The sequence below is a fragment of the Chromobacterium sp. Ag138 genome, assembly GCF_055181315.1.
This window is the reverse complement of the sequence record NZ_JBUPWA010000001.1, coordinates 1,396,486-1,440,308: the sequence shown is the minus strand read 5'-3', so window position 1 is coordinate 1,440,308 and position 43,823 is coordinate 1,396,486. Positions and strand designations below refer to the sequence as shown.

The 43,823-nt window shown below is 66.8% G+C and carries 45 protein-coding genes, 1 pseudogene and 1 riboswitch; of the genes and pseudogenes, 24 read left to right on the top strand and 22 right to left on the bottom strand.

Annotated features, from left to right (window positions below; all coding sequences use genetic code 11):
- The coding region (locus tag ACY3GB_RS06385) for a peptidylprolyl isomerase (RefSeq protein WP_463088015.1) at positions 1–224 on the bottom strand (224 nt) is incomplete at its 3' end.
- A gap of 246 nt (positions 225–470) precedes the next feature.
- Between ACY3GB_RS06385 and ACY3GB_RS06380 the strand changes: the two genes are divergently transcribed.
- The gene (locus ACY3GB_RS06380) at positions 471–1,790 is read left to right on the top strand and encodes an OmpP1/FadL family transporter (protein WP_463088014.1); all 1,320 of its coding nucleotides are present in this window, start codon (positions 471–473) and stop codon (positions 1,788–1,790) included.
- A gap of 57 nt (positions 1,791–1,847) precedes the next feature.
- Here ACY3GB_RS06380 and ACY3GB_RS06375 read toward each other — a convergent pair whose 3' ends face one another.
- Together ACY3GB_RS06375 and ACY3GB_RS06370 are read right to left on the bottom strand one after the other, a co-directional pair.
- Positions 1,848–2,396, bottom strand: a complete 549-nt coding sequence (locus ACY3GB_RS06375) for a cysteine dioxygenase (RefSeq protein WP_463088013.1) — start codon at positions 2,394–2,396, stop codon at positions 1,848–1,850.
- 196 nt (positions 2,397–2,592) lie between these two features.
- The gene (locus tag ACY3GB_RS06370; RefSeq protein ID WP_043596483.1) at positions 2,593–3,072 is read right to left on the bottom strand and encodes an Lrp/AsnC family transcriptional regulator; all 480 of its coding nucleotides are present in this window, start codon (positions 3,070–3,072) and stop codon (positions 2,593–2,595) included.
- A gap of 129 nt (positions 3,073–3,201) precedes the next feature.
- On the opposite strand from ACY3GB_RS06370, the gene phhA reads away from it, so the two are divergent.
- Positions 3,202–4,095, top strand: coding sequence for a phenylalanine 4-monooxygenase (gene phhA, locus ACY3GB_RS06365; RefSeq protein WP_463088012.1), 894 nt, complete (start codon positions 3,202–3,204; stop codon positions 4,093–4,095).
- A gap of 52 nt (positions 4,096–4,147) precedes the next feature.
- On the opposite strand, the gene pcp is transcribed toward phhA, so the two are convergent.
- The 6 genes from pcp to pxpB are packed head-to-tail and all read right to left on the bottom strand — an operon-like array spanning position 4,148 to position 8,794.
- Complete coding sequence (pcp, locus tag ACY3GB_RS06360; RefSeq protein ID WP_463088011.1) at positions 4,148–4,780, bottom strand: pyroglutamyl-peptidase I; 633 nt, start codon at positions 4,778–4,780, stop codon at positions 4,148–4,150.
- Positions 4,781–4,792: 12 nt separating this feature from the next.
- On the bottom strand, positions 4,793–5,746 hold the full coding sequence (locus ACY3GB_RS06355) for a DUF979 domain-containing protein (RefSeq protein WP_463088010.1): 954 nt from the start codon (positions 5,744–5,746) through the stop codon (positions 4,793–4,795).
- Positions 5,746–6,447, bottom strand: a complete 702-nt coding sequence (locus ACY3GB_RS06350) for a DUF969 domain-containing protein (RefSeq protein WP_463088009.1) — start codon at positions 6,445–6,447, stop codon at positions 5,746–5,748. Before ACY3GB_RS06350 ends, ACY3GB_RS06355 begins: the two co-directional genes overlap by 1 nt.
- A gap of 31 nt (positions 6,448–6,478) precedes the next feature.
- Positions 6,479–7,216 (bottom strand): 5-oxoprolinase subunit PxpA, encoded by a 738-nt coding sequence (gene pxpA / locus ACY3GB_RS06345; RefSeq protein ID WP_463088008.1) that lies wholly within the window; start codon positions 7,214–7,216, stop codon positions 6,479–6,481.
- Positions 7,206–8,132, bottom strand: coding sequence for a 5-oxoprolinase subunit C family protein (locus ACY3GB_RS06340; protein ID WP_463088007.1), 927 nt, complete (start codon positions 8,130–8,132; stop codon positions 7,206–7,208). The genes pxpA and ACY3GB_RS06340 overlap by 11 nt, the downstream gene beginning before the upstream one ends.
- Complete coding sequence (pxpB, locus tag ACY3GB_RS06335; RefSeq protein WP_463088006.1) at positions 8,132–8,794, bottom strand: 5-oxoprolinase subunit PxpB; 663 nt, start codon at positions 8,792–8,794, stop codon at positions 8,132–8,134. Before pxpB ends, ACY3GB_RS06340 begins: the two co-directional genes overlap by 1 nt.
- Before the next feature lie 141 nt (positions 8,795–8,935).
- Between pxpB and ACY3GB_RS06330 the strand changes: the two genes are divergently transcribed.
- Positions 8,936–9,454 carry a winged helix DNA-binding protein gene (locus ACY3GB_RS06330; RefSeq protein WP_463088005.1) on the top strand — a complete coding sequence of 173 codons (519 nt, stop codon included), beginning with the start codon at positions 8,936–8,938 and terminating at the stop codon, positions 9,452–9,454.
- Between the two features lie 22 nt (positions 9,455–9,476).
- Here the strand turns inward: ACY3GB_RS06330 and ACY3GB_RS06325 are convergent, their stop codons facing one another.
- Positions 9,477–10,304 carry a hypothetical protein gene (locus tag ACY3GB_RS06325; protein ID WP_463088004.1) on the bottom strand — a complete coding sequence of 276 codons (828 nt, stop codon included), beginning with the start codon at positions 10,302–10,304 and terminating at the stop codon, positions 9,477–9,479.
- Positions 10,305–10,487: 183 nt separating this feature from the next.
- On the opposite strand from ACY3GB_RS06325, the gene ACY3GB_RS06320 reads away from it, so the two are divergent.
- Positions 10,488–11,213: a substrate-binding periplasmic protein gene (locus ACY3GB_RS06320; protein WP_463088003.1), complete on the top strand. Its 726-nt coding sequence runs from the start codon at positions 10,488–10,490 to the stop codon at positions 11,211–11,213.
- Here the strand turns inward: ACY3GB_RS06320 and ACY3GB_RS06315 are convergent.
- Both ACY3GB_RS06315 and ACY3GB_RS06310 read right to left on the bottom strand, forming a co-directional pair.
- Entirely contained in the window at positions 11,210–12,388 is a 1,179-nt protein-coding gene (locus ACY3GB_RS06315) for a DUF1501 domain-containing protein (protein WP_463088002.1), read from the bottom strand. The genes ACY3GB_RS06320 and ACY3GB_RS06315 overlap by 4 nt on opposite strands.
- Before the next feature lie 10 nt (positions 12,389–12,398).
- Positions 12,399–13,844 carry a DUF1800 domain-containing protein gene (locus ACY3GB_RS06310; protein ID WP_463088001.1) on the bottom strand — a complete coding sequence of 482 codons (1,446 nt, stop codon included), beginning with the start codon at positions 13,842–13,844 and terminating at the stop codon, positions 12,399–12,401.
- 124 nt (positions 13,845–13,968) lie between these two features.
- A riboswitch (TPP riboswitch) is annotated at positions 13,969–14,063 on the top strand.
- Between the two features lie 50 nt (positions 14,064–14,113).
- On the opposite strand from ACY3GB_RS06310, the gene ACY3GB_RS06305 reads away from it, so the two are divergent.
- From ACY3GB_RS06305 to ACY3GB_RS06290, 4 genes are all read left to right on the top strand, one after another.
- Entirely contained in the window at positions 14,114–15,130 is a 1,017-nt protein-coding gene (locus ACY3GB_RS06305) for a thiamine ABC transporter substrate-binding protein (protein WP_463088000.1), read from the top strand.
- Positions 15,131–15,196: 66 nt separating this feature from the next.
- Positions 15,197–15,748 (top strand): GNAT family N-acetyltransferase, encoded by a 552-nt coding sequence (locus ACY3GB_RS06300; protein ID WP_463087999.1) that lies wholly within the window; start codon positions 15,197–15,199, stop codon positions 15,746–15,748.
- The gene (locus ACY3GB_RS06295; protein WP_463087998.1) at positions 15,745–17,310 is read left to right on the top strand and encodes an ABC transporter permease; all 1,566 of its coding nucleotides are present in this window, start codon (positions 15,745–15,747) and stop codon (positions 17,308–17,310) included. The genes ACY3GB_RS06300 and ACY3GB_RS06295 overlap by 4 nt, the downstream gene beginning before the upstream one ends.
- On the top strand, positions 17,285–18,244 hold the full coding sequence (locus tag ACY3GB_RS06290; protein WP_463087997.1) for an ABC transporter ATP-binding protein: 960 nt from the start codon (positions 17,285–17,287) through the stop codon (positions 18,242–18,244). Before ACY3GB_RS06295 ends, ACY3GB_RS06290 begins: the two co-directional genes overlap by 26 nt.
- On the opposite strand, the gene ACY3GB_RS06285 is transcribed toward ACY3GB_RS06290, so the two are convergent.
- The 3 genes from ACY3GB_RS06285 to ACY3GB_RS06275 all read right to left on the bottom strand — a co-directional run bounded on the left by ACY3GB_RS06285 (position 18,234) and on the right by ACY3GB_RS06275 (position 20,554).
- Positions 18,234–18,761, bottom strand: a complete 528-nt coding sequence (locus ACY3GB_RS06285; RefSeq protein WP_463087996.1) for a MarR family winged helix-turn-helix transcriptional regulator — start codon at positions 18,759–18,761, stop codon at positions 18,234–18,236. The two genes, ACY3GB_RS06290 and ACY3GB_RS06285, sit on opposite strands and share 11 nt — an antisense overlap.
- Before the next feature lie 441 nt (positions 18,762–19,202).
- Complete coding sequence (locus tag ACY3GB_RS06280; RefSeq protein ID WP_463087995.1) at positions 19,203–20,003, bottom strand: helix-turn-helix transcriptional regulator; 801 nt, start codon at positions 20,001–20,003, stop codon at positions 19,203–19,205.
- A 5-nt stretch (positions 20,004–20,008) separates the two neighbouring features.
- Complete coding sequence (locus tag ACY3GB_RS06275; protein WP_463087994.1) at positions 20,009–20,554, bottom strand: kinase inhibitor; 546 nt, start codon at positions 20,552–20,554, stop codon at positions 20,009–20,011.
- 158 nt (positions 20,555–20,712) lie between these two features.
- Between ACY3GB_RS06275 and yidD the strand changes: the two genes are divergently transcribed.
- Positions 20,713–21,096 (top strand): membrane protein insertion efficiency factor YidD, encoded by a 384-nt coding sequence (gene yidD, locus ACY3GB_RS06270; protein WP_463087993.1) that lies wholly within the window; start codon positions 20,713–20,715, stop codon positions 21,094–21,096.
- Here yidD and ACY3GB_RS06265 read toward each other — a convergent pair whose 3' ends face one another.
- Positions 21,097–21,594, bottom strand: a complete 498-nt coding sequence (locus ACY3GB_RS06265; RefSeq protein ID WP_463087992.1) for an N-acetyltransferase family protein — start codon at positions 21,592–21,594, stop codon at positions 21,097–21,099.
- Between the two features lie 87 nt (positions 21,595–21,681).
- On the opposite strand from ACY3GB_RS06265, the gene ACY3GB_RS06260 reads away from it, so the two are divergent.
- Positions 21,682–22,620 (top strand): LysR substrate-binding domain-containing protein, encoded by a 939-nt coding sequence (locus tag ACY3GB_RS06260; protein ID WP_463087991.1) that lies wholly within the window; start codon positions 21,682–21,684, stop codon positions 22,618–22,620.
- A gap of 43 nt (positions 22,621–22,663) precedes the next feature.
- Here ACY3GB_RS06260 and ACY3GB_RS06255 read toward each other — a convergent pair whose 3' ends face one another.
- On the bottom strand, positions 22,664–23,533 hold the full coding sequence (locus ACY3GB_RS06255) for a serine hydrolase (protein ID WP_463087990.1): 870 nt from the start codon (positions 23,531–23,533) through the stop codon (positions 22,664–22,666).
- A 293-nt stretch (positions 23,534–23,826) separates the two neighbouring features.
- Between ACY3GB_RS06255 and uvrB the strand changes: the two genes are divergently transcribed.
- On the top strand, positions 23,827–25,839 hold the full coding sequence (gene uvrB / locus ACY3GB_RS06250; protein WP_463087989.1) for an excinuclease ABC subunit UvrB: 2,013 nt from the start codon (positions 23,827–23,829) through the stop codon (positions 25,837–25,839).
- 71 nt (positions 25,840–25,910) lie between these two features.
- Here the strand turns inward: uvrB and ACY3GB_RS06245 are convergent, their stop codons facing one another.
- Positions 25,911–27,473: a hypothetical protein gene (locus ACY3GB_RS06245; protein ID WP_463087988.1), complete on the bottom strand. Its 1,563-nt coding sequence runs from the start codon at positions 27,471–27,473 to the stop codon at positions 25,911–25,913.
- A 185-nt stretch (positions 27,474–27,658) separates the two neighbouring features.
- Between ACY3GB_RS06245 and bla the strand changes: the two genes are divergently transcribed.
- On the top strand, positions 27,659–28,432 hold the full coding sequence (gene bla, locus ACY3GB_RS06240) for a subclass B2 metallo-beta-lactamase (protein ID WP_463087987.1): 774 nt from the start codon (positions 27,659–27,661) through the stop codon (positions 28,430–28,432).
- A 2-nt stretch (positions 28,433–28,434) separates the two neighbouring features.
- Here the strand turns inward: bla and ACY3GB_RS06235 are convergent, their stop codons facing one another.
- Complete coding sequence (locus tag ACY3GB_RS06235) at positions 28,435–29,136, bottom strand: hypothetical protein (protein ID WP_463087986.1); 702 nt, start codon at positions 29,134–29,136, stop codon at positions 28,435–28,437.
- A gap of 286 nt (positions 29,137–29,422) precedes the next feature.
- On the opposite strand from ACY3GB_RS06235, the gene ACY3GB_RS06230 reads away from it, so the two are divergent.
- Genes ACY3GB_RS06230 through ACY3GB_RS06220 form a run of 3 tightly spaced genes read left to right on the top strand, consistent with a single transcriptional unit; the run spans position 29,423 to position 33,673 of the window.
- Positions 29,423–31,750: a sigma 54-interacting transcriptional regulator gene (locus ACY3GB_RS06230; protein ID WP_463087985.1), complete on the top strand. Its 2,328-nt coding sequence runs from the start codon at positions 29,423–29,425 to the stop codon at positions 31,748–31,750.
- Positions 31,740–32,933, top strand: a complete 1,194-nt coding sequence (locus ACY3GB_RS06225; protein ID WP_463087984.1) for a DUF917 domain-containing protein — start codon at positions 31,740–31,742, stop codon at positions 32,931–32,933. The genes ACY3GB_RS06230 and ACY3GB_RS06225 overlap by 11 nt, the downstream gene beginning before the upstream one ends.
- On the top strand, positions 32,930–33,673 hold the full coding sequence (locus ACY3GB_RS06220; RefSeq protein WP_463087983.1) for an aspartate/glutamate racemase family protein: 744 nt from the start codon (positions 32,930–32,932) through the stop codon (positions 33,671–33,673). The genes ACY3GB_RS06225 and ACY3GB_RS06220 overlap by 4 nt, the downstream gene beginning before the upstream one ends.
- 45 nt (positions 33,674–33,718) lie before the next feature.
- On the opposite strand, the gene ACY3GB_RS06215 is transcribed toward ACY3GB_RS06220, so the two are convergent.
- Positions 33,719–34,690, bottom strand: coding sequence for a bile acid:sodium symporter family protein (locus ACY3GB_RS06215; RefSeq protein ID WP_463087982.1), 972 nt, complete (start codon positions 34,688–34,690; stop codon positions 33,719–33,721).
- Positions 34,691–34,783: 93 nt separating this feature from the next.
- Between ACY3GB_RS06215 and ACY3GB_RS06210 the strand changes: the two genes are divergently transcribed.
- Positions 34,784–35,713, top strand: a complete 930-nt coding sequence (locus ACY3GB_RS06210; protein ID WP_463087981.1) for a LysR family transcriptional regulator — start codon at positions 34,784–34,786, stop codon at positions 35,711–35,713.
- Between the two features lie 57 nt (positions 35,714–35,770).
- Here the strand turns inward: ACY3GB_RS06210 and ACY3GB_RS06205 are convergent, their stop codons facing one another.
- The gene (locus tag ACY3GB_RS06205) at positions 35,771–36,112 is read right to left on the bottom strand and encodes a hypothetical protein (protein ID WP_463087980.1); all 342 of its coding nucleotides are present in this window, start codon (positions 36,110–36,112) and stop codon (positions 35,771–35,773) included.
- 203 nt (positions 36,113–36,315) lie between these two features.
- Complete coding sequence (locus ACY3GB_RS06200; RefSeq protein ID WP_463087979.1) at positions 36,316–36,696, bottom strand: hypothetical protein; 381 nt, start codon at positions 36,694–36,696, stop codon at positions 36,316–36,318.
- Positions 36,697–36,748: 52 nt separating this feature from the next.
- On the opposite strand from ACY3GB_RS06200, the gene ACY3GB_RS06195 reads away from it, so the two are divergent.
- The 8 genes and pseudogenes from ACY3GB_RS06195 to ACY3GB_RS06160 all read left to right on the top strand — a co-directional run.
- On the top strand, positions 36,749–37,153 hold the full coding sequence (locus ACY3GB_RS06195) for a low molecular weight protein-tyrosine-phosphatase (protein ID WP_463087978.1): 405 nt from the start codon (positions 36,749–36,751) through the stop codon (positions 37,151–37,153).
- A 150-nt stretch (positions 37,154–37,303) separates the two neighbouring features.
- Positions 37,304–37,960, top strand: a complete 657-nt coding sequence (locus tag ACY3GB_RS06190; RefSeq protein ID WP_463087977.1) for a chemotaxis protein CheB — start codon at positions 37,304–37,306, stop codon at positions 37,958–37,960.
- A gap of 24 nt (positions 37,961–37,984) precedes the next feature.
- The gene (locus tag ACY3GB_RS06185; RefSeq protein ID WP_463087976.1) at positions 37,985–39,361 is read left to right on the top strand and encodes a sigma-54-dependent transcriptional regulator; all 1,377 of its coding nucleotides are present in this window, start codon (positions 37,985–37,987) and stop codon (positions 39,359–39,361) included.
- A gap of 2 nt (positions 39,362–39,363) precedes the next feature.
- Positions 39,364–39,687 carry a flagellar hook-basal body complex protein FliE gene (gene fliE / locus ACY3GB_RS06180; protein WP_463087974.1) on the top strand — a complete coding sequence of 108 codons (324 nt, stop codon included), beginning with the start codon at positions 39,364–39,366 and terminating at the stop codon, positions 39,685–39,687.
- A 51-nt stretch (positions 39,688–39,738) separates the two neighbouring features.
- Positions 39,739–41,478 carry a flagellar basal-body MS-ring/collar protein FliF gene (gene fliF, locus ACY3GB_RS06175; protein ID WP_463087973.1) on the top strand — a complete coding sequence of 580 codons (1,740 nt, stop codon included), beginning with the start codon at positions 39,739–39,741 and terminating at the stop codon, positions 41,476–41,478.
- Entirely contained in the window at positions 41,471–42,469 is a 999-nt protein-coding gene (gene fliG, locus ACY3GB_RS06170) for a flagellar motor switch protein FliG (protein WP_021477483.1), read from the top strand. The genes fliF and fliG overlap by 8 nt, the downstream gene beginning before the upstream one ends.
- A complete protein-coding gene (locus ACY3GB_RS06165) occupies positions 42,450–43,319 on the top strand; it encodes a FliH/SctL family protein (protein ID WP_463087972.1) in 870 nt (289 codons plus the stop codon). The genes fliG and ACY3GB_RS06165 overlap by 20 nt, the downstream gene beginning before the upstream one ends.
- A pseudogene (locus ACY3GB_RS06160) lies at positions 43,300–43,823 on the top strand (flagellum-specific ATP synthase FliI); the annotation flags it as partial. The gene ACY3GB_RS06165 and the pseudogene ACY3GB_RS06160, both read left to right, overlap by 20 nt.

Sequence of the window (43,823 nt, the reverse complement as noted above, 5' to 3'; positions counted from 1 at the left end):
CCGCCGCCCTGGATCATGAAGCCGTCAATCACGCGGTGGAACACGGTGCCGTTGTAGTGGCCGGCCTTGGCGTAGGCGACGAAATTGGCGACGGACTTGGGGGCCTTGGCCGAATCCAGCGCGATTTCGATATTGCCCTTGTTGGTGACCATCTCCGCCACCGGGGCGGCGAAGGCGAGTGCGGGCAGGGCGGCGAGGGCCAGGCTGCTGATCAGTTTCTTCATCGTTGAATGGCTTTGCGGGCTTGTGGAACAGGGCGCTGATTCTAGCATAGCCGCCCGCGGCGGAGGCAGGCGCCGTTGCGGGGCGGCGGGTTCGCAATGCTTAACAAAGATATGTTTTTCTCTTGCGGCGGGTGGATTTCGAGCTTAGACTCCACCCCCTAAAAGATGCAAGCACTATCTTTTTATTCTGTCTGCATGATGCGCCGGCGCCGTCCGGCGCGTTTCATTTCAGGAATTCAAAATACAATGCAAGCCGCACCCCGCTCCCTGAGTTTATTGTCCGTTTCCATCGCCGCCCTGTTCGCCGCCGCGCCCGCCGCGCAGGCAGCCGGTTTCCAGTTGACCGAGCAAAGCGCGCTCGGCATGGGCCGCGCCTACGCCGGCGCCGGTCTGGCCGGCGACGACTTGTCCGCCGTGTTCTACAACCCGGCCGGCATGACCCTGCTGTCCGGCACCCGCGTGCAGGGCGGTTTCACCTACGCGGAGATCGACGCGCCGTTCAATGGCAGCAATACGGTCACCGGTTCGCCGGATCCGCGTTTGAACGGCTCTCGCTCTGCCAACGACAACGGCCGCGCGCCGGGCGAGCTGATCCCCAACGCCTACCTGACCCATCAGATCAGCGACCAGCTGTACGCCGGCATCGGCATCACCACGCCGTTCGGCCTGGGGGCGCGCTACAGCGACAACTGGGGCGGCCGCGACAACGGCATCTCCAGCTCCATCAAGACCGTGGACATCAACCCGTCGCTGGCCTACAAGCTGGACGATCGCTGGAGCTTCGGCGCCGGCGTGTCGGCGCAGTACGCGCAAGCCGATCTGAAGAAGGGCGCCTACCTGCCCGGCGCCACCGGCGAATTGAAGGCCGACAGCTGGGGCTTCGGCTACAACCTGGGCGTGATGTACTCGTTCAACCAGGATAGCCGCGTCGGCCTGTCCTACCGCTCCAAGGTCCATCACAAGGCGGAAGGCGATTACACCAACTCCGGTTTCGTGGATCTGGCGCCTAGCATGCCCTTGTCGCGCTTAAACGGCACGTATGCCGGCTCCGCCGAGGTTACCGCTCCCGAATCGCTGCTGCTGAGCGGCTACAGCAAGCTGAACGACAAGTTCGCCATCGGCGCCACCGCGCGCTGGACCCGCTGGAGCCGATTCGACCAGTTGGTGGTCAAGGGCAGCCCGCAATTCGGCCCGATCGACACCACCACCCGCATTCCTAACAACTGGAAGAACAGCTGGATGTTCTCGATCGGCGGCGATTACTTCTACAGCGACGCGCTGACATTGCGCAGCGGCCTGGGCTATGAAACCACCCCGGTGCCGAGCGCGCAGGACCGCAACGCGCTGATTCCGGACGCCAACCGCCTGTGGCTGAGCCTGGGCGCCAGCTACAAGATCAGCAAGCAGGCCAGCGTCGACGTCGGTTACGCCTATCTGCGCGCGCTGGGCGACAAGAAGATCGATAACAAGGTGGATAGCCCCTTCAAGACCCAGAGCCATCTGCAGGGCGAGTACTCGTCCATCACCGGCCATCTGTTGGGCGTGCAGATGCAGTACCGCTTCTGATATCCGTCTGATTATGAAAAAGGCGCGGCTTAGGCCGCGCCTTTTTGTTTGGCCGGATCAGATCTGATATTCCAGACAGTCGTCCAGCAGCTGCACCCGCCGCTGTTGCGGCTCCATGCCGAACAGCTCCATTCCGGACAGCGGCGGCGAATATAGATGCAAGGTGACCAGATCCCCGCCGTCGGCTTGCAGATTGGCCACCTGATGGATGTCCAGATGGCCGTTGATCACCAGGCTGCCGGCGGCCAGCTCCCGGGTTTCGCGCGCGGCCAGCTGGCCGGAGAGCGTGGTTTCGAACACGGTTTCGGTGGCGACGCCTTCTATCACCCGCACCCCGCACAGGCTGCCCTTGTGGTTGTGGATCTGGCTGCGTTGGCCGTGGCGCCAGCACAGCAGCAGCAGCTCGCAATATTCGTCTCGATAGATGCGGTTGCGACAATAGCGCGCCTCATCAAAGCGGCGGAAGGGTTCGAGATCTTGGGCGGACGGGCGCAGCGCGCGGTGGAATTGGCGAATCTGTTCCAGATTCAGGCAGCCCGCATGAAATGAGAGGCGTTGCAGAAGCGTTTCGAATGTCGAGCAGGGGAGGGTGGAAGGGGCTTCCATCGGCTTCTCCTTGGTGTCTGAGCGCGGCGAGGTCGCTGCCATGCCTTGTTATCGACCATTGTCGGTAATAATGAATGCATCCTTTATATTGGTTTTGGTATAAGTCATGCCGGAAATCGAATTGCCGCCATGAACCGGTATAGCCGCGATGGCATGGGGAGGAGACGGGCAAAAGTGTCAGAGCGTTTCGCGAGATTCAGGGAAGCGAGGACAGCGGCAGCTTCATGGTTTGCTTGATCGCGTTGAGCACGATGGTGGATTTCACGCTGCGGACCAGCGACAGCTGCATCAGCTTGTTCATCACGAAGGACGACAGCGACGGCAGGTCCGGCACCACGATGCGCAGCAGGTAGTCGGCCTCGCCGGCCGCCGCGTAGCATTCCAGCACTTCGGGCAGATTGTCGATGGACTGGGCGAAGTCCTGCAGCGCGGCCTCGTTGTGCCGCTCCAGGCTGACGTTGGCGAAGGCCATCACCGACAGGCCGACATGCTCGGGGTTGAGCGCCACCTGATAACCCTGGATGACCCCGTTCTGTTCCATGCGCTGGATGCGGCGGCCGATCTGGGAGGCGGACAGCGGAATGTCCTGTGCCAGCTTCTGATGGGTGGCGCGGGCGTCCTGCTGCAACAGGTGCAGGATCTGCAGGTCGAAGCGGTCTAATTCAATTTTGCGCATATCAAGCAATTTATGACGTTTAATGCGGTAAGTATGCAAAATTTACGGCGAAACGGCAAATGATGCGGTCTTTCCGCATGGCTGTCGGGCTAAACTAGAGTAAATCGCCAAATTCTACGGAGCCCAGCAATGAACGACCGCGCCGACTTTGTGGTGCCCGACATCACCACCCGCAAAAATGTCGGATTGAGCCACGACGCCAACGACTTCACCCTGCCGCAGCCGCTGGATCGCTATGGCGCGGAAGATCACGCCACCTGGGCCACGCTGTACCAACGCCAATGCAAGCTGCTGCCCGGCCGCGCTTGCGACGAGTTCCTGGAAGGCCTGGAGCGCCTGGAAGTGGACGCCGATCGGGTGCCTGACTTCAATAAGCTCAACGAGAAGCTGATGGCCGCCACCGGCTGGAGGATCGTCGCGGTGCCGGGCCTGATCCCGGACGACGTGTTCTTCGAGCATCTGGCCAACCGCCGCTTCCCGGTCACCTGGTGGCTGCGCGAGCCGCACCAGCTCGACTACCTGCAGGAGCCGGACGTGTTCCACGATCTGTTCGGCCACGTGCCCTTGCTGATCAACCCGGTGTTCGCCGACTACCTGGAGGCTTACGGCAAGGGCGGGGTCAAGGCCAAGGCGCTGGGCGCGCTGCCGATGCTGGCGCGGCTGTACTGGTACACGGTGGAGTTCGGCCTGATCCAGACCCCGGCCGGCATGCGCATCTACGGCGCGGGCATCCTGTCCAGCAAGTCGGAATCGATCTACTGCCTGGAGAGCGCCAGCCCCAACCGCGTCGGCTTCGACCTGATGCGCATCATGAACACGCGCTACCGGATCGACACCTTCCAGAAAACCTACTTCGTCATCGACAGCTTCAAGCAGCTGTTCGACGCCACCGCGCCGGATTTCACCCCGCTGTACCGGCAGCTGGCCGACGCGCAGCCATGGGGCGCCGGCGACATCGCGCCGGATGACGCGGTGATCACCCGCGGCGACCGCCAGGGCTGGGCGGAGACCGACGACGTCTGAAGTATGGGCAGGCGAATACTGGTAGACCCGGCGATGCCGGGTCTTTTCACATCTAGTGGAGGCTGCCGCCACTGAGCGCGAGGTCTTGCTCGCGCGTCACGGACAGCTCCACCGCCAGCCGCAACGCCGCCACGCAGTCGTCCAGCGTGAGACTGAACGCGCCGGGATGCCGGGCAGCCTGTTCCGGCAGGAAGGGCAGATGGATGAAGCCGCCGCGCGGGCCGCCGCGGTGCAGCAGGCCGTACATCACGTGGTTGCAGACGAAGGTGCCCGCGCTTTGCGACACGGTGGCGGGCAGGCCGCGCTTCCGCAGGCCGGCGACGATGGCCTTGATCGGCAGTGTGGAAAAGTAGGCGGCGGGCCCGTCCGCGACCACCGGCTGGTCTATCGGCTGCCGGCCGGCGTTGTCGGGAAAACGGGCGTCGTCGATATTGATCGCCACGCGCTCCACCGCGATGTCGGGCCGCCCGCCGGCCTGGCCCACGGCGATGGCGATGTCGGGCCGCAGCGCGTCCAGCTCGCGGTAGAGCGTGTCCAGCGCCGAACCGAAGGCGCAGGGCAGCAGCCGCGCGTGCACGCGCGCGCCGGCGATGGTTTCGCCATCCAGGCGGCGCGCCGCCTCCCAGGACGGATTGATGGTTTCGCCGCCGAAAGGCTCGAAGCCGGTCAGCAAGACGGTTTTCATGCGGTCATTTCCTCAGCGGAACATCAGCCAGTCCAACAATACGGCATTCACCGCCAGCAAGGCCAGCGCGGTGGGAAATTGGGCCTTGATCACCGCGTTGCGGTCGGGCAACTCCAGCAATGCCGCCGGCACGATGTTGAAATTGGCCGCCATCGGCGTCATCAGCGTGCCGCAATAGCCGGAGAACATGCCGATGGCCGCCATCACCGCCGGATCGCCGTGATGGGCGCCCACCAGGAAGGGCAGGCCGATGCCGGCGGTCATCACCGGGAAGGCGGCGAAGGCGTTGCCCATGATCACCGTGAACAAGGCCATTCCCAATACATAGGTCAGCACCGCCAGCCCGCGGATGTCCAGCGGCAGGTAATGCGCCGAGAGATGGGCGATGGCCTTGCCGACGCCGGCGTCGGCGAACAGCAGGCCCAGCAAGGCCAGCACCTGGGGCAGCAGGAAGGCCCAGCCCACGTTGTCCAGCAGGCGGCGGGTTTCCCGCACCGCCTGCAGCGGCGTTTCCCGGGTGAGCCGGCAGGCCAGGGCGGTGGAAGCCAGGCAGGCGATGCCCAGCGCCATGACGGTGACGTTCTTGGGGTCCAGCAGCGGGGCGCCGGTGGAGGGAAGGCAGCGGGCGAGCAGGCTCAACGCGATGGTCAGCAGCGGCAGCAACAGCGACGGCAGGAAGATGCGGTTGCCCAGCCGCCGCAAGCTGTCTTGCAGGCGCTCGGGCGGCAACGCGGCATGCCGGCCCGGCGCCAGCCGTCCCAGCCCGGCCAGCAGCACCATGGCCAGCACCATGGCGCCGGCCAGCTCCGCGGGCAGCCAGTCGCCGGCGATGAACAGCAGGCCGAACAAACCCCAGAAGGCCGCGCTGCCCAGCCGGCGCGGGTGATGCTGGTCCCGCAGCGTCATGCCGGCGGCCAGCAGCAGGATGCCGCCCACCAGCCAGTACAGGTATTGCGCCTGAAGCATTATTCCTTCTCCTCGGTTTTGAGGGCGCGGCTGAGCCTGTATTCATGCCAGGCGAGCCGGCCGGCGTGGATCAGAAAGGCGAACATGGCGGTGGGAATGCCCCACAGGGCCAGGTAGAGCGGGTCCAGCGCGTGGCCGTTCTCCCGCATGAAGGCGTGCATCAGGATCACGGCGCTGAAGGCGACGAACAGATTCTCGCCGAAAAACAGGCCGATGTTGTCGGTGGCCGCGCACATCGCGCGCAGGCGGGCGCGCTGCGCGGCGCTCAGCTTGCCGTGCAGTTTTTCCCAGGCGCCTTCCGCCATCGGCACCAGGATGGGCCGCACCACCTGGGGATGCCCGCCCTGGGCGGACAGGCCCAGCGCGGCCGACAGCTGGCGCGCCAGCAGGTAGACGATCAGCAGGCCGCCGGCGGTGGCGTCGCCGATGCCCTGTATCCAGCGGTAGGCGCGTTCGCGCAAGCCGTGGCGCTCCGCCAGGCCGACCGCCAGCAGGGCCAGCAGCAGGGCGGCCGACAGGCTGCGGGTCTTCATGAAGCCGTCGCCCACCTTGGCCAGGATGGCCAGGGGTGCCAGGCCGGCGGCCGCGCCGGTGACGATGCCGGCGCAACAGACCACCAGCAACGGATTGCCGCGCAGCAGGAAACCCAGAATGACGGCGGCGATGCCGAGCAGCGGCCAAAGATTGACGGTCTGGTCCATGTTTTGTCCTTATCGCCTGGATAATGCCGGCTCAGCCGGCCCGCACGTCCACGCCCAGCGCCTCCAGCCGCCGGCGCAGCAGGCGGGCGAAGCGCAGCGCGTGGGCGCCGTCGCCGTGCAGGCACAGGGTGTCGGCGCGAACGGAAACGCGCTGCCCACCCGCCGCGGCGACGGTTTGCCGCAATACCATGTCTTCCGCCTGGGCCAGCATGGCGGCGTCGTCCGCCAGCAGATCGCCGGGCGAGCCGCGCGGCACCAGGCTGCCGTCGGCGCGGTAGCCGCGGTCGGCGAAGGCTTCCTGCCATACTTCCAGCCCTTCGGCGCGGCAGGCGTCGATGAAGCAGCCGCCGGCCAGGCCGACGGCCCGCAGCGCAGGGTTGTAGTCGCGGATCGCGCGGGCCAGCGCCTCGGCCAGCTCGGGGTCGCGCGCGGCCTGGTTGTACAGCGCGCCGTGCGGCTTGACGTGCCGCAGCGCGCCGCCTTCGGCGCGGACGATGGCGTCCAGCGCGCCCAGTTGATACAGCAGGCCGGCCCGCGCCGTTTCCAGCGGCAGCCGCATTTCGCGGCGGCCGAAGTGCTCCCGGTCGGGAAAGCTGGGATGGGCGCCGATGGCTACCCCCTTTTCCAGGGCGAGCAGGACGGTCTTGCGCATGGTGTCGGCGTCGCCGGCGTGCCAGCCGCAGGCGATGTTGGCGGAGCTGACCAGCTCCAGCAGCTCGGCGTCGCCGCCGCAGCCTTCGCCGACATCGGCGTTGAGGTCAATGTTCATCGCACACCCTTTCGATTCTCCGCAGATAGCGCTGCAATTCCTGGTCGGCCTGTTCGGCGTCATCGCGTCCGGCTTCGATGAAGTGCAGCTGGCTGCCCAGCCGCGCCTGGCCGAGCTGCCACAGGTCGGCGGCCGCCACCATGCCCAGCCGGGGATAGCCGCCGGTGGCCTGGGCGTCGGCCATCAGCACGATGGGCTGGCCGTCCGGCGGCAACTGGATCAGGCCCGGCAGCGCGCCGTGGGACAACATCTCCACCGCCTCGCTCAAGCGCAGCGCCGGCCCGGCCAGCCGGTAGCCCATGCGGTTGCTGCGCGGCGTCAGCTGCCAGGGGTGGCTCCACAGCCGCTGGCGGGCGGATTTGGGCAACAAGGCGTATTCCGGCCCCGGACAGACGCGGATGCGGTTGCCCGGCCTCGGCAGCCAGACGCCAAGCTTGCCGCGCGGCGACAGCGGCCTGCCCAGCGGCAGCCGGTCGCCGTCGCGCAGCGCGCGGCCGTCGAGTCCGCCGAAGCCGGCCATCAGGTCGGTGCTGGCCGACTCCATCAGCAGGGGCGCATTCACGCCGCCGTCGATCGCCAAGTAGGCGCGCATGCCGCTGCTTGGCGCCTCCAGCCTCAGCGTCTGGCCGGCGCGGCAGGGGGTGCGCCAGCCCGGCCATACCGGCTCGCCGTCCAGCGTGGCCCGGCAGTCTGCGCCGGTCAGCGCCAGCATGCCGCCGCGCAGCAGCCGGAAGCTTGCCGGGGGCAGCGTGACTTCCAGCGCGGCCGCGCCGGCGGGGTTGCCCACCAGGCGATTGGCGACGGTCAGCGCCAGCGCGTCCATCGCGCCGGCGCGGCACACGCCCAGATGGCGCGCCCCGAAGCGGCCCAGATCCTGCACCGTGGTTTGCGGCCCGGCCTTGATCACTTCCAGCATCAGGCGTCCTCCTGCGGGATGAAACACACCGTATCGCCCGGCCGCAGCGGACAGGGCGGCTGGCGCGCGGGGTCGAACAGCACGGCGTCGCTGCGCCCTATGATTTGCCAGCCGCCGGGCGAGGCGGTGGGGTAGATGCCGGTCTGGCTGCCGCCTATGGCCACCGAACCGGCCGGCACGGTTTGCCTGGGCGTGGCGCGGCGCGGCGCGGCCAGCGCGGGGTCCAGGCCGCCCAGGTAGGCGAAGCCGGGCTGAAAGCCCAGGAAGAACACCGTATAGCGGGCGGCGGAGTGGCGGGCGACGACCTCGTCCGGCGCCAGGCCGCAGTGGCGCGCCACTCTTTCGAGATCCGGACCGTGGCGGCCGCCGTAGCGCACCGGAATTTCCACCACCCGGGCGGCGTGCTCCGCGCCGTCCGCGCGTTGCCACAGCCGTCGCAGCCGGGCCGGCAGCGCGGAGGCGTTCGCGCCGGGGCGCAGCTCCAGCGTCAGGTTGTTCATGCCGGGGATGACTTCGCGGAAGTCGGCGTCGGCTCGCAGCTGCTCGGCCAGCCGCCAGATTCGGCGCTGGCAGTCCAGCGTGGCCGGCGGCGGCAGTTCCAGCACCAGCGCCTGGGCGCCCAGCCAATGAATGGCCGGCGCGGAAGAGGAATCAGATTGCATCGCGTGCGGGATGGCGTGAATCGGGAATATGGATATGATAATGGCTTGACTGGGTGCGATGATGCTATGTCGAGAATTTCTCGTCAATTTATCGCTGCCTCGCGGCCTGCCACCTCCCGTGGCGCAATATGGAGAGAATGGGTGTCAACGACGCAAGATTTGCCTAAGATCGTGTCCTCGCAGCATCTGGTTTCCGAGCGCAGCCCGGAGCTGTCCGAGTTCGAGTTCAGCCTGACCGTGGTCAACAACGCCTTCCACCGCTGGATGGTGCGCTGCATGGCGGCGGCGGGCGAGAAGGACATGACGCCGACCGAGGTGCTGCTGGTCCATCACGTCAACCATCGCGGGCGGCAGAAAAAGCTGGCCGACATCTGTTTCGTGCTGAACATGGAGGATACCCACGTGGTGTCCTACGCGCTGAAGAAGCTGGTCAAAATGGGGTATGTGGAGAGCGAGAAAAGCGGCAAGGAAGTGCTGTTTTCCACGACGGACAGCGGCCGCGCGCTGTGCGAGCGCTATCGCCAGGTGCGCGAGCAGTGCCTGATGGCGACGCTGGGCGACGGCGGCATCGCCAATCCGCTGATCGGCGACATCGCCCAGTTGATGCGCACCCTGGCCGGCATTTACGACCAGGCGGCCAGGGCCGGCGCGTCGTTCTGACCGTTGCGCGTCGCTTGCGAGTCTAGATGACGGCCCAGATCGCGAAGATGGCGGCCAGTATCAGCACCCCGGTCAGGATCTGCGAGGTGCTTTTTTCCTTCTGCAGCGCGCGCTTCATGCTGTCGTTCGCGCTTTCCAGCTTCTCCAGCTGCTGCTGCAGCTCGGCGCGCGCCTCGTCCTGGCCGGCCAGCGTTTTCAGCATCTCCTCGCCGCCGAACTCCTTGACCGCTTCCTTGTTCCATACGCCCAAGAGCTTGCTCACCTTGTCCTTGAAGTACAGCGCGGTGCGCTGGGCCGGGTCCTGCCATTCGAACTGGAAGCCCTGGCCGGCGTAGAAGGCGTGGCAGTGCAGCCGCTCTTCCTCGGAATGGGTCTGGCCCATGGTGATCATGCCGGGACTGATGGCGAATTCGGGGCAGACGCCTTTGGCCCAGGCGATGACGCTGGCGAACAAATAGGTGTCCAGCCCGCTGCCGGCGAGGCCGGGGCTGGCCTGCACGCCGCTCTTGGGACCGAAGGTCACGCTCTTGCTGGGGCGGTCCACCCTGATCCAGGCCAGGTTGTAGACGGCGTGGAAGCGGCTGTCGTCGCCTTCCAGCGGCTGCCAGTGCGCGCCGTCGGAGCGGGCGTAGCCGCGGAACTGCAGGCGGAAGTAGTCGGACTGGGCCGTCATCGCCCGGCTGCGCTGCAGGATGCCGTAGATGGGACGGCCGTCGGCGCTGAGCGTCAGTATGGTCTCGCCCAGCGGGATGGCCAGGTTGGCCAGCGTGACTTCGCTTTCCGGCGGAGGCAGCGGAATCTCTTCCGTTGTCTGGTGAGGATCATTGTTCTGGGTGTTGTTCGAAGTCATGTGGCAGTGGTTCTGTCGCTGGGTGATGGTGGCTAGTGTCCGCCGGACGCCATCGGCATGGGGATTCTATCCTACATTGTAGGGGAGCGCGCTCGCGCTTGCCGAAGGCGGGAGGTGGCGGTGAGGTTCGTTGGGAATTTCGTTTTCCTGGCATGTTCGGCTTTGCCGGCGATGGCGGGCGGGATGTGCGGCAAGCCGATCCAGGTGGGGTGGGAGGAGAGGCCGCCGTATCATTACCAGGGGCGGGATGGGCGGCCCGCAGGCTATTCGGTGGAGCTGCTGAACCAGGCGGCTGCGCGCATAGGCTGCCGCCTGGCGTATCGCCAGATTCCCTGGTCGCGCACCTTGCAGGAGCTGCGGCTGGGCACGGTGGATGTCGCGATGCAGGCGCTGAAAACGCCGGAGCGGGAGGCGTACGCCTGTTTTGTGCCGGGCTACAGCTCCTCGCTGGTGCGGTTGTGGGCGCGTAGCGATCGCGCCGCGAATTGGCCGGTCTCGCAGCCGCAGGACCTGGGCAAGCTGGGCATGGTCAGGCTGGGCGTGACGCATGGCGACAGTTACGGCGAAGTTTGGGACCGTTGGCTGAAAGCGCCTCCCGGCATGGTGAAGATAGACGCCGGGGAAACGCTGGCCGGCAGTTTGCGCAAGCTGCAGCTGGGTCGGATCGACCTGCTGCTGGCGACCATGGACACGGCGCCGAATGAGCTGGCCCGCTTACCGCAGCAGCCGGGAATCGTGGCCCTGCCGCCGATATGGCCGATAGGGGGCGCTTTTTATGTCTTCAGCAAGCGCAGCGTGTCCCCCGAGCTGTGCCGGGCTTTCGCCGGCGCGCTCAGCGACATGAAGCGCGACGGGGTGGTGGACCGGCTCTACCGCGGCCGCTTCAACATCGCCTATCCCGACCCCTAGCCACGCAGCAAGGGCAGCGGCGCGAACCGCCCGCCCAGCACGTTATGGCTGTCCTTGCCCCACCAGCCGTCTATCGCCGTGGCGTAAACCTGGCGGAAATCTATCGCGTGCGGCAGATTGCCCTCGCTGACGCCGGCCAACTGCGGCGTCTGGCCATACAGGCCGCCGTTGACGCGGCCCCCCAGCGCGAAATGGACGTTGGCGGTGCCATGGTCGGTGCCGCGGTTGCCGTTTTCGCGCGGGCGGCGGCCGAATTCGGCGTAAGTCAGCGCCAGCGTGTCGTCCCAGCGGCCCAGCCGCGTCATTTCGCTTTTCAGCTGCGCCAGCCCGTCGGCCAGTTCGGCCAGCAGCCGGGCCTGCGCCGGCTGCTGGTTGCCGTGGGTGTCGAAGCCGGTCAGCGTGATGCGGGCGACGGCGATGTCCACGCCGCGGGCAAGGGTGTCGGTGAGCGTGCGCACCGCCACGCCGAAGCCGCCGTTGGGTTTGGGGCCGGCGGTGGGCGCTTCGCTCGGCGCGGTGCGCGGCAGCGGGGCCAGGCTGGCGGCGGCCTGGCGGATGTCGCCTTCCACTTTCAAAATATGCTCCAGCGCCGCGCCGGCGCGGCCGGGCTGCTGGTCGGCCACCAGCTTGGCCTGGCGGGCGAAGTCTTGCGGATTGGACAGCACCACCGCGCGCGCGCCGCCGTCCAGCGGCCCCAGCGTCTGGCTGGACAGCACCACGCCGTCGGCGGCGAAGCTCTTCGGCGTCGGCTGCTCATGGAACAGCCGGGTCAGCCAGCCCTCGCTCAGGTATTGCTGGCTGGCCGACGCCGTATCCCAGATCTCGATCGAGCGGAAGTGGGACAAGTTGGGATCGGGGTAGCCGACGCCCTGCAGCAGCGCCAGCTGCTTGTCCTGCCACAACGGCATCAGCGGCGCCAGCGACGGATGCAGGCCGATGTCGCCGTTGATTTGCAGCACCTGCTCGCGGGCGATGGCGATGCCGGGGCGCAGCCGGTAGTAGTCGGCGCTGCAGTAAGGAACCACGGTGTTGAGGCCGTCGTTGCCGCCCTTCAACTCCACCAGCACCAGTAGCCGCTTGTAGCCGGCGGGCGCCAGCGCCCAGGACAGATTGGGCAGCACGGTCAGCATCAGGCCGGCGCCGGCCGCTTTCAGGAATTCGCGTCGTTTGAACATGGCGGGCTCCTCATTCCACCTGGTAGGCCGGGTCAAGCAGCAGTTGGGCGATGGCCTTGGCGCCGCTGGCGTTCGGCGGCAAGGGATTGGCCGGCGGCACGGCCAGCAGCAGCCGCGCGGCGTCGGCGGCGGTGCGCGCGCCGTAGACGGCGGCCCATTCATCGGGTTGCAGCTTCATCGAGTTCAGTCCATTGCTGGCGAAGCGGCGGATGCGCGCCTCGCGGCCGGCCATCTCGTTCAGGCCGCCATCGGCCTGGGCGTAGGCGTCGCGCGCCGGCGCGGCGTCGCGGGCGATGCGGTCCAGGAACTGCTTGCGGGTGAGCAGGGTGGCGCTGTTGATCCAGGCTTCGCCGCCGGGCCAGCCCTTGACATTGGGCGGCGCGAACACGTCCTGGCCCAGTTGGTGGTTCAGTCCGGCGATCACGCGCCAGTCCGGCGGATTCAGGTCGAAAGTCACCAGCGTGCCCACGGTCAGCTCCAGCGGCGATTTCACCAGCTGGCCCTGGCTGCGCCAGAACTGCGGCGTCAGCAGCAGCGCGCGCATCAAGGGCTTCAGCTGGTAATGGCCGCGGCGGAAGTCGGCGGCCAGCTTGTTGACGGTGGCGACGTCGGGCGTGGGCGATACGAAGCTGCGCCACAGTTTGTTGGCGATGAACACCGCGGTGTTGGGCTGTTGCAGCAACAGCTCGATCACGTCGTCGCCGTCGAAATTGCCGCGCTGGCCGAAGATGACTTTCTCGCCGGTGTCGCGCAGCCGCGGACGGACGATGAACTGGTCGTCGCGGTCCAGGCCCCAGCCGGTGAAAGCGCGCGCCGCCTCGCGGATGTCCTGCTCGCTGTAGTGGCCCTCGCCCAGCGTGAACAGCTCCATCACCTCGCGGGCGAAGTTCTCGTTGGGCTGGTCCTTGCGGTTATTGGCGGTATCCAGATAGCGCATCATCGCCGGATCGCGCGCCACCGCGTGCAAGAGCTGGCCGAAATCGCCCAGCGCGTAGTGGCGCAGCAGCAGGTTTTGCTGGTACATCATCTGCGGCGAACGCACCTTGTCCAGCGCCGACACGAAATGGTTGTGCCAGAACAAAGTCATCTTCTCGGTCAGCGGCGATGGCGTGTTGCGCATCTCGGCCAGCCACCAGTTGCGCAGCTCCGCCGAGTGCTGGTTGCGCTCCTGCTGCAGCGCCTTCTTCTGCTCCTCGGTCAGCCCCGGCTGGCCGGGGCGTTCGAACGGCTCGTTGGCCCAGCCCGGCGGCGGCGTAGCCGCCTGGGTACGGACGCCGGCCAGTATCTTGTCCACCGCCGCTTCGCGGCTCAGCGGCGCGAACGCCTCGATCTGCGCCGGGTTGGCGCCGAAGCCGGTGCGCGCCAGCAGGTGGCGGGCGCCGTCCGCGCCGATGCCGGCCAGCGCGCATAGCGGCAGGCCGAGCAGGGCGGAAGCGAGCAGTATTCTTTTGATCATGGGTTCACCGCGGCAAGCCGTTTGCATAAGCGATTGACTGTGAGCATAGTTGCCACTTTTCGCTCCGGTATTAAGCGGACCGGCCAGAGTGTTAAGTTGTTTGCGCATCTGGGCTATACTGTCGCCCTGTCACCGGGGGTGCCCTGCAAACGGGCTGAGAGACACCCTGAGAACCTGATCTGGATCATGCCAGCGGAGGGAGCGTGATAAAGCGGAACCTCGTCTGCCTTGCCTGCTTGCTCCGTGGCCGCACCGCACGGAGATTGTCCATGAAGCTGTTCCCCAAACTCGTCGTCGTCGCCCTGAGCCTGGCTGGCCTGTCGGCCCAGGCGGCCGAACTGCGCGTGCTCGCGCACAGCTCGTTCAGCGTCGACAAGCCGCTGCTCGCCGCGTTCGAGAAGCAGACCGGCGCCAAGGTGTCCATCATCAAGGCCGGCGACGCCGGCGAGATGGTCAACAAGCTGATCCTGACCAAGGGCAGCCCGATCGCCGACGTGGTGTTCGGCATCGACAACAGCCTGATCGGCAAGGCCGAGCAGGCCGGCGCGCTCGCGCCGCTGCCGGCGGAGCTGGCCCGCGGCGGCAAGGTGAGCCTGCCGGGCGCCGCCGCCGTCGACTATGGCTATGTGACGCTGAACTACGACAAGGCCTGGTTCGCCAAGAACAAGCTGCCGCTGCCCAAGACCCTGAACGACCTGGCGTTGCCGGCTTACAAGAACCTGCTGGTGGTGGAAAACCCCGCCACCTCTAGCCCGGGCCTGGCTTTCCTGTCGGCCACCATCCATGCCTTGGGCGAGGACAAGGCCTTCGCGCTGTGGGGCAAGCTGCGCGACAACGGCCTGAAGGTGAGCAAGGGCTGGACCGAGGCCTACTACACCGATTTTTCCAAGAACGGCGGCAGCCGTCCCATCGTGGTCAGCTACGCTACCAGCCCGGCGGCCGAGGTGTTCTACAGCAAGGACAAGTCGGCCGACGCGCCGACCGCCAATCTGCTGCTGCCGGGCTCGGTGTTCCGCCAGGTGGAGGGCGCGGCGCTGGTCAAGGGCGGCAAGGAGCCCAAGCTCGCCCAGCAATTCATCGCCTTCCTGCGCTCGGACGCGGTGCAGAAGGATATCCCGACGCGGATGTGGATGTACCCGGCGATGGACAACATCCCGCTGGACCCGGTCTACAAGCACGCCGAGCAGCCGGCCGCGCACGACACGCCCGACAGCGCGACGCTGGCCGCCAAGCAGCGCGCCTGGGTCGGCCGCTGGATGCGGGTGGTGCTGAAGTCCGGGCAGTGATCCGGCGATGACTTGCCCGGTTTCGCCTCTGTTATGATCCGGGCAAGTTCACTTGGAAACTCACTCATGATCGATGACATCGCCAGCCCCCGCCTGATCCTGCGCCATCTGGACGCGGATTTTCTCCAGTCCTGCCTGCGCGGCGACATCGACGCCGCCGCCGGGCGGCTGGGCAGCCGCCCGGCCGACGGCTGGATGGAGGAGAAGGCGCTGATGGAGATGCGGCTGGCCGACATGGCGGCGGAGCCCGCCTACGCGCCGTGGTCGGTGCGGGCGCTGCTGCGCCGCGACGATCTGGCCATGGTCGGCCACATCAATTTCCATACCCGGCCCGGCCATCCCTACTTGAACGGCTACGGCGACGTCGAGCTCGGCTACGCGGTCTATCCCGCATTCCGCCGCCAGGGCTACGCCCGCGAGGCCTTGCTGGCGATGTCCGGCTGGGCGGCGCAAAGCGGCGGCGTGGCGAAGCTGGTGTTGTCGATCGAACCCGGCAATCTGCCGTCGCAGGCGCTGGCCGCCCAGCTTGGCTTCGCCAAGGTGGGCCAGGTGCGCGATGACGACGGTTGCGAAGATGTGCTGACGGCTGATTGGCCGTTGTCTGGAGCTTTTGTTTGAAGCAGTCCGCCGTGCCCCGGCTGATCCTGGCCGGACTCCCGCTGTCCTTTCTCTTTCTGCTGGCCGTCGCGCCGCTTACCCGGCTGCTGGCCGAAGGCGGCCTGCAGTTCAATCCCGCCTTGCTGGCCGATGATTACCTGCGTTGGCGGCTGTTGTGGTCGCTGATCCAGGCATCGGCCAGCTGCCTGTTGTGCCTGGCCTTGGGCGTGCCGCTGGCCTGGATGCTGGCCCGCTACCGCTTTGCCGGGCGGGCGCTGCTGCTGCGGTTGTTGATGCTGCCCTTCGTGATGCCGACGCTGGTGGCGGCGATGGGCGTGCTGGCGCTGTTCGGGCCGCGCGGCGTGTTCGGCGTCAATCTGCAGGACACGCCGTGGCTGCTGCTGTACGGCAATCTGTTCTTCAATCTGCCGCTGGTGGTGCGCGCCGGCTGCGACGGCTTTTCCCAGGTGCCGGCCAGCCGGTTGGCCGCCGCGCGCACGCTGGGGGCTACCCGCTGGCGGGCGTTCTGGCGCGTGGAGTGGCCGGCGGCGCTGCCGTGGCTGCTGTCCAGCCTATGCCTGGTGTTCCTGTACTGCTTCTCCGGCCTGGGCCTGGCGCTGGTGCTGGGCGGCCAGCGCTACGCGACGCTGGAGGTGGAGATCTACACTCTGGTCGCTTACGAGCTGAACCTGGCCGACGCCGGCGCGCTGGCCTTGCTGGTGCTGCTGGTGTGCGGCGGCATCGCCGCCGTCTACGCCGCCTTGGCGCGCCGGCTGGCCATGGCGGCCAAGGTGGAGCCCTTGCCGCTGCGGCGGGTGGAGCGTCCGGCTGAGCGATTGGCGCTGGCCGCCGCATTGTCGGCGCTGCTGTTGTGCACCGGTTTGCCGCTGCTGGCTGTGCTGTGGCGCGGCCTTTCCGCCGGCGCCGAGTGGGCGGCGTTGTGGGACGAGGATACGCGTTTGGCCTTGTGGAACAGCGCCCGCTTCACCGGCATGACGGTGCTGGCCGCTGGCGCGCTGGGACTGGCGCATGCGCTGGCCTGCGGCCGCAGCCTGGCGCTGCGCGCCTCCATCTTCCTGCCTTTCGTCGCCTCGCCGGTGTGCGTGGCCTTCGGCCTGCTGCTGCTGTATCCGCAATGGAGCGGGGCGCTGGGCCTGCTGATGGCCGCCTACGCGCTGCTGGCCTATCCGCTGGTGGCCAAGGCGGCGCTGGCGGCGCTGGACGGCCAGCCGCCGCATTGGCTGGCCGCCGCCCGCGGCCTGGGCGCCGGCCCGTGGCGGGCTTTCCGCCGCGTCACCTGGCCGCTGTTGCAGCCGGCTATGCGGCGCGGGCTGGCCTTCGCCGCCGCCACCGCGGTCGGCGAGTTCGCCGTCACGCTGTTCCTGTCGCGGCCGGAGTGGCTGACGCTGACCACGCTGATCTACCAGCGGCTGGGCCGCCCCGGCGACGCCAACGCCGATGCGGCGATGCAGCTCTCCTGCGTGCTGATGCTGCTGGCGCTCATCGTTTTCTGGATCATCGAAACCGCCGGCGGCGCCGGCCCGATGGAGGACAGCCGTGCTGACGCTGCGAAACCTGAATAAGCGCTTCGGCGCGCGCGTGGTGGCCGACGACGTGTCGCTGGATCTGTCCGCCGGCGAGACGCTTGCCCTGCTGGGGCCGTCCGGCTGCGGCAAGAGCACGCTGCTGAAAATGATCGCCGGCCTGGAGCGACCGGACGGCGGCGCGCTGGCCTTCGACGGCGAGGACCTGGCCCGGCTGCCGCCGGAGCGGCGCGGTTTCGCGCTGATGTTCCAGGACTTCGCGCTGTTCCCGCATCTGGACGCGCTGGGCAATGTGATGTTCGGCTTGCTCGAGCAGGGCGTGTCCAAGCGCGACGCGGCTAAACGTGCGCAGGCGATGCTGGCCCGCGTGGGCCTGGCCGAGCACGGCGCGCGCAAGGTGTGGACGCTGTCCGGCGGCGAGCAGCAGCGGGTGGCGCTGGCGCGGGCGCTGGTCACCCGTCCCAGGCTGCTGCTGCTGGACGAGCCGTTCTCCAGCCTGGACGCCGATTTGCGCCGCCTGCTGCAGCGCGAGTTCCGCGAGCTGCTGCGCGAGGCCGGCATCCCGGCCATCATCGTCACCCACGACCGCGACGAGGCGTTCGCGCTGGCGGACCGGGTAGCGGTGTTCAAGGACGGCAGGCTGCTGCAATGCGCCGCGCCGCGGCAATTGCTGGCGGCGCCGGCCAATGCCTGGCTGGCGCGCTTCATCGGTTTCGACAACGTGCTGGAGCATGCGGCGGTGCCGCCGCGCGCGCTGCTGCTGGGCGACGATCAGCCGCCGGCGCGCATTGTCGAGCTGACACCGCTGGCGGACGGCCTGCGGCTGAGGGTGGACGCCCAGGCCGGGCCGCTGGCGCTGATGCTGTCGGCGCGGGAGGCGGAGTGGCTGGGGGACGCGCTGTTCGTCGGCGGCACGCTGGGCGTCGGCGTCGACGAAGCGCGCCTGCTGCGCTTCCCCGCGCTCAGTTCTTGACCTGTCCCCAGACCTTGGCCAGCAGGCGCAGCAGTTGCTGGCGCTCCTGCGCGTCCAGGTGCGAGGTCAGGCCGGCGCAGGCGCGCCAGAAGTCGGGCAGCGCCTGCTCCAGCAGCGCGCGGGCTTCCTGGGTCAGGCTCAGCTGCAGGCTGCGGCGGTCAGCGGGGTGGGGGTGGCGGGCGATCAGCCGGCGCTTCTCCAGCCAGTCCAGCAAACCGGTGGCCGAGGCGCGGGTGATGCCGAAGTAGTCGGCGATGCTGGACGGCGTCGGCGGCTCCGCGCCCAATCGGCCGTCTTCAAACAGGCGGAACAGCAGCAATACGTGCAGCTTGTTTTCCGAAATGCCCAGCGGCGACAGGCGCCGGTTCAGGCGCAGCAGCACGTCGTCGCCCAGCCACAGCAGCAACAGGCCGGCGGCGGCGGCGTCCTGCGGCGTGTCGGCGTCGGCGGTGTCCGCCATCAGTTGCAGATGGGGCGCCATGGCGGCGCTGGCGTCTTGCGGGTGTCGTGCGTCCATGAGGATTCGCCTGGCTGGGTTGTGGCTAGGTGATGGGCCGCGATGATGCTAGCTGAAAAGGCGCGGCGCGTCGAACTCCGTTCTCGCATATTTTATTAGTTTAGCTAATTATATGCTTGGCTTGCCATGAGGCCGGCATGAGCCGGCCTCGCATGGAGAAGGAACGAAGATGGCTATCGAAGCGCGGGCTCTGCATCATGTCGGCTTCAGCGCGCCCAAGCATCAGGCGGCGGCGCTGCAGGCTTTCTATGGCTAGTTGTTCGGCCTGTAGGCGGACCCGCCGCGCTGACGGTGGCCAGCCTGGAACGGGCCGCGACGTAACTGAGAGAGAAGGGCATCACCTACTTCAGCCAGCGCAACGTGGCGGCGGGCAAGCTGGAGCAGCTGTTTGTCCGGCTGCTGGAGTTGAGATCGGGAGCGGCCTGAGCGGCGACTGCGTGCTCAAAGCGTCCGGCGCAGCGCGCTGGGCGTGAGTCCGTAACGCTGGCGGAAGCGAGCCGCGAAGCGGGAGGCCGACGCGTAGCCGCTGGCCTCGGCGATCTGGGCGATGGGCCGCTGGCCGCCTTGCACCTGTTGCAGGGCCAGGCCCATCCGCACCTCTTCCAGGATCGCCTGGAATCCGGCGCCTTCTTCCGCCAGCCGGCGGCGCAGCGTGGACGCGCCCAGATTGAGCCGGCGCGCCGCCGCGTCCACGGTCCACGGCGCGGCCGGGTCCAGCATCAGCAGCTGTTTCAGCGTCTGCGCCAAATTGCCGGATTGCTCTCGCAGCAATGGCCCTGCCTGGCCGGCCAGCGCCAGGGCCAGCAGCACGCCCTCGGCATGATGCTGGCGGATTTCCGGCGCCGCGCCGCCATGCAGGCTATCGATCAGCAGGCTCCACGCCGACTGCAGCGCGCCGTCCATCGTCGGGCAAAGCTCGAGGCCCGGCCGCTGCCGCAGCAGCAGCGGGCCGTGGCGGTCGCGGAAACGGTCCAGCAGACCGGGCGGCAGATTGACCACGTCGGCCAGGTAGCCGTCGGGCCCCGGCAGGTTGGCGATGTCCAGCTCGCAGCCGGCGGGCATCAGCACCAGTTGGGCCGGTCCGGCCGACATCTCCCGTTCGCCCAGCCGGATGCGTTTGCCGCCGAGGCGGACGCGGCACAGCATCGGCGCGAACACCGGCACCCGCCGCATATGCTGCGGCAGGCGGGCGCGTATCTCGCCTGCTTCTATCCGGCTCAGGCGGTGGGCGATGTCGTGCATCGGGCTCAGCGGCCGTAGGTGGCGGTGATCTGCGCCTTGCCCAACGCGTTGGCGTTGAGCATGAAACCCACCAGCGCGCCGCTGGCGTTGGCGTCGATCGGCAGCTTGTCGGTCTTCAGCGCCCAGACGGTGAACTGGTAGCGGTGGGGCTTGTCGCCTTCGGGCGGGCAGGCGCCGCCGAAGCGGGCTTCGCCGTAGTCGGTGCGGCCCTGGACTGCGCCTGGCGGCAGCTTGCCGCCCTCGCTGCCGGCGCCTTCTGCCAGCGAATGCACATTGGCCGGCAGGTTCGCCACGGTCCAGTGCCACCAGCCGCTGCCGGTGGGCGCGTCCGGGTCGTAGGCGGTGACCGCGAAGCTCTTGGTGCCGTCCGGCGCGCCGCTCCACGACAGTTGCGGCGAGATGTTGCCGCCTTCGCAGCCGAAGCCGCGGTAGACCTGTTTCAGGCTCAGCGGCATGCCGTCGGCGATGCTGTCGCTGGACAGCTTGAAGGCGTCGGCATGGGCGGCCAGCGGCAGGGCGAGCAGGCTGGCGATCAGCAGGGTGGTGCGCATATCGGTTCTCCTGTGGCTAGATGGTGGGAGCATGTTAAGCGTCGGCGCGCGGCGCGGCTGCGCCGAAACGCTCGCCTGCGGCGCGGGCGTGCTCGCGACGACTTTAGCAGCGCGGGCGGGGAATGGGTATGATGCGCGGCGCGAGGAAGGAGGGAAACATGTCGAAACGATTGGCGCTGTGGCTGATCCGGATGTACCAGCGGCAATTGTCGCCGCGCAAGGGATACGGCTGCGCCTACCGAGGCGTGACCGGCCGGAGCGGCTGTTCCGGCCTGGCCTATCGGGCGATCCGCCGCCACGGTTTGCGGCGCGGCGGCTGGATCGCGCGCGAGCGCCTGCTGCGCTGTTCGGCTGCGGCCAGAACGCCGGCGGCGCGGCGGCGGCAGGCCGGTTATTGCGAGTCGCCGTGCGGGCCGGAGTGCCTGAGCCTGGACAGCTGCGACGGCTGCCTGGGCGACGCCGCGTGCCGGTCCGGCGAATGCCTGACGCATTCCTGGCTGGATTGGCGGCGTAGCCGCCGGGAGACGAGCGGGGCGCGCTGATCAGGCCGCGACCGCGTCCTCGCCGTAGGCGAAGCGGCGCAGTCCTTCCCCCGCCAGCCGATAGCGTATCCACTCGGCCTGCGGCGCGGCGCCGATCGACTCATAGAAATCTATCGCCGGCTGGTTCCAGTCCAGCACGCTCCACTCGAAACGCCCGCAATCGTTGTCGCAGGCCAGCCTGGCCAGATGCCGCAGCAGCGCCTTGCCGGCGCCGGCGCCGCGCAGTTCCGGCGTCACGTACAGATCTTCCAGATACAGTCCGTTCTTGCCCAGCCAGGTGGAGTAGCTGAAGAAATACACGGCGAAGCCGGCCAGCTTGCCATCCACGCGGCACATCAGCGCCTGGGCCTTGGCTTGGGGGCCGAACAGTGTGGCTTCGATGTCGGCGACGCCGGCCTTGACTTCGTGTTCGGCGCGCTCGTAGACCGCGAGTTCGGTGATGAAGCGGTGAATCTCGGCCGCGTCCTGCGGTTTGGCCGGGGTGATGGAAATCTGCATGCGTCGCTCCGCTGAGATGGGAATGTCGGTTTCGAACATCTTAGAGCAAGCGTTAGAATGAAAACAGTGCATTGTTTTCAGGTGAAAATGAATAATATTCATCCCGGTCTGCGCGGGCTGGACCTCAATCTGCTGTTGCTGCTGGATGCCTTGTTCCGCGCCGGATCGGTGCAGGCCGCGGCGGACAGCCTGGCGATCAGCGCCTCCGCCTGCAGCCACGCTTTGTCGCGCCTGCGCCTTGCCCTGGACGACCAGCTGTTCGTGCGGGTGGGCGGCGGAATGCGGCCCACGCCCAGGGCGGAGCAGCTGGCGCCGGTGGTGGAGGCGGCATTGGCATTGCTGTCCGACGGTTTGAGCCGGGGCGCGGATTTCGACCCGGCCCGCAGCGAGCGCCGCTTCGTGCTGGCCGCCACCGATTACACCGCCTTCGCGGTGCTGCCCGGTTTTCTGAACCGGATGCAGTCGCTGGCGCCGCGCTTGAGCTTTCGCGTGGTCCAGGCGGAGCGCAAGGTGCCGCTGGACGCGCTGCTGGCCGGCAGCATCGATTTCGCGCTCGGCTATTCGGAAGAGGGCGGGCCCGCGGCGGCGGACATCGAAGAATTCGATTGGCCGGAGGATGAGTACGTGGCCATCGCCAGCCGCGATTATCCGCGCATTGGTAATGATCTGAGCCTGCAGGCTTATCTGGCGGAACGGCATGCGGTGGTGACGCCGTGGCACGAGCCGCGCGGGGTGGTGGACCTGGTGCTGGAGAAGATGGGGCTGGCGCGCGAGGTGGCGCTGCAGCTGCCGTCGGTGCTGGCGGCGCCGTTCATCATCGGCGGCGGCGAACTGATTATGACGCTGCCCAGGCGCGCGGCGCTGCGCTTGGCCGAAGCGGCCGGCGTGAGGCTGCATCCCGCGCCATTCGCCATACCGCCGTACCGCTTGAAGCTGTACCGCCATCGCCGGCACGCGGACTCGGCCGCGCACGACTGGGTGTGGCGGCAACTGGCGGCATGCGGGCCGGACGCGCGGCGGCCATGAAAAAGGGCCGGCATGGCCGGCCCGGTCGGGAATCGCTTGCGGATCAGCCCGCCAGCCAGCTGCCGGGATGGGACTCCAGCCAGAGCTTGATGTTCTTGGCGTCGTTGACGCGCGCGGAGCTGGCGCCGGCGTCCAGCAGCACGAAGATCAGCGGCTGCGAGCCGACGACGGCCTGCAGCACCATGCAGCGGCCGGCTTCCTGGATGTAGCCGGTCTTTTGCACCGCGATGTCCCAGTCGCCTTCGCGCACCAGCGCGTTGCTGTTCTTGTATTGCAGCACGCGGTTGCGCACCGACACGATCTGGTGCCGCTCGGTGGTGGTGAATTCGCGGATCAACGGGTATTTCTGCGCGGCCTGCACCATCTTGGCCAGATCGGCGGCGGTGGAAGTGTTGCGCACATCCAGGCCGGTGGGATCGTGGAAGACGGTTTCGGTCATGCCCAGGCTCTGCGCCTTGTGGTTCATCCGCTCGACGAAGATGGCGGTGCCGCCGGGGAAGGTGGTGCGCGCCAGCGTGGCGGCGGCGCGGTTTTCCGACGACATCAGCGCCAGCAGCAGCATCTCCTGCCGGCTGAGGGTGGTGCCGACCGCCAGCCGCGAGGTGGTGTGCTTCAGGCGGTCGATCTCGGCGTCGGACACCGTGACCTGCTGGTCCAGCGACACGCCGGAGTCCAGCAGCACCATCGCCGTCATCAGCTTGCTGATCGACGCGATGGGCATGCGCTGGTGGGCGTTCTTTTCATACAGAGCCTCTCCGGTCAGGCCGTTGAGGATCAGCACCGAATGGGAATTGAGCCTGGGGGCGGTGTAGCCGGACATTTCGCTGGCTACCAGAACGCCTTGGGGCGAAGCCGCCAGCACCGGCATGGCCAGGGCCGCCGATACCAGCAGGCTTGCGATTTTCTTGATCATGCGTCACTCCACTGTGCGCTTATTTTGGAGGAAACCGGACGGCATCTTCACGGCATCTGCAGGCAAAATCAGTCAAGATGTTGGCATCATTTGTTGCAGGAACCGGCTGCGTCCTGTTTGCATTTTAAACAATGTCTCCGCTCCGTGTAGGGCAAATTGCGCTTTTCCACGGGCGGGCGCGATGGCGGCTTTTCCTTGCCTGGCGGTCCTTTGCCGGGGATAGGGAAACGGAAGGTGAGATCGCGCGGATATGGGCGTAAAATCTATCTTTTCGCCATTGCCCCGGGGCCGCCATGCTGCTCACTTTTCCCGACAGTCCGTTTCAACTGAACCAGCCTTTCCCGCCGGCCGGCGACCAGCCGTCCGCCATCGAGAAACTGGTGGAAGGCCTGTCCGACGGCCTGTCCTACCAGACTCTGCTGGGCGTCACCGGCTCCGGCAAGACCTACACCATGGCCAACGTCATCGCCCAGACGGGACGGCCGGCCATCATCATGGCGCACAACAAGACGCTGGCGGCGCAGCTGTACAGCGAGATGCGCGAATTCTTCCCGCACAACGCGGTTGAATATTTCGTCTCCTATTACGACTACTACCAGCCGGAAGCCTACGTTCCCAGCCGCGATCTGTTCATCGAGAAAGATTCCAGCATCAACGAGCACATCGAGCAGATGCGGCTGTCGGCGACCAAGTCGATACTGGAACGCCCCGACTGCATCATCGTGGCGACGGTGTCGGCGATTTACGGTATCGGCGACCCGTCCGACTACCACCAGATGATCTTGCACCTGAAGGAAGGCGAGGCCACGCCGCAGCGCGACATCATCAGCCGGCTGACCACGATGCAGTACAGCCGCAACGACCTGGATTTCGGCCGCGGCACCTTCCGCGTGCGCGGCGACGTGATCGACATCTACCCGGCGGAAAGCAGCGACACCGCGCTGCGCGTCAGCCTGTTCGACGACGAGGTTGAAACGCTGACGCTGTTCGATCCGTTGACCGGCACGACGAAACAGCGCGTCGGCCGCTTCACCGTGTTTCCGTCCAGCCACTACGTGACGCCGCGCGACACCGTGCTGCGCGCCTGCGAGCAGATCAAGGAAGAATTGCGCCACCGCATCGAGTGGTATCAGAAAGAGGGCAAGCTGGTGGAGGCGCAGCGCATCGAGCAGCGCACCCGCTTCGACCTGGAGATGCTGTACGAGATGGGCTTCTGCAAGGGCATCGAAAACTACTCGCGCCACTTCTCCGGCCGCGGCCCCGGCGATCCGCCGCCGACGCTGATCGATTACCTGCCGAAGAGCGCGCTGATGTTCATCGACGAGAGCCACGTCACCGTGCCGCAGGTGGGCGCGATGTACAAGGGCGACGCCGCGCGCAAGGCCAACCTGGTGGAATACGGCTTCCGCCTGCCGTCCGCCGCCGACAACCGCCCGCTGAAGTTCCACGAGTTCGAGCAGCTGATGCCGCAGACCATTTTCGTCTCGGCCACGCCGGCGGTGTACGAGAAGGATCACGCCGGCCAGGTGGTGGAGCAGGTGGTGAGGCCGACCGGCCTGGTGGACCCGCAGATCGAGATCCGCCCGGTGGCGACCCAGGTGGACGATCTGCTGTCCGAAATCCGCGACCGCATGGAGCGCGGCGAGCGGGTGCTGGTCACCACGCTGACCAAGCGCATGGCGGAGCAGCTGGCCGACTACTACACCGAGCACGGCATCAAGGTGCGCTATCTGCACAGCGACATCGATACCGTGGAGCGGGTGGAGATCATCCGCGACTTGCGCCTGGGCATGTTCGACGTGTTGATCGGCATCAACCTGCTGCGCGAAGGCCTGGATATCCCTGAAGTCAGCCTGGTGGCGATCCTGGACGCGGACAAGGAAGGTTTCCTGCGTTCCGAGCGCAGCCTGATCCAGACCATAGGCCGCGCCGCGCGCAACCTGAACGGCAAGGCGCTGCTGTACGCCGACCGCATCACCGATTCGATGAAGAAGGCGATGGACGAGACCGAGCGCCGCCGCGCCAAGCAGATGGCGTTCAACGCCGAGCACGGCATTACTCCGCGCGGCGTCGAGAAGAAGGTCAAGGACATCATCGACGGCGTCTACAGCGTCGAAGCCGAGCGCAAGAAGCTGGTGGACGAGGCCAAGGTGGCGATGATGGACGAGAAGACGCTGTCCAAGGAGATCAAGCGGCTGGAGAAGGAAATGCTGGAGGCCGCGCGCAATCTGGAGTTCGAGCGGGCGGCGCGCATCCGCGACGAGCTGAAGCAATTGAAGGAAAAGGCCTGGCTCAGCGAGCTGTGACCCGGCTTCGTCCGCTCAGCCCCGCATCGTCGACGCGGGGCTTTTTTGCGTCCTTCTGGCGAGCGGGCCGTTCAGGCCGGCTCCAGCAGCTCCTGCGGCAGGAAGGCCAGCTCGTCGCGGAAAAAGCTGCGCTCGCCGCGCCGCAGCTGCGGCAGCAACTGCTTCAGGCGTTGCGCGCTGATGCAGGCCTGCCGGCTGACGCCGCCTTCCCAGGCCTGGAACCACAGCGTTTCCAGCAGCAGATTGGCCAGTTGCAGCGGCGTCAGCGGCAGCCGGCCGTGGTCGTGCTCGTCCAGCGTCAGCTCGGCGACGGCGGTCCAGCTGCGGTAGCCCTTGGCGTCGGAAAACGGGCAGGGCGACAGCGCCAGCGCGCGGCGCATCTCCTGCAGCGGGAATGGCCGCGCGGCCCGGAAATCCGCCAGCGCGGGGCGCTTGGTCCGCGGGCAGTCGCCGCGGGCGATGCGCAGCAGGAAAACGACGTTCCACGCCGAGCCGTTGCCGCCGCCGAAGCGGTCGCAGATCCATTCCGACAATCCCAGCCAGCGTATCGCCAGGCGTTGCATGTCCGCGACCGGCAGCGCGCGTTGGGTATCGATCAGCGCCTGCTTCCAGAACAGCCACAGGCACCAGCCCAGATTGGCCGCCACGTGCTGGGCGGCGTCGATGGAGTCCGCCTCGTAAGCGGCTTCCAGCGCGCCGGACAGGTCCCGCAGCGCCGCTTCCGCGCGTTCCGGCGCTTGCTCGGAAATGGCGGCCTGCTTGTGCAACAGCGCGCCGAGGTTCAGGCATTCGAAGCGCACGCGGGGGTTGTAGCGGTAGACCGGCTGCAGTTCCCCCGGATTGCGCAACTGCGCGAGGCAGGCTTCGGCGCCGTCGGGTTCGCCGCGCGCGTAGTGGTCCCAGGCCCGGGCGACGCAGGCCATGGCGGCGAAGGTGGGCTGGGCGGTTTCGAAGCGGCGGCCGTCCAGCACCTGGCCCAGTTTCTTCAGCGCCAGCCGGCTGTCGTCGAACTGCGCGCCGCGGCGCCAGGCCAGGCTTTCCTTGGTCAGGGCCAGCGCCTGCTGGAAATCGTTGTGCGCGGCCAGGCTGGCGGCATGGAAGGAAGCCGCCACTTGCGGGCCGGCCACCCTGCCCATGCCGTCGCGCTCGTCGCGGATCGCCTGGGTGAGCTGGCTCCAGTAATCCAGGCCGCGGGTCAGCGCCTCCAGTTGCGAAATCGAATCCGGCGCGTCCGCAGCCGCCGGCTCCAGGCCGAGGAATTGTTCCAGCAGCCGGCGGTCCGCCGGCTGCCCGCCCGCCAGGAATTCCAGCCGGGCGATGCCGCCAGAGGCCAGCCAGAAAGGGCCGCGGCTGCGTCCATCCGGATTGAGCAAGGAGGCGGGTTCGCGCCGCGGCGCCCCCCAGCCGGCCTCCACGCCCCAGGCGGCGAAGTCGGCGAAGGCGCGGGAAACCAGCATGCGCGGCGTCCGGCTGGCCGGAAAGCGCTGCCGCAGCGCGGCCACCGCCACCATGCCGTCTTCGTGGGCCGCGGCGTAGTAAAGCCGGACCAGCAGCCACAGCGATTGGAAGCGGACAGGTTTGCCGGCATGGCGATAGGGCGGCGTGAGCTCGAAGTGGATGGCGTCGGCGGTCATTGTTTCAGGTTACGGCAGTTACGGACCGTGCGGTTTACCCCGCCGGGCCGGGCTGGCTAGAATCTTGCCAAGGTCAAGGTTTGGCAGGAACCGTGATTTTGGAGCGGCAGGCGAGCGGCGAGTTCTCCCCAAAATGGAAATTCGGGAAATCGCCGCCTTTATTTGAAACATAAATGGAAAATAAAATGCACAGGATATTTAAACTTGCCGGCGCGATGCTGGGCCTGGCGCTGGCGGCCGGCGCTTGCGCGGCGCAGGGCAGCCTGAGTCTCAAGCACCTGAAGGGCGGGGTGTACGTGGTGGAAGACGACTATTACGCGAAGGAGAACTCGGCGGTATATGTCGGCGCGGAGCACGTGACAGTGGTGGGCGCCACCTGGACGCCGGACACCGCCCGCGAGCTGGCGCGGCAAATACGCGCGGTCACCGACAAACCCATCGTCGAGGTGATCAATCCCAACTATCACACCGACCGGGCCGGCGGCAACGCGTACTGGAAGTCGATCGGCGCCCGCGTCGTCGCCACCCGGCAGACGGCCGACGAGATGAGCCGCGGCTGGGACGACATCGTCGCCTTTACCCGGCAGGGCTTTCCGGATTACCCGGCGCTGCCCGCCTCGATGCCTGATCGGGTGTTTCCCGGCGATTTCGAATTGCAGGGCGGCAAGGTCAAGGCTTTTCATCTGGGCGCGGCGCATACCCGCGACGGCATTTTTGTCTATTTCCCGGAGGAGAAGGTGCTGTACGGCAACTGCATCCTCAAGCGGGAACTGGGCAATCTCCATTACGCCGATCTGAACGAATACCCGAAAACGCTGGACAGGCTCGCGCTCAGCGGGCTGGACATCGATACCGTCATCGCCGGCCACCTGGACGCCCTGCACGGCCCCGAGTTGATCGACCACTACCGCCAGCTGTTGAGGCGGCAGGCTTCGGACGCGGCGGCGCAAGCGCGCTGAGTTCAGCCTTGCCAGGCGGGCCGGCCCTTGACGGCCTCGACGATCCAGTCGCCGCGGTGGTCGTAGATCAGATTGAAGGTGGTATGGCCTTCGCTGGCGTCGCAGAGCGCCGCGCTTTGCCTGCTGTCGTCGAAGTCTATGACGGTGCCGGCGTGGCGGCGGCCGACGCCGGCATAGAAGCGCGGCAGCGGCGCGCAATCGATGTGGCTGTCAGGCTGGGCGTCGATGAAGCTGGACAGCACCATGCGGCCGTCGCCGGTGCGCACCGCCTGGCCGACATTGCAGGGCCGCCGTCCGGCGTCGTAGTCGGGAATGCTGATGCGGAACGCCTCTTCGTCCACGCCGGGATGGTGGCGGGGGGCGCTCAGCTCTGGTTCGGGGCCCAGGCTCATGGTGACCGCGTTGGGCGCGGGCAGGCCTGCGCGCGAGGCGCGCACCGGCTGGCAGGACATGGCCTGGCCGGAGGGAAGGCCGGCGCGCGGCGCGGGATCAAGGCGGGCCTGGGCCGCGGCGAAGCTGGACGACAGCAGCTCCAGGATCAGGATGGAGCCGGTTTCGGAGATCGGCGGCAGCGTCCTGTGATAGAGGCTGTTGCTGTAGACGGCGCTGTCCGCGCCTGCGTAGCGGGCGGGTTCCTGAAACAGGAAGAAGTCCTGAGCGTGTCGGCTGTTGTTGAGAATATTGATGGTGTAGCGAGCGTTCATGCCCAATGTCCGGGTGTGTTTTTTTCGCTGCCGGGCGGCGTGGCCGCTGCAGAGGCATCCGCTGTCTACAGCAGCAAACGTGCCAGTTTGTAAAGTATTGTATTCATTGCGCTTGTCTTGATTCCTTGTTCCTCCTGGCGGACGAATTCGTCCACATTCCGATTTTGGGGTGGATGAATCGGCGCGCCATCCCTGCCTGTCTTTGCTTGTCATTTTTAAAGTCGTTGGCATAATGCGTTGCCATATTCGGCGCACCGGCCCGGCGCGCCCTCTGCTCAAGGCCGCCATGGACATTCCCGCGCACGATGTTTCCCCGCTTTCCGCCCCGCCTGATCCGGCCGAGCGGGCGATAGGCCAGTCGGAGGTTTTCCAGCGCTTGCTGCAAATGGTGCGGCGGGTGGCGCCGACGGACAAGACGGTGTTGATCTGGGGCCCCACCGGCGCCGGCAAGGAGGTCATCGCCCATGAGCTGCACCGCCACAGCCTGGTGGCGGGCCAGCCTTTCATCGATCTGAACTGCGCGGCGATCCCCGAGCACCTGATGGAGGCCGAGCTGTTCGGCCACGCCCGCGGCGCCTTCACCGGCGCGCAAGGCAGCCGCGTCGGCCTGCTGGCCCAGGTGGGCCGGGGCACGCTGTTCCTGGATGAGATCGGCGAGCTGCCGCTCGCCTTGCAGCCCAAGCTGCTGCGCGTGCTGGAAACGCGCAGCTTCCGCCCGCTGGGTTCGGCCGAGCCGCAGCATTTCGCCGGACGGGTGGTGGCTGCAACCCATCGAGACCTGCAGGCGGCGGTGCGCGACGGCCGTTTCCGCGAGGATCTCTACTACCGTTTGTCGGTGTTCGTGCTCAGCCTGCCGGGGCTGGAGCAACGCCGCGACGACATTCCTGCCCTGATCGAGCATTTCTCCGCGACGCAGCCGCGCCCGCTGCGCTTCGCCCCCGACGCCGTGTCGCGACTGCAGAACAGCCGCTGGCCCGGCAACGTGCGCCAGCTGCGCAGCCTGGTGGACAGGCTGGGCGTGTTGTCCGACGGTCCGTTGATCACGGCGGCGGCGCTCGACGAATTCCTCGAGCCGCACGCCCATCCGTGGCAGACCGACGCGGGCGAGCTGGCGGACGCGATGCTGGCCCTGCCGGGCGAGGACAAGCTGGCGGCTGCCGAGACCCTGCTGCTGAATCGGGCGCTGCAACTGTGCCGGGGCAACAAGACCGCGGCCGCGCGGATGCTGGGCGTGGGGCGCAAGGTGGTGGAGCGCAGGCTGGGCGCGCGCGAGGACAAGCGCCAGACCCTGCGCCGTCAGCTGGACGAGGGCGGGAGGCTGCTGGAGGCGGGCGATCTCGAGCAGGCGGCCCGCGTCCTGTCGCGCGGCTTGGCCTTGCTCGAGGAGGCGGCGCTGCAGCAGGAGGCGAGGGAGGAGCATTTCCACCTGCTGCGCCAGCTCGGCATCTGCCACAGCGCGCGGCATGGCTGGTCCAACGGCGAGGCCTTGTCCTGCTATGAGGCCGCATTGGCGGTGGGCAAGGAATTGGATTGCGAGCCGGAGATCATGTCCATCCTGTTCGGCATATGGACCAGCCAGCTGATGTCGCTGGAACTGGACCGGGCGCGCGGCACCGCGCAGCGGATGCTGCAGCGCGGCCAGGCGGCCGGCGACGCCAGCGCGCTGGCCGACGCCCATTTCGTGATGGCCAACACCCTGTTCTGGCTGGGCGACCACGCCGAGGTCCTGGCCTGCTTGGAACGGGGCGGCTTGCTGGGCGGCGGCCCTGGACGGCGCATGGGCACCCAGGGTTTCGATCTGAGCGGGCTGGTGCTGACCTTCGAGGGGCTGGCGGCGTTCCAGCTGGGGCAGTTCGCCCGGGCGCGGTCCGCGCTGGCGGCCTTGCTGGCGAGATGCGCCGGCGAGGATCAGCCTTTCAGCCGCGCCATCGCGCTGCAGGGCGCGGTATGGCTGGCCTGCCTGTTCGAAGACCCGTCGCTGGGCGAGCTGGCGGCGCAGATGGAACAGCTGTCCCGCCAGCACGGCTTCGCCTTCTACCTGGGCGTCGCCCAATTTTTCCTCGGTTGCGGCCTGGCTAGAGAGGGGCGCGCCGAGGATGCGGAGGCTGCGATGCAGGAAGGCTACCAGGGGCAGATGCTGCGGCATGGCGGCAAGCTGTTCCACTCCTTTTATGCCTGGCGGCGCAGCGAGCTGCTGCTGGCATCGGGACGCGCGTCCGAAAGCAGGGCGCTGGCCGAGCAGGCGCTGGAACTGGCGATGGCGCACAAGGAGCGCGCTTATCTGGGCGAGCTGCTGATCGCGCGCGCCAGCGCGCTGCGGGCGCAGGGCGATCTAGCCGGCGCCGAGCAAGGCTTGCGCAGTGCGGTGACCACGGCGGAAGCCTTGGGCGCGGTGCCGCCCAGGGTGGAGGCCGCGACCCGGCTGGCGGATCTTTTGGCCGCGTCGGGCAGGGAAGAACAGGCGCGGGAAATGCTGGAAACGACCTTGCGGGCCTGCGACGGCCGCGGGGAGCCGGCCCACCCCGTGCTGCAAAGGGCGCGTCGCCTGCTCGGCGGCCTGCCGGGCGGCCGCGCCGACCACAACGCAACAACAGGTGCAAGCCATGGCTTTTGAACTTTCATCCCGCGATCTGGAACCCTTACTGCAAGGCGCGTGCTTTTTCGGCAGCGGCGGTGGCGGGACGATGATCTCCGCCCGCCATCTGGCGGCGAATTTCCGCAGCGGCGACTACTACCCGACCGACAAGGTGCGGGTGGTGGACGTGGACGAGGCGATCGACGGCGACTGCGTGATGGTGGCCTATATGGGCGCGCCGGACGCGATCAACCAGGTGCAATGGCCGAACGGGCCGGTGGAGGCCGCGCGCGCCGCGCAGCAACGGCTGGAATCGCAGGGACGCAAGCTGGCCTACGTGGTGGCGCCGGAAAGCGGCGCGCTGGGTTTCGTGGTGGCCAGCCTGGTGGCGGCCAAGCTGGGACTGGCGGTGGTGGACGCCGACGGCGCCGGCCGCGCGGTGCCGTCCTTGCCGATGCTGACCTATGCCGCCGCCGGCGTGCCGCCGACGCCGGCTTTCCTGGCCGGCGAGAGCGGGCTGTGCGTGGAACTGGGCGTGCGCATGCCGCCGCCGGACGGCCAGCCGCAGGAAGACGTTTCCACCGTGGTGGAGCAGATGCTGCGCCCGATTCTGACCAATCCGCAGTTCGGACAATTCGGCGGCCTGGCGATGTGGATCATGTCGCCGGAGCAGCTGGGCGGCGCGCTGCCGGTGCGCGGCACCCTGAGCCGGGCGCTGAAGCTGGGCCGCGCGCTGCAGGACGGGAAGGTGAAGACCGCCGAGGCGATGCTGGACTTCCTGCGCCGCGAGCTCGACATCAAGGGCAAGCTGCTGTTCGGCCCGGCGACGCTGGCGTCGTCCGAGGTGAGCACCGCCGGCGGCTTCGACCTGGGCAAGGTGAGCCTGGAGGACGGCGAGCGCCGCTGCACGGTGCTGTACCAGAACGAATCGCTGTTGGCCTGGGACAGCGCGGTCTCCCATCCGCTGGCGACCGCGCCGGACGCCATCAGCTACTTTGTCGAAGGCGACGGTCAGCATGTGTTCAGCAACGGCGACTTGTCCGGTGGCGACCACGGTCTGGACCCGGCCGTGCGTGGCCGCAAGGCGGCGGTGATCGCGCTGCCGGCCGCCGCGCCGCTGCACAAGGGGCTGATCCTGCAAAGCTTCGCCGACGAACTGGCGCAGCTTGGCTACCTGGGGCCGTACGCGCCGGTGGACGCGGACCGGGAGGACGCGCGATGAGCTTGCGCATCTGCGTGCTGGTGCCGGTGGGCGTCGACACCTTCAACCAGCCGATACTGGAATCCATCCGCCCGGTGATCCCGGCCGACGTCGAGGTGGAGGTGCGCAACCTGCCGCGCGGCACCAGCCACATCCAGGACCGCATCGACTGGCTGGCCAATGGCCTGGCGGTGGTGGAGACGGCGCTTGAGCTGGAGCGCGAGGGCTTCGACGGCGTCTGGCTCAGCGATTTCGACATGTGCGGCGTCGAGGCCGCGCGCGAGGCGGTGAACATCCCCATCGTCGGCGGCTTTCCGACCGCGGCGTTCAGCGCGCTGCTGCTCAGCCAGCGCTTCTCCATCGTCACCGTGCTGCAGTCGACGCTGGCGATGCAGCACGGACACGTCCAGGCTTACGGCCTGCAGGATTCGTTCTGCTCGATCCGCGCGATAGACTGCCCGGTGGACCAGCTGTCCAATATGGATGTGGTGGTGCCCAAGGTGTACGAGTGCGCGCTGGAGGCCGTGCGCCGCGACGGCGCGCAGTCCATCCTGCTGGGCTGCACCGGCTTCGTCGGCGTGGCGCGCCGGGTGGAGCAGCTGCTGGAGGCGACGCTGGGCTGCTATGTGCCGGTGATCGATCCCAACCAGGCCGGCTTCAGCCTGCTGCTGTCGCTGGTGCGGATGAAGGTGCGCCCCAGCCGGCTGTGCTACGGCAAGGAGTCGCTGCCGGTGATCACCTCGCTGTCGCGGCAGGCTTGACGGCTTGCCGATGAAAAATCCCCGCTGCGGCGGGGATTTTTGCTTTCAGGCGCGCGCAGCGGCCAGCTGCCGCTTGCGAAAGCGCTGGGCCAGCATCGCGCACACCATCAGCTGGATCTGGTGGAACAGCATCAAGGGCAGCACGATGGCGCCGATGGTGTGGCCGGCGAACAGCACCTTGGCCATCGGCACGCCGCTGGCCAAGCTCTTCTTCGAGCCGCAGAACAGGATGGTGATCCGGTCCTCGCGGCTGAAGCCCAGCTTGCGACCGGCCAGCGAGGTGATCGCCAGCAGCAGGCCCAGCAGGATGGCGTTGACCGCCAGCAGGCCGGCCAGCGCCGCCGGCGGCGTCTGCCGCCACAGCCCGCTGATCACCGCCGCGCTGAACGCGGCGTACACCACCATCAGGATCGAGCCCTGGTCCACGTATTTCAGCAAGGCCTTGTGCTTGTCCACCCAGCCGCCTATCCAGCGGCGGGCGATCTGGCCGGCGATGAAGGGCAGCAGCAACTGATAGACGATGTCCAGCGCAGACCCCATGTTCTGCGCTCCGCCGCCGTGGCCGGCCACCAGCCAGCCCACTAGCAGCGGGGTGATGAAGATGCCCAGCAGATTGGAGGCGGTGGCGCTGCAGATGGCGGCGGGCACATTGCCCTGCGCCATCGAGGTGAAGGCGATCGACGACTGCACGGTGGACGGCAGCATGCACAGGTAGAGCACGCCCAGGTACAGCTCCGGTGTCACCAGCGGCGTCAGCACCGGCTTGAGCAGCAGGCCCAGCAGCGGGAACAGCGCGAAAGTGCAGGCCAGCACGGTCAGGTGCAGCCGCCAGTGGCCGGCGCCGGCCGCCACCGCTTCGCGCGACAGCTTGGCGCCGTGGAGGAAGAACAGCAGGCCGATGGCCAGATTGGTGGCCAGGTTGAAGATCTGCGCGGCTTCGCCGGAGCAGGGCAGCAGGCTGGCCAGCGCGACAGTGGCCAGCAGCGCGACGGTGAAGGAATCCAACAGCTTGGGCATGGCATCGGGCATTCGTTGTTTGGTCTTGCTATTGAAGCGCGGATTAATTAAGAATACAAATGCATTTATCAGATAAATTGAAAAGATAATTTTATGAATTTCACGCTGAGACAGCTAAGGGCCTTCTGCCGGGTGGCTGAGCACGCCAGTTTCAGCCGGGCCGGCGATGAATTGGGCCTGACCCAGCCGGCGGTCAGCCGCACGGTGCGCGAGCTGGAGCAGACGCTGGAATTGCGCCTGCTGGACCGCACCACCCGCGAAGTGGCGCTGACCGCGGCCGGGGCTCGGCTGCTGCCCAAGCTGAAGCGGGCGCTGGCGGAGTTGGACGAGGTGCTGGACGCCGCGCGCAAGGAGAGCGAGCAGGCGTTGGGCAGCGTCTACGTCGCCAGCAGCCCGACGCTGTCGGCCAGCCTGATGCCGGCCATCGTTTCCGCCTGCCGCGAGCGCTATCCGCAGCTGGGCCTGCATCTGCGCGATCAGGTCCAACGCCTGAATGTCGCGGCTGTGCGCGGCGGCGAGGCCGACTTCGGCCTGGTGGTGGAGCCGGAGCCCTGCGACGATCTGGAACAGGAGACGGTGCTGGTCGACGACTTCTGGCTGGTGTGCCGCGCCGACCATGGCCTGGCCGCGCGTGAAGCGGTGGAATGGGCGCAACTGGATGGCGAGGCGCTGGTGCTGCTGGACGGCAGTTCCGGCAGCCGGCCGCTGATCGATCAACTGCTGCGCGAACATGGCCTGGATTGTCCGGTGGCCCAGCAGCTGGGGCACTCCCATTCGGTATTCCGCATGGTGGCGGCCGGCATCGGCGTCAGCGTGTCGCCGGGGCTGGCCATGCCATTGCCGGAAAACTGCGGCCTGACCACGCGCCGCTTGTCGCCGCGCGCCAGCCGCCGCATTGTCTTGATCCGCCGGCGCAACCGCACGCTGTCGCCTGCCGCGGAGCGCGTATGGCGGCTGGTGTTGGAGATGAGGGGGCAATTGCAGACGCTGGCTCTGCAGGTAGAGGGGACGGGGAGGCTTTGATCGGGGAGGACAGACGCCCGGACGCCGCCGCATCGGCGCGCCCGGGCGATTCAGAGCTTACTGGGCGGTGTTGGATGCCCAGACCGGGATCTTCGGCTCGTAAATCACCAGGTTGCCGTCATCCTGCATGGTGACGAAACATCCCGGCTTGCCGTTGGTGCCGGACGCCCACAGCGGCTTGCCATGGAAGTCGTACAGCACGAAGTTGCCGTCGGTCTGCATGATGGCGCGCATGGCGTCCTTGCCATTGGTGTTGGAGGCCCACAGCGGATGATGGTTGGCCATCCGGTACAGCACCAGGTTGCCGTCGCTTTGCAGAATCAGCTGGTAGGCGCCGTTGGTTGACAGCAGGTATTCGTTGATGCCCAGGACCTGATTGGGGAGAAGGGTGCTTGCCATGTTGCCACTCCTTGAAATGAGGTTGTCAGGAAAAGTGGAGGCAGTGCGCGATGCGAATGGCGGCGATACGGTTTTCGGAATGTCCGCCGCCATCCGCATGCCGAGCGCATGGTATTTTCAATTCGGCGGCGGTGCAATATGTGAATCTCTGAAATGCAGGTATTTGGGCGGGAAATATGGGTTTTATGTCTTAAAGTACAGCTTTATTCTTTTTTGTATTGCTTTTTGGGCATGGTTGTATGGTTTGGATCGCTTTCTGAAATGTCGGCATTGCTATTTTGATAATTAGGCGCGGTATTGTTGCGTAACAATTTCAGCATGATTCTGAATGATTCGGAATATGATTTTTTATCGTGTTGATTCAGGTTTGTTTTGCCCAAAACGTATTCGGCAGAATTTCGGAAAGCATGGCGCGCTTGATTTGGCGGCGGGCTTGGCTGGCTGTCATCTGATTTTCGTGTCAATATTGTGCGCATTGCGCGCAGGTTCCAAAAAAACACGATCTGCCAGAGGTGGGCGGGTTGCGCGGCGAGTTGGGCGTTAATCAGGGAGAACTCTATGAGCGGAAAGGATTTTTTCTCCATCCTTTTTGTCTGCCACGGAAATATCTGCCGATCTCCGACTGCGGAAGGCGTGATGCGGAAGCGGCTGGCTGGAATGGCGTGGTCGGACCGGATTCGGCTGGATTCCGCCGGCACTCATGGTTATCACGTAGGGGAGCCGCCGGACGCGCGCAGCATGCGCGCCGCCGCCGGGCGGGGCTACGATCTTTTCGCGCAGCGCGCCCGCCAGGTGACTGATGGAGACTTTTCCGCTTTCGACCTGATCCTGGCCGCCGACCGCCATAACCTGGATGATCTGCGCCGGCGCTGTCCTGAGGAGCTGAGCGGTCGCCTGCATCTGATGCTGGAGCCGCTGGGGCAAGACCGGGAGGTGCCGGATCCGTATTACGGCGGCGATCGTGGCTTCGAACAGGTGCTAGACCTGCTGGAGGCCGCGTGCGACGCCTGGCTGGCCAGGATAGAAGCCGGATTGCGCTGAACGCCTGACCAGAGGCGGCGCTCCTGCTAAGCTATCTGAAACAACCCAGTCACGCCTGGGCGGGCCGAAGCCGACGGCCGCGCGGGCGAACTCTGTCTGCAAGGTAAAAACATGGCCTTGACTTCGCGAGAGCGAGCGAACAAGACTCCTTTGGAAATCGTCCCCAGCCACAGCGCGGACGTGATCCTGCCGCGCCAGCCGACCAAGACGCCGCTGGCCAGCCAGACCGTCATCGTCATCGGCTCCTCCACCGGCGGCACCGAGGCCTTGCGCACGCTGCTGACCACGCTGCCCGCCAATATGCCGCCGATACTGATCGCCCAGCATATGCCGGAAATGTTCACCCATTCGTTCGCGCAGCGGCTGGATTCGTTATGCCGCTTGCGGGTGAAGGAGGCGGAGGACAATGAGAGGCTGCAGGCCGGCACCGTCTACATCGCGCCCGGCCATTCCCATTTATTGATCAAGAGCGCGCCGACGATAGGCTACAGCACGGCGTTGAACAACGGCCCGGCGGTCAACCGCCACCGGCCGTCGGTGGATGTGCTGTTCCGCTCCGCCGCCAATCTGGTCGGCAAGAACAGCATAGGCGTGATCCTGACCGGCATGGGCCGCGACGGCGCCAATGGCATGCTGGAGATGCGGCAGGCCGGCGCCTGGAACATCGCTCAGGACGAGACGAGCTGCGTGGTGTTCGGCATGCCCAAGGAGGCGATCGCCATCGGCGCCACCCACGAGGTGCTGGCGCTCGGCAGCATCGCCCAGCGGCTGGTCATGCTGGCGCACCAGCGCCAGCCATCGGTGTAACCATAATAAGAAGCATTGGATTCCATGAAGTATCTTCCGATTCTGGTGGTCGAGGACGACGCGGACCTGCGCGAGGCCATCATCGACACCCTATCGCTGGCCGGCTATCCGACGCTGGAGGCTTCCGACGGCGGCGCCGCCCTGCTGAAACTGGCCAAGGAGCCGGTGGGGCTGATCATTTCCGACGCGCAGATGGCGCCGATGGATGGCTACGATTTGTTCGAGGAGGCGAAGAAGCGCTATCCCGGCGTGCCTTTCATCCTGATGACGGCCTATGGCGTGATCGAGCGCGCGATCGAGCTGTTGCGGGCCGGCGCCGCCCATTACCTGTTAAAGCCCTTCGAGCCGCAAAGCCTGCTCGCCGAGGTGGCGAAGCATCTGTTGGCGATGCCGGGCGACGACGGCGGCGAAGTGGTGGCGGAGTCCGCCGCGATGCGTCAGTTGTTCGCGCTGGCGGGCAGGGTGGCGCAGAGCGACGCCAGCGTGATGATTTCCGGCCCCAGCGGCTGCGGCAAGGAAGTGCTGGCGCGCTACATCCATCGCCATTCCCGGCGCTGCGCCGGGCCTTTCGTCGCCGTCAACTGCGCGGCGATCCCGGACAATCTGTTGGAATCCACGTTGTTCGGCCATGAGCGCGGAGCCTTCACCGGCGCCGCGCAGGCGCTGCCCGGCAAGTTCGAGCAGGCGCAGGCGGGTACCATTCTGCTGGATGAGGTGACCGAGATGCCGTTGCCGTTGCAGGCCAAGCTTTTGCGGGTGCTGCAGGAGCGCGAAGTGGAGCGGATAGGCAGCACCCGCGCGATAAAACTGGACATCCGCGTGCTGGCCACGTCCAACCGCGATCTGCAGACGGCGGTGGCGGCCGGGAATTTCAGAGAGGATCTGTATTTCCGTCTGAATGTTTTCCCGTTGAGAATACCGGCGCTCGCCGAGCGGCCGGAGGATATTCTGCCATTGGCACGATTCCTGCTTAAAAAACATGGGGAGGCCGCCGCGCGGGCGTCTTTGGTATTTTCCAAGGATGCGGAACGTCATTTGACGGCCTATAGTTGGGAGGGTAACATCCGCGAACTGGATAATGTCGTGCAGCGGGCGGTCATTCTTGCCGCCGGGGCGGAAATTCTTGCCGCCGATCTGATGCTGGGCGATATTGCAGGCGTGGGGCAGTTTACCCGGGCAGAGTCCGAATCGGACAGTTCGGTGTCGGGTGAAACCGACATGAAAACCCTTGAAAAACGCCATATTCTGGAAACATTGGCGGCAGTCGGCGGCGTGAAGAAGCTGGCTGCGGAGAAACTGGGCATCAGCGAGCGCACTTTGCGCTATAAATTGCAGCGTTACCGTGATGAAGACGCTGCGGATGCCGGTGGAGATGTTCCGGAGGGAAGTGGCACGGAGTAGCCATGTCAGTCAATAATATCGACCAGTTGCTGGGCGAACTGAAAAGCGCGGCGGCGCTGGCTTCCGGCAAGCAGCCGCAGGCGATTCAGCAGACGCCGCAGGTCGACTTTTCCGACGTGCTCAAATCGACGATAGAGCAGGTCAATTCGGCGCAGCAGACATCGGAGGAGATGCAGAAGCAGTTTCAGCTGGGCGACAACAAGGAGGTCAATCTGCAGGACGTGATGGTGTCGCTGCAGAAAGCCAGCCTGTCGTTCCAGACGATGGTTCAGGCGCGCAACAAGCTGGTCAGCGCCTATCAGGAAATCATGAATACTCAAGTCTAGCGCTGCCTTGCCACGGCCCGGCGGCGGTGGACCTAAACCATAAACCACCGTATGGCTGATCTGGCAGAAGAAAACGCTACTCCAGTTTGGCGCGCGCGACTGAACGAAGCGGGTGATCGCTTCAAGGCGCTGCCGAACAATCGAAAAATCCTATTTCTCACGGCGCTGGCCGCGATTTTCGCCGTCGTCGTCGGCGCGGTGCTCCTCAACCGCACGCCTTCCTACAAGATACTGTTCTCCAATCTGCCCGATCGCGACGGCGGCCAGGTCACGGCCGCGCTGCAGCAGATGAACATCCCCTACCAGCTGGGCGAGGGCGGGGTGGTGTCGGTGCCGGCGGACAAGGTCTACGATGTCCGCTTGAAGCTGGCGGCCCAAGGCTTGCCCAAGGCCAGCGGCGTCGGTTTCGAACTGATGGACAATCAGAAGTTCGGCATCAGCCAGTTCGCCGAGCAGGTCAATTACCAGCGCTCCATCGAGGGCGAGCTAGCCCGCACCATCGAGGCCGTTTCCTCGGTGCAGAGCGCCCGCGTCCACATCGCCACCCCCAAGCAGAGCGTGTTCGTCCGCGAGCAGCAATCGCCCACCGCTTCGGTGATGCTGCAGCTGTATCCGGGGCGGATGCTCGATGGCGGCCAAGTGGCGGGCATTCTGCATCTGGTTTCCAGTTCGGTGCCGAACCTGCCGCTGAAGAACGTCACCATCGTCGACCAGGACGGCAATCTGCTGTCCAAACAGACCGGCCCCGACGATAACTCCGGCCTGGATCAGCGCCAGCTGGGCTTCGTGCGCCAGGTCGAGGAAGGCTACGTCAAGCGGATCGAAGATATCCTGGAGCCCATCTTCGGCCACGGCAACGCCCGCGCCCAGGTGACGGCCAACGTCGATTTCTCCGAAACCGAGCAGACCTCGGAGACCTATCGGCCCAACTCCAATCCCAACCCTTCGGCCACCCGCAGCCAGCAGATCAGCGAGAAGCTGGTCAACGGCTCGGCAAACCCCACCGGCGTGCCGGGCGCCTTGTCCAACCAGCCGCCGTCCGCGGCGTCGGCGCCGATCACGCTGCCGCCGGGTGCCGCGCCGGGCACCGCCAATCTGTCCGGGCTGGGCGTCAGCGCCAGCGGCACGCTGCAGCGCGACATCACCACCAATTACGAGGTCGACAAGACCATACAGCACACCAAGGTGCCGACCGGCGTGGTCAAGCGCCTGTCGGCGGCCGTGGTCGTCAATTACCGCAGGATGCCGGACAAGAGCGGCGAGATGAAGCCGACGCCGCTGACGCCGCAGGAAGTTCAGCAGATCAACAATCTGGTGAAGGAGGCGATGGGCTACAACACGGGACGCGGCGATACGTTGAACGTGGTCAACGCCGCCTTCGCCGACAATGCCCAGCCCGTCACCATGCAGGAGCGGGTGATCGATTACGTCAGCGGCAACGGCACCAGCCTGATCAAGTACGGCCTGCTGGCGATCGCGGTTCTCTACTTGCTGTTCGGCGTGGTGCGTCCCGTCATGCGCGATCTGGTCAGGCCGCCGGCGCCTGCAGGCGCGGAGGGCGAGGCCGGCGCCGCCGGCGCGGCGGGGCCCGGGGGGCGTTTGCTGGGCGTGGCCGGGGAAGAGGGCGAGCCCGGCGTCGCGGGCGCCGCGATGGCTGGCGGCGGCGAAGACCCGCGCGAAGCGCAGAAGCGCCAATACAGCAGCAATCTGGAAGCCGTGCGCGAGCTGGTGAAGTCTGATCCGCGCATGGCGGCCCAGATCATCAAGGAATGGATAAGCGCCGATGAGTGATAACGGAATACGCAAAAGCGCCGTGCTGCTGTTCAGTCTCGGCCAGAACGAGGCGGTCGAGGTGTTCAAGTATCTCGGCCCCAAGGAAGTGCAGAAGATCTCCCTGGCGATGGCGGCGATCAACAATCTCAGCTACGAGCAGATCGACGAGGTGGTGGCCGAGTTCCGCAAGGAGTGCGACGCCCGCGCCAGCATCGGCGCGTCCGACGAATATCTGCGCAACGTGCTGATCGAGGCGCTGGGGCCGGACAAAGCCGCCAACTTGCTGGACAAGATCATGCAGGGCAACGATCACAGCGGCATCGAGAGCCTGAAGTGGATGGACCCGTCGTCCGCCGCGGACTTGATCCGCCACGAGCACCCGCAGATCATCGCCACCATCCTGGTGCATCTGGAGCCGGACCTGTCCAGCTCCATCCTGGCTTTCTTCCCGGAGCGGATGCGCAACGAGGTGCTGATCCGGACCGCGACGCTGGAGGGCGTGCAGCCGCAGGCGCTGCGCGAGCTGAACGATGTGCTGACCCAGCTGTTGTCGGGTTCCGACCGCATCAAGAAAAGCGCGTCCGGCGGCGTCGGCCTCACCGCGGAAATCCTCAACTTCATGGGCGGCAACGTCGAGGCGTCGGCGCTCAGCTTCATCCGCGAGTACGATCCCGAGCTGGCCCAGCGCATCCAGGACAAGATGTTCGTGTTCGAGAACCTGCTGGACATCGACGACCGCTCGATCCAGACGATTCTGCGCGAGGTTCAGTCCGATTCCCTGGTGATCGCGCTGAAAGGCACCAGCACCGATCTGAAGGAAAAGATCTTCCGCAATATGTCGCAGCGCGCGGCGGAAATGCTGCGCGACGATCTGGAGTCCAAGGGCCCGGTCAAGCTGTCCGAAGTGGAGGCCGAGCAGAAGGAAATCCTCAAGGTGGTGCGCAAGCTCGCCGACGATGGCCAGATCGTGCTAGGCAGCAAGGGCGGCGATGAAGGCCTCATCGAGTAACGGACCCATCATTTCCGGCGAGGACCTGGAGAGCTGGAGCAGCTGGAGCCCGGCATCGCTGGATGGCTTCACCCAGGCGCTGTCCCCGGCCCAATTGGTGGCGATGGCGCAGATGCGCCGTCCGGGCGCCAGCCTGGCCGAGCGCATCGCGGCCTCCGAGTCCGAACCGTCTGCGCCGATTCCGCTGGCGGAAGCCGAAGCGCTGGCCGAGCAGGCTGAGGAAGCCCAGCCGGAAGCCGAGGCCCCGGCGCTGGGCTACCCCACCGCCGCCGAGCTGGAGGCCATCCATCAGGAAGCCTGGCAGGCGGGACATGAGGCCGGCCTGGAGGCGGGGCGGACGGAAGGTTTCGAGCAGGGTTTGCAGGCCGGTCGGGAGCAGGGCGAGGCGGACGCGCGCGCCGAGCATCTGCCCAGGCTGGAGCAGGCCTGGCAGGCGCTGAGCGAGATGGGGGCGAGTTTTTCCAGCGAGCTGGCCGAGATGGAGCAGGCGCTTTCCCGGGACTTGCTGCGGCTTGCCTGGGGCCTGGCCCAGAAGCTGGTGCAACAGAAAATAGATCAGGACGAGCAGGTTTTGCTGCCGCTGTTGCAGGCGGCGCTGGCGGAGCTGCCGTCCACGCTGGCCAGCGCCCGCCTGCGCGTGAATCCGGCCGATCTGGCCGCCGCGCGCGAATTCCTGCAGCAGGAAACGCCGGAGACGGCGTGGCAGTGGGTCGAGGATCCGCAGATGCGCCGAGGCGGCTGCGTGATCGACGCCAGTTCGGTGCGGCTGGATATGGCGCTGGAAACCCGGCTGGCGGCGCTGAGCCGGGCGCTGGGGCTGGAGGGCGGAGATGAGCGGCAGCCTGATTGAGCGTCAGCGCGACTGGCTGGCGTCCTGCGGCGCGGCCGCGGAGTCGGCCAGGCTATGGCAGCCATGCGGCCGGCTGGTCCGCGTCACCGGCATGGTGATGGAGGCGGTGGGCATCAAGCTGCCGGTGGGCGGCGCCTGCCGCGTGGTGTTGGCGGACGACCACTCGGTGGAGGCCGAGGTGGTGGGCTTCTCCGGCGACAAAGTGTTCTTGATGCCGCTCTCCAATGTCCATGGTTTGCTGCCCGGCACGCCGGTATTTCCCTTGCCGTCTTTCAATCCTCCCCGCTACGGCCGTGATGTCGGCGCGGCGCAGGCCGCTAATGGCGCGGCCGGCCGCCAGGTGCCGGTGGGCGCCAGCCTGCTCGGCAGGGTGCTGGATTCGCTGGGGCGGCCGCTGGACGGCCTGGGCCCCATCCACCCCGAGGCTTGGTTTCCCTTGTACAGCCAGCCGATGAACCCCTTGCACCGCACGCCGGTGCGCGATGTGTTGGATGTCGGCGTGCG

What these genes read in the sequence shown, in the direction of transcription:
- ACY3GB_RS06350 (WP_463088009.1), bottom strand. Translation starts at nt 6,447, where the DNA reads ATGGACCAGACCGTCAATCTTTGGCCGCTGCTCGGCATCGCCGCCGTC.
- ACY3GB_RS06340 (WP_463088007.1), bottom strand. Translation starts at nt 8,132, where the DNA reads ATGCTGGAAGTGATCAAGGCCGGGCCGCAAACCACGGTGCAGGATCTG.
- fliF (WP_463087973.1), top strand. Translation starts at nt 39,739, where the DNA reads ATGGCTGATCTGGCAGAAGAAAACGCTACTCCAGTTTGGCGCGCGCGA.
- ACY3GB_RS06185 (WP_463087976.1), top strand. Translation starts at nt 37,985, where the DNA reads ATGAAGTATCTTCCGATTCTGGTGGTCGAGGACGACGCGGACCTGCGC.
- ACY3GB_RS06195 (WP_463087978.1), top strand. Translation starts at nt 36,749, where the DNA reads ATGCGGAAGCGGCTGGCTGGAATGGCGTGGTCGGACCGGATTCGGCTG.
- bla (WP_463087987.1), top strand. Translation starts at nt 27,659, where the DNA reads ATGCACAGGATATTTAAACTTGCCGGCGCGATGCTGGGCCTGGCGCTG.
- ACY3GB_RS06265 (WP_463087992.1), bottom strand. Translation starts at nt 21,594, where the DNA reads ATGCAGATTTCCATCACCCCGGCCAAACCGCAGGACGCGGCCGAGATT.
- ACY3GB_RS06315 (WP_463088002.1), bottom strand. Translation starts at nt 12,388, where the DNA reads ATGTTCAAACGACGCGAATTCCTGAAAGCGGCCGGCGCCGGCCTGATG.
- fliE (WP_463087974.1), top strand. Translation starts at nt 39,364, where the DNA reads ATGTCAGTCAATAATATCGACCAGTTGCTGGGCGAACTGAAAAGCGCG.
- ACY3GB_RS06205 (WP_463087980.1), bottom strand. Translation starts at nt 36,112, where the DNA reads ATGGCAAGCACCCTTCTCCCCAATCAGGTCCTGGGCATCAACGAATAC.
- ACY3GB_RS06225 (WP_463087984.1), top strand. Translation starts at nt 31,740, where the DNA reads ATGGCTTTTGAACTTTCATCCCGCGATCTGGAACCCTTACTGCAAGGC.
- ACY3GB_RS06215 (WP_463087982.1), bottom strand. Translation starts at nt 34,690, where the DNA reads ATGCCCAAGCTGTTGGATTCCTTCACCGTCGCGCTGCTGGCCACTGTC.
- ACY3GB_RS06305 (WP_463088000.1), top strand. Translation starts at nt 14,114, where the DNA reads ATGAAGCTGTTCCCCAAACTCGTCGTCGTCGCCCTGAGCCTGGCTGGC.
- pxpA (WP_463088008.1), bottom strand. Translation starts at nt 7,216, where the DNA reads ATGAACATTGACCTCAACGCCGATGTCGGCGAAGGCTGCGGCGGCGAC.
- ACY3GB_RS06355 (WP_463088010.1), bottom strand. Translation starts at nt 5,746, where the DNA reads ATGCTTCAGGCGCAATACCTGTACTGGCTGGTGGGCGGCATCCTGCTG.
- ACY3GB_RS06285 (WP_463087996.1), bottom strand. Translation starts at nt 18,761, where the DNA reads ATGGACGCACGACACCCGCAAGACGCCAGCGCCGCCATGGCGCCCCAT.
- fliG (WP_021477483.1), top strand. Translation starts at nt 41,471, where the DNA reads ATGAGTGATAACGGAATACGCAAAAGCGCCGTGCTGCTGTTCAGTCTC.
- ACY3GB_RS06280 (WP_463087995.1), bottom strand. Translation starts at nt 20,003, where the DNA reads ATGCACGACATCGCCCACCGCCTGAGCCGGATAGAAGCAGGCGAGATA.
- pxpB (WP_463088006.1), bottom strand. Translation starts at nt 8,794, where the DNA reads ATGCAATCTGATTCCTCTTCCGCGCCGGCCATTCATTGGCTGGGCGCC.
- ACY3GB_RS06220 (WP_463087983.1), top strand. Translation starts at nt 32,930, where the DNA reads ATGAGCTTGCGCATCTGCGTGCTGGTGCCGGTGGGCGTCGACACCTTC.
- yidD (WP_463087993.1), top strand. Translation starts at nt 20,713, where the DNA reads ATGTCGAAACGATTGGCGCTGTGGCTGATCCGGATGTACCAGCGGCAA.
- ACY3GB_RS06230 (WP_463087985.1), top strand. Translation starts at nt 29,423, where the DNA reads ATGGACATTCCCGCGCACGATGTTTCCCCGCTTTCCGCCCCGCCTGAT.
- ACY3GB_RS06165 (WP_463087972.1), top strand. Translation starts at nt 42,450, where the DNA reads ATGAAGGCCTCATCGAGTAACGGACCCATCATTTCCGGCGAGGACCTG.
- ACY3GB_RS06300 (WP_463087999.1), top strand. Translation starts at nt 15,197, where the DNA reads ATGATCGATGACATCGCCAGCCCCCGCCTGATCCTGCGCCATCTGGAC.
- ACY3GB_RS06375 (WP_463088013.1), bottom strand. Translation starts at nt 2,396, where the DNA reads ATGGAAGCCCCTTCCACCCTCCCCTGCTCGACATTCGAAACGCTTCTG.
- ACY3GB_RS06325 (WP_463088004.1), bottom strand. Translation starts at nt 10,304, where the DNA reads ATGACTTCGAACAACACCCAGAACAATGATCCTCACCAGACAACGGAA.
- ACY3GB_RS06370 (WP_043596483.1), bottom strand. Translation starts at nt 3,072, where the DNA reads ATGCGCAAAATTGAATTAGACCGCTTCGACCTGCAGATCCTGCACCTG.
- ACY3GB_RS06210 (WP_463087981.1), top strand. Translation starts at nt 34,784, where the DNA reads ATGAATTTCACGCTGAGACAGCTAAGGGCCTTCTGCCGGGTGGCTGAG.
- ACY3GB_RS06380 (WP_463088014.1), top strand. Translation starts at nt 471, where the DNA reads ATGCAAGCCGCACCCCGCTCCCTGAGTTTATTGTCCGTTTCCATCGCC.
- ACY3GB_RS06255 (WP_463087990.1), bottom strand. Translation starts at nt 23,533, where the DNA reads ATGATCAAGAAAATCGCAAGCCTGCTGGTATCGGCGGCCCTGGCCATG.
- ACY3GB_RS06320 (WP_463088003.1), top strand. Translation starts at nt 10,488, where the DNA reads ATGTGCGGCAAGCCGATCCAGGTGGGGTGGGAGGAGAGGCCGCCGTAT.
- ACY3GB_RS06200 (WP_463087979.1), bottom strand. Translation starts at nt 36,696, where the DNA reads ATGGAGAAAAAATCCTTTCCGCTCATAGAGTTCTCCCTGATTAACGCC.
- pcp (WP_463088011.1), bottom strand. Translation starts at nt 4,780, where the DNA reads ATGAAAACCGTCTTGCTGACCGGCTTCGAGCCTTTCGGCGGCGAAACC.
- ACY3GB_RS06235 (WP_463087986.1), bottom strand. Translation starts at nt 29,136, where the DNA reads ATGAACGCTCGCTACACCATCAATATTCTCAACAACAGCCGACACGCT.
- phhA (WP_463088012.1), top strand. Translation starts at nt 3,202, where the DNA reads ATGAACGACCGCGCCGACTTTGTGGTGCCCGACATCACCACCCGCAAA.
- ACY3GB_RS06310 (WP_463088001.1), bottom strand. Translation starts at nt 13,844, where the DNA reads ATGATCAAAAGAATACTGCTCGCTTCCGCCCTGCTCGGCCTGCCGCTA.
- ACY3GB_RS06245 (WP_463087988.1), bottom strand. Translation starts at nt 27,473, where the DNA reads ATGACCGCCGACGCCATCCACTTCGAGCTCACGCCGCCCTATCGCCAT.
- ACY3GB_RS06275 (WP_463087994.1), bottom strand. Translation starts at nt 20,554, where the DNA reads ATGCGCACCACCCTGCTGATCGCCAGCCTGCTCGCCCTGCCGCTGGCC.
- uvrB (WP_463087989.1), top strand. Translation starts at nt 23,827, where the DNA reads ATGCTGCTCACTTTTCCCGACAGTCCGTTTCAACTGAACCAGCCTTTC.
- ACY3GB_RS06260 (WP_463087991.1), top strand. Translation starts at nt 21,682, where the DNA reads ATGAATAATATTCATCCCGGTCTGCGCGGGCTGGACCTCAATCTGCTG.